At 50.7% G+C, this 54,988-nt stretch carries 45 protein-coding genes and 2 tRNA genes; 23 read left to right on the top strand and 24 right to left on the bottom strand.

Going from position 1 to position 54,988, the window contains the following annotated elements; all coding sequences use genetic code 11:
* Positions 1-282 precede the first annotated feature (282 nt).
* Positions 283-1,989, top strand: coding sequence for a Na/Pi cotransporter family protein (locus Q0P86_RS08480; protein ID WP_294984748.1), 1,707 nt, complete (start codon positions 283-285; stop codon positions 1,987-1,989).
* A gap of 75 nt (positions 1,990-2,064) precedes the next feature.
* Here Q0P86_RS08480 and Q0P86_RS08475 read toward each other — a convergent pair whose 3' ends face one another.
* Both Q0P86_RS08475 and pgk read right to left on the bottom strand, forming a co-directional pair.
* Entirely contained in the window at positions 2,065-2,856 is a 792-nt protein-coding gene (locus tag Q0P86_RS08475) for a hypothetical protein (RefSeq protein ID WP_295038801.1), read from the bottom strand.
* 215 nt (positions 2,857-3,071) lie between these two features.
* Complete coding sequence (pgk, locus tag Q0P86_RS08470; RefSeq protein ID WP_295038799.1) at positions 3,072-4,328, bottom strand: phosphoglycerate kinase; 1,257 nt, start codon at positions 4,326-4,328, stop codon at positions 3,072-3,074.
* A gap of 717 nt (positions 4,329-5,045) precedes the next feature.
* On the opposite strand from pgk, the gene Q0P86_RS08465 reads away from it, so the two are divergent.
* A complete protein-coding gene (locus tag Q0P86_RS08465) occupies positions 5,046-6,077 on the top strand; it encodes a hypothetical protein (protein ID WP_295038797.1) in 1,032 nt (343 codons plus the stop codon).
* Positions 6,071-6,436 (top strand): dihydroneopterin aldolase, encoded by a 366-nt coding sequence (locus Q0P86_RS08460; protein WP_072977771.1) that lies wholly within the window; start codon positions 6,071-6,073, stop codon positions 6,434-6,436. The genes Q0P86_RS08465 and Q0P86_RS08460 overlap by 7 nt, the downstream gene beginning before the upstream one ends.
* A 293-nt stretch (positions 6,437-6,729) precedes the next feature.
* Here the strand turns inward: Q0P86_RS08460 and Q0P86_RS08455 are convergent, their stop codons facing one another.
* From Q0P86_RS08455 to Q0P86_RS08445, 3 genes are all read right to left on the bottom strand, one after another.
* On the bottom strand, positions 6,730-7,020 hold the full coding sequence (locus Q0P86_RS08455) for a GIY-YIG nuclease family protein (protein ID WP_294984702.1): 291 nt from the start codon (positions 7,018-7,020) through the stop codon (positions 6,730-6,732).
* Between the two features lie 115 nt (positions 7,021-7,135).
* Positions 7,136-8,671, bottom strand: coding sequence for a YifB family Mg chelatase-like AAA ATPase (locus tag Q0P86_RS08450; protein WP_295038795.1), 1,536 nt, complete (start codon positions 8,669-8,671; stop codon positions 7,136-7,138).
* Positions 8,672-8,680: 9 nt separating this feature from the next.
* Entirely contained in the window at positions 8,681-9,004 is a 324-nt protein-coding gene (locus Q0P86_RS08445) for a SpoVG family protein (RefSeq protein ID WP_290993962.1), read from the bottom strand.
* 222 nt (positions 9,005-9,226) lie between these two features.
* Between Q0P86_RS08445 and Q0P86_RS08440 the strand changes: the two genes are divergently transcribed.
* Positions 9,227-9,760, top strand: a complete 534-nt coding sequence (locus tag Q0P86_RS08440) for a carbohydrate-binding family 9-like protein (protein WP_295038793.1) — start codon at positions 9,227-9,229, stop codon at positions 9,758-9,760.
* A gap of 102 nt (positions 9,761-9,862) precedes the next feature.
* Positions 9,863-13,561: an SNF2-related protein gene (locus Q0P86_RS08435; RefSeq protein WP_295038791.1), complete on the top strand. Its 3,699-nt coding sequence runs from the start codon at positions 9,863-9,865 to the stop codon at positions 13,559-13,561.
* A gap of 129 nt (positions 13,562-13,690) precedes the next feature.
* Here the strand turns inward: Q0P86_RS08435 and Q0P86_RS08430 are convergent, their stop codons facing one another.
* The 6 genes from Q0P86_RS08430 to Q0P86_RS08405 form a co-directional block, all read right to left on the bottom strand.
* On the bottom strand, positions 13,691-15,832 hold the full coding sequence (locus tag Q0P86_RS08430; RefSeq protein ID WP_294984714.1) for a glycoside hydrolase family 5 protein: 2,142 nt from the start codon (positions 15,830-15,832) through the stop codon (positions 13,691-13,693).
* Between the two features lie 574 nt (positions 15,833-16,406).
* On the bottom strand, positions 16,407-18,260 hold the full coding sequence (locus tag Q0P86_RS08425; RefSeq protein ID WP_295038789.1) for a glycosyl hydrolase: 1,854 nt from the start codon (positions 18,258-18,260) through the stop codon (positions 16,407-16,409).
* Positions 18,261-18,408: 148 nt separating this feature from the next.
* On the bottom strand, positions 18,409-20,295 hold the full coding sequence (locus Q0P86_RS08420) for a T9SS type A sorting domain-containing protein (protein ID WP_295038787.1): 1,887 nt from the start codon (positions 20,293-20,295) through the stop codon (positions 18,409-18,411).
* Between the two features lie 245 nt (positions 20,296-20,540).
* Positions 20,541-22,844 carry a glycosyl hydrolase gene (locus Q0P86_RS08415; protein WP_294984722.1) on the bottom strand — a complete coding sequence of 768 codons (2,304 nt, stop codon included), beginning with the start codon at positions 22,842-22,844 and terminating at the stop codon, positions 20,541-20,543.
* A 191-nt stretch (positions 22,845-23,035) separates the two neighbouring features.
* Positions 23,036-24,061: an aldose 1-epimerase gene (locus Q0P86_RS08410; RefSeq protein WP_290993976.1), complete on the bottom strand. Its 1,026-nt coding sequence runs from the start codon at positions 24,059-24,061 to the stop codon at positions 23,036-23,038.
* 99 nt (positions 24,062-24,160) lie between these two features.
* Entirely contained in the window at positions 24,161-24,808 is a 648-nt protein-coding gene (locus Q0P86_RS08405; protein ID WP_294111698.1) for a hypothetical protein, read from the bottom strand.
* A gap of 149 nt (positions 24,809-24,957) precedes the next feature.
* Here Q0P86_RS08405 and Q0P86_RS08400 point away from each other — a divergent pair, with 149 nt between their 5' ends.
* Positions 24,958-25,620, top strand: a complete 663-nt coding sequence (locus Q0P86_RS08400; protein WP_290993982.1) for a DNA alkylation repair protein — start codon at positions 24,958-24,960, stop codon at positions 25,618-25,620.
* A gap of 105 nt (positions 25,621-25,725) precedes the next feature.
* Here the strand turns inward: Q0P86_RS08400 and Q0P86_RS08395 are convergent, their stop codons facing one another.
* Entirely contained in the window at positions 25,726-25,929 is a 204-nt protein-coding gene (locus tag Q0P86_RS08395) for a hypothetical protein (RefSeq protein WP_295038784.1), read from the bottom strand.
* A gap of 68 nt (positions 25,930-25,997) precedes the next feature.
* On the opposite strand from Q0P86_RS08395, the gene Q0P86_RS08390 reads away from it, so the two are divergent.
* A complete protein-coding gene (locus tag Q0P86_RS08390; RefSeq protein WP_295038782.1) occupies positions 25,998-27,404 on the top strand; it encodes a tetratricopeptide repeat protein in 1,407 nt (468 codons plus the stop codon).
* A gap of 110 nt (positions 27,405-27,514) precedes the next feature.
* Entirely contained in the window at positions 27,515-29,059 is a 1,545-nt protein-coding gene (locus Q0P86_RS08385) for a family 16 glycosylhydrolase (RefSeq protein ID WP_295038780.1), read from the top strand.
* A gap of 323 nt (positions 29,060-29,382) precedes the next feature.
* Here the strand turns inward: Q0P86_RS08385 and argS are convergent, their stop codons facing one another.
* The 3 genes from argS to Q0P86_RS08370 are packed head-to-tail and all read right to left on the bottom strand — an operon-like array spanning position 29,383 to position 31,949.
* On the bottom strand, positions 29,383-31,110 hold the full coding sequence (gene argS / locus Q0P86_RS08380; protein ID WP_295038778.1) for an arginine--tRNA ligase: 1,728 nt from the start codon (positions 31,108-31,110) through the stop codon (positions 29,383-29,385).
* Positions 31,097-31,510 (bottom strand): ribosome silencing factor, encoded by a 414-nt coding sequence (gene rsfS, locus Q0P86_RS08375; protein WP_173352226.1) that lies wholly within the window; start codon positions 31,508-31,510, stop codon positions 31,097-31,099. Before rsfS ends, argS begins: the two co-directional genes overlap by 14 nt.
* The gene (locus Q0P86_RS08370; RefSeq protein ID WP_294984734.1) at positions 31,497-31,949 is read right to left on the bottom strand and encodes a LytR C-terminal domain-containing protein; all 453 of its coding nucleotides are present in this window, start codon (positions 31,947-31,949) and stop codon (positions 31,497-31,499) included. The genes rsfS and Q0P86_RS08370 overlap by 14 nt, the downstream gene beginning before the upstream one ends.
* A 321-nt stretch (positions 31,950-32,270) precedes the next feature.
* Between Q0P86_RS08370 and Q0P86_RS08365 the strand changes: the two genes are divergently transcribed.
* The 4 genes from Q0P86_RS08365 (at position 32,271) to Q0P86_RS08350 (ending at position 35,421) form a co-directional block, all read left to right on the top strand.
* Positions 32,271-32,585: a BrnT family toxin gene (locus tag Q0P86_RS08365; RefSeq protein ID WP_294984736.1), complete on the top strand. Its 315-nt coding sequence runs from the start codon at positions 32,271-32,273 to the stop codon at positions 32,583-32,585.
* Complete coding sequence (locus Q0P86_RS08360; RefSeq protein WP_294984738.1) at positions 32,582-32,797, top strand: CopG family antitoxin; 216 nt, start codon at positions 32,582-32,584, stop codon at positions 32,795-32,797. The genes Q0P86_RS08365 and Q0P86_RS08360 overlap by 4 nt, the downstream gene beginning before the upstream one ends.
* Before the next feature lie 377 nt (positions 32,798-33,174).
* Entirely contained in the window at positions 33,175-33,690 is a 516-nt protein-coding gene (locus Q0P86_RS08355; protein WP_294984740.1) for a hypothetical protein, read from the top strand.
* Positions 33,691-33,726: 36 nt separating this feature from the next.
* A complete protein-coding gene (locus Q0P86_RS08350) occupies positions 33,727-35,421 on the top strand; it encodes a BspA family leucine-rich repeat surface protein (protein ID WP_295038774.1) in 1,695 nt (564 codons plus the stop codon).
* 54 nt (positions 35,422-35,475) lie between these two features.
* On the opposite strand, the gene Q0P86_RS08345 is transcribed toward Q0P86_RS08350, so the two are convergent.
* The 6 genes from Q0P86_RS08345 to miaB form a co-directional block, all read right to left on the bottom strand.
* A complete protein-coding gene (locus Q0P86_RS08345) occupies positions 35,476-36,087 on the bottom strand; it encodes a hypothetical protein (protein ID WP_295038772.1) in 612 nt (203 codons plus the stop codon).
* Positions 36,088-36,118: 31 nt separating this feature from the next.
* Positions 36,119-36,466, bottom strand: a complete 348-nt coding sequence (gene panD, locus Q0P86_RS08340; RefSeq protein ID WP_290993998.1) for an aspartate 1-decarboxylase — start codon at positions 36,464-36,466, stop codon at positions 36,119-36,121.
* 7 nt (positions 36,467-36,473) lie between these two features.
* Positions 36,474-37,202 (bottom strand): hypothetical protein, encoded by a 729-nt coding sequence (locus Q0P86_RS08335; RefSeq protein WP_072978115.1) that lies wholly within the window; start codon positions 37,200-37,202, stop codon positions 36,474-36,476.
* Positions 37,203-37,225: 23 nt separating this feature from the next.
* A tRNA-Leu gene (locus Q0P86_RS08330) sits at positions 37,226-37,309 on the bottom strand.
* A gap of 79 nt (positions 37,310-37,388) precedes the next feature.
* Positions 37,389-38,348: an SPOR domain-containing protein gene (locus Q0P86_RS08325; RefSeq protein WP_295038769.1), complete on the bottom strand. Its 960-nt coding sequence runs from the start codon at positions 38,346-38,348 to the stop codon at positions 37,389-37,391.
* Positions 38,349-38,489: 141 nt separating this feature from the next.
* Positions 38,490-39,812: a tRNA (N6-isopentenyl adenosine(37)-C2)-methylthiotransferase MiaB gene (miaB, locus tag Q0P86_RS08320; RefSeq protein ID WP_295038766.1), complete on the bottom strand. Its 1,323-nt coding sequence runs from the start codon at positions 39,810-39,812 to the stop codon at positions 38,490-38,492.
* A gap of 854 nt (positions 39,813-40,666) precedes the next feature.
* On the opposite strand from miaB, the gene Q0P86_RS08315 reads away from it, so the two are divergent.
* The 3 genes from Q0P86_RS08315 (at position 40,667) to Q0P86_RS08305 (ending at position 43,496) form a co-directional block, all read left to right on the top strand.
* The gene (locus Q0P86_RS08315) at positions 40,667-41,893 is read left to right on the top strand and encodes a DNA cytosine methyltransferase (protein ID WP_295038764.1); all 1,227 of its coding nucleotides are present in this window, start codon (positions 40,667-40,669) and stop codon (positions 41,891-41,893) included.
* A 2-nt stretch (positions 41,894-41,895) separates the two neighbouring features.
* Positions 41,896-42,987 carry a hypothetical protein gene (locus tag Q0P86_RS08310; protein WP_295038762.1) on the top strand — a complete coding sequence of 364 codons (1,092 nt, stop codon included), beginning with the start codon at positions 41,896-41,898 and terminating at the stop codon, positions 42,985-42,987.
* A 185-nt stretch (positions 42,988-43,172) separates the two neighbouring features.
* Positions 43,173-43,496, top strand: coding sequence for a type II toxin-antitoxin system RelB/DinJ family antitoxin (locus Q0P86_RS08305; protein ID WP_295038760.1), 324 nt, complete (start codon positions 43,173-43,175; stop codon positions 43,494-43,496).
* A gap of 137 nt (positions 43,497-43,633) precedes the next feature.
* Here Q0P86_RS08305 and Q0P86_RS08300 read toward each other — a convergent pair whose 3' ends face one another.
* On the bottom strand, positions 43,634-44,938 hold the full coding sequence (locus tag Q0P86_RS08300) for an AAA family ATPase (RefSeq protein WP_295038758.1): 1,305 nt from the start codon (positions 44,936-44,938) through the stop codon (positions 43,634-43,636).
* Positions 44,939-45,188: 250 nt separating this feature from the next.
* On the opposite strand from Q0P86_RS08300, the gene Q0P86_RS08295 reads away from it, so the two are divergent.
* The 7 genes from Q0P86_RS08295 (at position 45,189) to Q0P86_RS08265 (ending at position 50,718) form a co-directional block, all read left to right on the top strand.
* The gene (locus Q0P86_RS08295) at positions 45,189-45,623 is read left to right on the top strand and encodes a hypothetical protein (RefSeq protein ID WP_295038756.1); all 435 of its coding nucleotides are present in this window, start codon (positions 45,189-45,191) and stop codon (positions 45,621-45,623) included.
* A gap of 29 nt (positions 45,624-45,652) precedes the next feature.
* The gene (locus Q0P86_RS08290) at positions 45,653-47,218 is read left to right on the top strand and encodes a hypothetical protein (RefSeq protein WP_295038754.1); all 1,566 of its coding nucleotides are present in this window, start codon (positions 45,653-45,655) and stop codon (positions 47,216-47,218) included.
* A gap of 11 nt (positions 47,219-47,229) precedes the next feature.
* Positions 47,230-47,424 carry a hypothetical protein gene (locus Q0P86_RS08285; RefSeq protein ID WP_290994151.1) on the top strand — a complete coding sequence of 65 codons (195 nt, stop codon included), beginning with the start codon at positions 47,230-47,232 and terminating at the stop codon, positions 47,422-47,424.
* 109 nt (positions 47,425-47,533) lie between these two features.
* The gene (locus Q0P86_RS08280) at positions 47,534-48,997 is read left to right on the top strand and encodes an esterase (RefSeq protein ID WP_290994153.1); all 1,464 of its coding nucleotides are present in this window, start codon (positions 47,534-47,536) and stop codon (positions 48,995-48,997) included.
* Positions 48,998-49,143: 146 nt separating this feature from the next.
* The gene (locus Q0P86_RS08275; RefSeq protein WP_290994155.1) at positions 49,144-49,821 is read left to right on the top strand and encodes an HAD family hydrolase; all 678 of its coding nucleotides are present in this window, start codon (positions 49,144-49,146) and stop codon (positions 49,819-49,821) included.
* Between the two features lie 22 nt (positions 49,822-49,843).
* Positions 49,844-50,569, top strand: coding sequence for a hypothetical protein (locus Q0P86_RS08270; RefSeq protein WP_290994157.1), 726 nt, complete (start codon positions 49,844-49,846; stop codon positions 50,567-50,569).
* Between the two features lie 75 nt (positions 50,570-50,644).
* Positions 50,645-50,718, top strand: a tRNA-Pro gene (locus tag Q0P86_RS08265).
* A gap of 106 nt (positions 50,719-50,824) precedes the next feature.
* Here Q0P86_RS08265 and Q0P86_RS08260 read toward each other — a convergent pair.
* Positions 50,825-52,642: a diguanylate cyclase gene (locus tag Q0P86_RS08260; protein ID WP_295038751.1), complete on the bottom strand. Its 1,818-nt coding sequence runs from the start codon at positions 52,640-52,642 to the stop codon at positions 50,825-50,827.
* 17 nt (positions 52,643-52,659) lie between these two features.
* Complete coding sequence (locus Q0P86_RS08255) at positions 52,660-54,183, bottom strand: extracellular solute-binding protein (RefSeq protein WP_295038749.1); 1,524 nt, start codon at positions 54,181-54,183, stop codon at positions 52,660-52,662.
* Between the two features lie 253 nt (positions 54,184-54,436).
* Here Q0P86_RS08255 and Q0P86_RS08250 point away from each other — a divergent pair, with 253 nt between their 5' ends.
* Positions 54,437-54,874, top strand: coding sequence for a DUF3332 family protein (locus Q0P86_RS08250; protein ID WP_290994164.1), 438 nt, complete (start codon positions 54,437-54,439; stop codon positions 54,872-54,874).
* Positions 54,875-54,988 lie beyond the last annotated feature (114 nt).

The following is a 54,988-nucleotide window of genomic DNA, read 5'->3' as shown; positions in this document are numbered from 1 at the left end:
GTAAATGTTAGTTTATTTGTAAACAGTCGTTTTGGGGAAATTTTTAGAGGTTGCCAATTGTAAATATCCGCTAGTTTTTGAGACAAAAGCCCCCGTCAACTGATGGGGGCTTTGCTTGTAATAAATATATTCCTTTTTTATAGCCCTTTATGGAATGGGAAAATGCTGGTACTTTACTATATTTTTACGTACTCTTTACAATAAACAATTCACCGCCATGAGCCCGAACTAGCTGAAAGGCAGCGACGATGATCCGGTAGTGGCGTTCCGTAGGAATGTCCTATGACATTTATGATTCTTAAAATGATCGGTTGCCTTGCGCTCCTCATGTTCGGCATGAAGACCATGAGCGAAGGCTTGCAGAAACTCACGGGCGGTCACCTGCGTGCTGTCCTTGGAACCATGACCAAGCACCGCATCGGAGGCCTTCTCACTGGTACCTTTGTGACAGCCTCGGTGCAGTCTTCTACCGCTACGACCGTCCTTACCGTAAGCTTCGTTAATGCTGGCCTGCTCACATTGAGTCAGGCCATTCCTGTTATCATGGGTGCAAACATCGGTACTACGGCCACGGCATGGATTATGTCCGTTTTCGGGTTCCAGTTCAACATGAGCTCGGTGGTGTGGCCCTTCTTCGCCCTCGGCATCATCCTTTCTTACACCAAGAAGAATTCGACCAAGAGCATCGGCGAATTCGTGTTCGGTTTTGCGTTCATGTTCCTCGGCCTTACCACGCTGCGTGAAAATGCGGTGGCTATGGACTTGGCTCACAACCAGACGGTCATCAACTTCTTTGCGACGACTGGCGGTTGGGGTATCTTCAGCACGCTCCTCTTCTTGCTGCTGGGTAGTATCCTGACCATGTGCGTGCAGTCGTCTGCGGCTATCATGGCGATTACGCTCTTGCTTTGCAGCAGTGGAGTGCTCCCGATTTACCAGGGCATAGCGCTTGTGATGGGTGAAAACATCGGTACCACGGTGACTTCGAACCTTGCGGCCCTTTCGGCAAGTACGCAGGCTAGGCGTGCCGCCTTGGCCCACATGCTGTTCAACGTGTTCGGCGTGGTGTGGATTCTGATTGTATTCCGCCCGTTCGTGAATATGGTGTGTAGCATCGTGGGTTTTGACCCGACGTTCGTGCCGCACACCGAAGAAGAAATTGCCCAGGCGGGTGTGCGCGTGACCTACGCGCTTTCTGCCTTCCACACGGCATTCAATCTTTGCAACGTGCTGATCCTCATCTGGTTCATTAAACCGATGGAAAAAATCATCTGCAAGATTATCCACGATAAGGAAGATGGCGAAGATTTCAAGGTCAAGTTTATCAGTGCGGGCCTCATGAGCACTGCAGAACTTTCGCTCTTCGAAGCCCGCAAGGAAATCAACCTGTTTGCAGCCCGCACGCAAAAAATGTTCCGCATGGTCCCCGAACTGCTCGAGATGAAGGATGAAAACGATTTCGTGAAGCTCTTTGCCCGCATCGAGAAGTACGAAGGCATTAGCGACAACATGGAAATTGAAATCGCCAAATACCTGAACCAGGTTTCCGAAGGTCGCTTGAGCCCTGAAAGTAAGACGAATATCCAGTCGATGCTCCGCGAAATTTCTGAAATCGAAAGTATCGGCGACGCTTGCTACAATATGGCCCGCGCCATCAACCGCAAGTTTAGAAGTTCCGACGACTTTACCGAAGAACAGTACAACCGCATCAAGCACATTATGCAGTTGTGCGACAAGGCGCTTACAAACATGATCGATGTCATTAGCGATGCTGTGACTGCCGACGCAAACCGTACGCTGAATATGGAGAACGAAATCAACGATTATCGCAAGCTCCTCAAGGAGAAAAACATTGCCGACATCGAATCGCAGAAGTACAGCTACCAAATGGGCGTGCACTACATGGATGTGGTGAACGACTGTGAAAAACTCGGCGACTATGTGGTGAATGTGGTCGAGGCTCACACGAATAAAAAATTCTCCACTTAAATTCACCTATAAACTTCGGTGTACTGCAACAAAAAGCCCCTTTTTTCAAGGGGCTTTTGACGTTAGGAAAGCGAATTAGAAATTCAAAGAAAGTCTGCTGCCGTAGGAGCCTTTGCGGGCGTTGATTAAAGGCTCGATTTGCAGTTGCAGGGCGTGTTGCCTTCTGTAGTTGTACTGCACAAGGGAATTGCGGAAACGCTCTGCCTTGCGCAGCTTGGAACCGCCCACTATTTTTACGACGACGCCTGCGATGAAAACGCCGGCGCCTCCGAGAAGGATTAGGTAACCTGCAATGGCGATGTTCTCTTTATCTTCGTGGTCTTCGTTGCACCGGTAATCATTGTAGCGACAGTCATCGCCGTCGATATCATCCAATGCGCCGATCATCATAATCCCTCCGATGCCGGCTCCGATTCCACCACCGATCATCATGGCGTTGCCCGCTCTCCGCTTCGAATTGCCGCTTTGAGTGTAGATTTCAATCATGTTCTGGTAGTAGGCGACACTGTCGTCATAGAAAACCTGCTGGTAGTATTGAGGCGGGTACTTCGGCTGAGCAACGGGGTACGGTGCCGGAGCGTAATAAGGCTGCTGGGCAGGGTATTGGGCTGGAGCTTGATTCGGGTATTGTGCCGGATACTGCGCAGGTGCGTACTGCTGTTGCGGGGGATACTGGTTGGGTTGACCGTATTGTGCGGGGGCGTATTGCGGAGTTTGCACATTTTGTTGAACCGACGCATTTTGCGGCTGGTTCGGGTATTGCGCGTATTGGGGCTGTGCTGCGGAAGCCTCGGCCGGAGCGTACGAATTTGTCTCTTGTGCGAACACGGACATTGCAAATAAAAGAATAAAAACAAGATATCTCATAAGTAAAAAATAAAAAAAAGAAACCCTCGCTAACGAGGGCCTCTATAAATCAAACAAAAATTTGATTAGAAACATGCAGAGCAAGGCGAGAACCATTGCTTAACTATAAACTGTAATTCGTCTAGAAACGAGCAAGACAAGAAACGCGAGCCGAAGCTGTATCAGACATACAGCGAGAGCTCGCGTGGCGCATTATAGCGAAGTTTATCGACGAATTACTTATCCGTGAGGAATGCGACGCCCGGAAGAACCTTCCCTTCCAGCAGTTCAAGGGATGCGCCACCACCCGTAGAAGTGTGGGTCACCTTCTTGTCGGCGCCGTACTTCTTGGCTGCCGTTGCGGTATCGCCACCACCGATCACGGTGATTGCGCCGGCAGCGGTAGCTTCGACGATAGCGTCGGCCATAGCCTTGGTAGCCTTTTCGAAAGCTTCGAATTCGAACACGCCTGCAGGGCCGTTCCAGACGATGGTCTTGGCGGACTTGATAGCGTTCACGAAGAGCTTGGTGGATTCAGCTCCCACATCGAGGCCCATCCAGCCAGCCGGAATGCCTTCGGCGTCAGAAACAGCCTTCGTGGCAGCGTCGGCAGCGAACTTGTCGGCAGCGATGTAGTCGACCGGGAGGATAATTTCCTTGCCGGCAGCCTTGGCCTTGGCCATCAGATCCGGAACGAGCTTGGCGCCTTCTTCGTCAAACAGGGAAGAACCGATTTCGATGTTGTTCAGAACCTTCTTGAAGGTGAAAGCCATGCCACCGCCGATGATGATCTTGTCGGCCTTGTCGAGGAGGTTGTTGATGAGCTGGATCTTGTCAGCGACCTTGGCACCGCCGAGGATGGCGAGGAACGGACGCGGAGGATTGTTGAGCACCTGGTCGAATGCCTTGAGTTCCTTGTTCATGAGGAAACCAGCGGCACGCTGCGGAAGTTCAACACCAGTCATGGAAGAGTGGTCACGGTGAGCGGTACCGAAAGCGTCGTTCACGTAGACGTCAGCGAGCTTGGTGAGGCTTGCGCGGAAGGTCTTCACGGCTTCCTTGTCGGCCTTTTCCTTAGTTTCGGTGCCATCAGCGTTCTTGATCTTCCTCTTGCCTTCTTCTTCGATGTGGAAGCGGAGGTTTTCGAGGAGGATGATTTCACCCGGCTTGATAGCGGCGCAGGCGGCTTCGACTTCCGGACCCACGCAGTCGGAGAGGAACTTCACCGGCTTCTTGATGAGTTCTTCGAGCTTCTTTGCAACCGGAGCGAGCGTGTACTTCATGTTCTTTTCGCCATTCGGGCGTCCCAGGTGAGAAGCGAGCACGACGGCTGCACCCTTGTCAAGAGCGTACTGGATGGTCGGGAGCGCGGCTTCGATACGCTTGGTGTTGGTGATTTCGCCAGTCACCTTGTCCTGCGGAACGTTGAAGTCAACACGGATGAACACGCGCTTGCCGGCGAGTTCGAGATCTTCGATAGAAAGCTTTGCCATTGTAGCAATCCTCTGTTAGGGTTAAAATTTTACGCGCAAAAATATAGTAAAAGGCGAGAGCAGCGGCAAAACAACTTGTTGTTTTGACATTGCCGAGCCGTCCTATATGCGTTCCGAAGGGACGCCATATAGTAACTTTGCGTAGGGCGAACAATGCGGAGCTGCTTGCAAATCCCTTTTTGAGCCGGCAAAAGACGCTTGAAGAGCGTCAAAGGCGAGTGCTGCGACAAAAAACGAATGCTTTGGGGCATCGCCGAGCCGCCCGATTTCACATGAGTCATCCTCGACCCCGGATTGAGCCGCCCGATTTCACATAAGTCATCCTCGACCCCGGAGTGCGTAGCACGATGGGGGAGGGGATCCAGAGTAGAAGTTGTAGGGGGAAGTCTCCCCCTCGCTTCCATCGCCATCCTCAGGAACATAGGTCCCTGAGTCTGTCGAAGGGCGCTACCCCTTCGAACGGGGCCTCAAAACCCTGTAAGCGAGAGTCGCAGCCATGCTTGCATGGCTATGACCGAGCGTCATGGGTTTCTGTAATCGCCGGCCCCGTAACGCCCCGCTTGCATTTTTCTGCGATGCTTGTAAACATTGGGAAACAATTCGCCCGATGGGAAAACATAATATTCACAAATGTGTAATGTTGGGGCATATTTTTGATGCAATTGTCCATATTTTTTTATATATTTCAGAAAAAAATTAGACAATTTGGAGTGATAAATGAAACGTTCACTTTTGATGGTTCTCTGCCTGTCTGTCGTATCGGCTTTTGCTGGCGTATACGATATTGAAGAATTTTCCGCAAAGGATGCGGGCACACCGGATGACTATATCGTTGCCGAATTTGGCGGAACGCTTAAGGTCGCTCCTGCAGATGAAGTCGAAACGCTCCAAGAAGGCCGCCTGGTCGTCCGTCAGAAGTTCGAAGATCCGTTTGGTGAATCCGAAACCTCTTACCAGCTCTATCAGGGTGGCAAGGGTGACCTTTCCTCGATGACAGCTCTGACTGCCGATGGCGTTGACTATTCCAAGCTCGTTTCGGCTAAGCTCTATGAACGTCGCGGTATGTCCGCCGATAAGGATGTCGAGAAGGTCTACTTCGATGGCAAGGCTGTTTACGCTCCTGGTCTTACGACAGCGATTGTCTTTATTGACGGTTCTCCGGTGACCTTGAAGGGCGACGCTCCCGCTGCTGAAGAAGAAACCGTTGCCGCTGCCGTTCCCGCCGCAAGCTCTAGCGACGAAGAAGAATGTGACGAATACGATCCGGACTGCGAAGACGAAGATGAAGAAGATTACACTTCTTACAAGACTTCCGCTCCGGTTGACAATACATCTGCCGATGATCGCGACTACGCCGCAAGCGACGCTGCAAGCGATGTGGGCGACCGTTTCGGTATTGCTGATGAAGTCCGTTTCTGGACTGCTGTCGGTCTTTCCGCTCTCGCAGTTACTTCAGCCGTAATCGGTATCGTCCAGCAAAGCAAGGCCGGCGAAGCTCAGGATGCTTACGACGAACTTTCTGAAATCAACGACAAGATCTTGAGTGCTTGCAACACCGACGCAAATCCCGATAAGTGCCGCGCGGTGATGTCCGAGAAGGCCGGTAACACTGACTGGTCCTTGGCCAACATGCAGAAGCGCATGGACGAAAACAAGAAGACTCACGATTCTTACGCCACCGCCCGTAACATCTGGTTCGGTGTCGCTGCCGGTGCCATTGCTGGCGCTGTTGTCCTCTTCGTATGGTAGTCGAAACGGGTAAAATCTCTATACGGGACCTGGAGTTCAGCTGCATTATCGGCACGCTCCCTTTCGAACGCGAAAACGAGCAGCCGGTCGTGATGAACATTTCCGTGTGGCTTGATTTTACCCTCGCTGCTCGCAACGAGGATTTGGCTCATTCCATTGATTATGTTCAGTTAGCTGATGACGTACAGGACTTCGTTTGCAAGTCCCGTTTTCAGTTAGAAGAAACGCTGGTTGTAGAAACCGCGAAACATATCCTGAACCACTACCCGAAGACCGTCGCGGCAGAAGTTTCTGTCCGCAAGCCGCTCGCAATCCCGCAAAGCGCCGGCGCCGAATCTTCCATCAAGATAATCCGCTAGTACAAAGTGCGTCATTCTCGACCAAGCGAAGCGCGGAAGGGAATCCATAACCAGCGTTCTACTTTTTTAACTGAGAGAATCGAAGAATACCTCCAGGATGACGGGCGTGGATCCCGTCGGTCGCAGAGCTCCCTCCAGGATGACGAGTGTGGTATCCTTCAGTTGAAGAGTGCTCGTCAGGATGGCAGCGCGAACGCTGTCGGTTGTGCGACAACTCTGGAAGCCTGTATCAATGCTCGTCATTCTCGACCAAGCGAAGCGCGGAAGGGAATCCATAACCAGCGTTCTACTTTTTAACTGAGAGAATCGAAAAGATCCTGCCATGTAGGATTGATAGATTCTATTAACTGAATTTTTTCTTGTCGATGCAAGCGTTTAAGTTTCTTCTCTCTTTCAATTGCTAGTCGGATAGAAGAATGTTCTTCGTAGAAACCCAATTTGTCTACATTGTATTTTTGAGTGAACCCAGGATATTTTTTTGACTTATGCTCAGCAATTCTTTTTTTAAGATTAGAGGTTACTCCGATGTAAAGGGTTCCGTATCGCTTGTTAAATAAAATGTATGTAAAGCCTTTTTTTTTCATAGGGTTTCGTATAATTTTTTTTTGGATCCCGTCGGTCGCAGAGCTCCCTCCAGGATGACGGGCGTGGATCCTGTCGATCGCTACACTCCCTCCAGGATGACGAGTGTGGAGGTCTTTAGCTGCGGAAGGCGCGGTAGCGCAGGGCTTCGGAGAGGTCCTCGATTTCAACTGATTCTGAATTTCGAAGGTCGGCGATGGTGCGCCCGACCTTTAATAGTCTATAGTAACCGCGGGCGCTCAAGTTCATTCGGTCGGCGGCGTTGACGGCGAATTTTTCGGTGGCGGGGGAGAGGTTGCAGCTTTCCTTGGCGAAATTGGAACTCATTTCCGCATTCGTCTTGAAGCGGGTTCCCTTGAACCGTTTGCGTTGGATGTCGCGGGCGGCGCAGACTCGCTTGCGGATTTCTGCGGACGGCTCCGCGGAGGCCTTCGATGCAAATTGCGAGGCGTCTACGGGAGGAACGCTCACTTGGATATCGATGCGGTCAAGGAGAGGTCCTGAAATTTTTTCTTGGTAGCGTTTGCGTGCCTCGGGGAGGCAGGTGCAGTGGCGCTTGGGATCCATGGCGTAACCGCAGGGGCAGGGGTTCATGGCCGCTCCCATCATGAATCGGGCGGGCCAGACGACGGTGCCGCTCGCGCGACTGACCGAGATAGATCCTTCTTCCATCGGTTCGCGCAGGGCCTCCAAGACACTGCGGTTGAATTCGGGGAGCTCGTCCAGAAAGAGGACCCCGTTGTGTGCGAGGCTCGCTTCGCCCGGCTTTAGCCGGGTGCCGCCCCCCACCAAGGACACCATGGACGCGCTGTGGTGGGGCGTGCGGAACGGGCGCGTCATGACCGGCTTGAATTCGTCGGAATCGCCGGCGGTTCTGGCACACGAGTGGATGCGGGTTGTCTCTAGAATCTCGGTCTCGGTCATTTCGGGCAAAATGCCCGGCAGGCATTTTGCACAGAGCGTCTTGCCCGCTCCGGGCGAGCCTACCAGCAGAAAATTGTGCGCCCCTGCCGCGGCCACTTCCAGCGCCCGCTTGACGCCCTCCATCCCGACGACATTCTTGAAATCGGGAATGTCATTTGCAGTAATAGTTAATTTATTCTTAAATCGGAAGCCGGTGGCCCACCTGGCAACATTCTCTGCACCCGCTTCCAAAGCCTCGACGCATTCCCTGAGGGTATCTGCGCAGACATAGCGGATTCCTTCGACCAGCGAGACTTCGCTTTCGTTCGCGCGAGGAATCACCAGGATGTTCTTGGACTTTTCCGAAAGGCTCATGGCAATCGAAAGCGCGCCCCGAATCGGCTTCAGCAGGCCATCGAGCGAAAGTTCCCCCACGATAACGAGGTTTTCAAGTTGGGGAACTTCGATTTCGCCGGTCGCAACCAGCAGCCCGATGGCAAGTGGCAGATCCAGGGCGCTTCCTTCTTTCCGCAAATCCGCGGGCGACAAGTTCACCGTAGTCCGGAAACCGGTCACTACCTTGTCGATGGAACGAATTGCCGAAACGACACGTTCCCGTGATTCCCTTACCGCGTTGTCGGGTAACCCTACCATGGTGAAACCCGGCAGCCCCTGCGAGGCATCGATTTCGACACTCACTGGGACAGCCTTTATTCCAAACAAGCAGTAAGATCGGATTCGACGGAACATGGATTCTCCTTAGGCGACTGCGGCCTGGTACTTTTCAAGAACGCAATTTTCGATATGCTCGCGCAGGTTGCGTGCCATCGGGAAACATACGCTACGGAAATCTTCGCCCTTGAAGAACGGATCAATCGGGTAACCCACGAACATGCCGTTTTCGCCTTCCATCACGCGGAGCCCGCGAACCAGGAACTGGTCGTTGAGCACGACCGAGGCAAGCCCCTTGATATGCCCCATGGAAGGGCCTTCCTTGAAGGGGTAAACCTGCACGCTGGTGACGGCGAGGCAGTCGAACGCCCCGGTCGCATTCCATTCTTTCTTCTTCTTTTCTTCAGCCATATAGGCCTCCTAGTTTATGTGTGAATTTGTTGGCAACGTAACGAATTGCCCGTGCCGTTGTCGGAACCCTATTTGCAAGAACCGTGCCAATTTGAAAAAACGGCGAAATTAAACGAAAAAATGAAAATTTCAAAAAAAGACGAATCGGCCGAGGTGATTAATCACCGATTAATCACTGATTAATCAGTTTACTATTATTAACACATGCTCTTGAAACCGAATATGAACTGGCCCCAGAATCAGGGAATCGCTCTCCCGACCGTGCTTGCCGAGGCGGAACTTTCCGCGGATTATTTCACGATCCACTTTACGGTGGAAGAACCTTCGGACTGTTTCCGTGCCGAAGTCGATGGCGACAACGGCCGCAGTTGGGAAGATTCCTGCGTCGAAATTTTCCTACAGAGTCCAGTGAATCCCGGTGAGTACTTCAACTTCGAAACGACCTGCCGTGGCTACCTTTTGGCGGCCCGTGGCCCCGACCGCAATAACCGCACGGTGCTTCCGCAGTCGGAAACCGACAAGGTGATTCGAACCAAGCAACTCGCCTGTGTGGCAGGCAACCTGGTGTGCTGGGGAATGACGGTGCAGATTCCGGCGAGCGTCCTTGGCATCCAAAGTTTCGACGGAGTCCAACTCAGGGGAAACCTCTACAAGTGCGCCGACAAGGCGAAAACGCCGCACTACCTGAGCGCATTCGAGATTGAAACCGAGAAACCCGATTTTCACCGCCCGGAGTTTTTCAGGAACTTTACCTGATGGTCCCTAGTCTGGGATCTGTAAGCACCGTCCGCTGCCATTTGTAGTTTTATTGCTCAAATGAGCAAATTTTAATACAAAAAATTACTATATTTGGGGGCTATGGAATATGGTGTATACGGAAGTACTTGGTGGAGCAAGAAGTGGCTAGACCACTTGCTTTCGGGTGCGTCCGCCCGCGATATTGACCTGGCTTTCAAGTATGTGGGGCGTGGGCAGGTCCAGCCCTTTACGGTGTCCGACAACCGCGTCATGGCCGAGGTGAAGGGGCCGAATGGCGGTTCGCACAATGTTTACCTCGTTTTCCCGAAGTTCGACAAGGAACGAGCCAATGTCTTTGTGGGGCTCCTAAAGCAGCAGCCGGTGGAACTGACGGCGCTTTCGAATGAGGCGATGAACCCCTCTATCGAACTGCTCCTTTCTAAATGCGGGCTATCTCTATTCGAAACCTGCGACCACGTGAACATGAACTGTGACTGCAAGGATCCGCTGCCTTGCCGTTACGTGATATCGGTGTTCCTGAAGCTGGGCGAAATGATTTCTTTGGACCCGTTTGTGCTTTTCAGGATTCACGGAATCGATATCGCCTACCTCAAGGACTATAAGCCGGAGCCGGTGGAATCGGATGTGCCGAGCGAATCGACTCTGGTGCGGATCTTGCCGGTAAACGACCGTACAGAGATGCCGCGCGTCCCCAAGTTCAATTTTAATGAGTGGCGCGATTATTCCCATGTGCTCCCGGCGATGTTGTCGAATTGTCCTGATTTTTGTCCAGCGGGGAATTTCAAGAAGAGTTTTGTTGACGAACTGGAACGTTGCCGCCTGTTCTACAACCATTTTGAAAAATTTGAACAGTTTGCACAGGATTTTGGAATCTACCATGCGCATACGTTCCTGATGGAACGGGAACGCCTGCAGGTGGTGCATGCACGGGGTTGGCAGTGGACGTTCAGCCTGCTTGAAGACGAGCGCGTGGTGGCCGAGGGACTTTCCGTCGAAAATATCATGGGAGCACTTTGCCGCCTGAACCAGGATTGCGTTTGGCATAACCACGTGACGGTGCGCTTTGTTCACCAGCTCCTGATGGTGGCGTATTACCTGGTGCGCTGCGGTGCGATTTACCCGCAGGTGTTTTGGCTGAACGGCGTGACGGCGCAGGTGCGCTGGCTCCCGGCGGAGATGCTTCCTGATGTGCTTGCGGTGGTGGCGGAACTTGAAAAGGGTGTTCCCGACGATTTCGCTTTTACAGTGCGTGACTTGCTACGCGAAGACCTGGACGGAGCCGCCGAACATATCCTCTCGATTTTTATCGGCAAGCTGCTCCGTTTTGCGCGTACGGCGCAGAGTTACAAGAAGGGAACTCACGAAAACCTGCTCGGATTTTTCTTTGACTGCAAGTCGGGAAAACTGGCGGCGAACGGGCTCAAGATTCCGTCAAAGATTCAGGCGTGGTTCTCTGTCTACAATTCGCTGGAATTCAATCACAAGATTATTTTCCGCTGCTCGGAACTTGGCAAGGAAATTGCCCTGGATGTTTTCGTGGAATCGTCGGTGGGTCGCGAACCGCTCAAGACTCTCTTCGAAAATAGCGATCCGCGGCTTCTGTCGCTGATGAACGTGCTCAACTGCGTCTCGGAAACGTTCAAGCCGATGAAACATTACCTGGCAGATCACGCGGTAGAACCGATCGTGATGAAGGGCGCGGAACTCAAGGAATTTGTCACTTATTCCATCAAGAAATTTGAGGTGTTCGGCATCGTGACCGAGATGCCGCGTTCCCTCAAGGAAATTGCACGCCCCAAGACGCAGATGAAGCTCAAGGGAAGTCTTGGTATCGGGGCGTTCACCGCGGGTGACCTGCTGGACTTTGACTGGGAAGTGGCTTTGGGCGACGAGAAGATTCCCGCCGAGGAATTCATGCGGCTTGCCAAGGATGCCGAAGGACTCCTCAAGTATAAGGACCGCTACGTTGAATATACGGCGGAGGACCTCGCGCTACTGCAGCAGCGTATCGACGAACGCGAAAAGAAAAAGGTCGGTGGTGCAGTTGTTGTTGACGGTGCCATTGATGGCGCGGATTCTACGGGTGAGGCTGCGGATGCTATCGACGCCGCGGATTCCGATGTAGATGAGTCTTCCGAGGATTTTATTCCCTCGACGGCGAAACTTCTGCAGGCCTGCCTGACGGGACAATGTGACGACATCCCTGTCGACATGACTGACGGATTGAAACAGCAACTGGACGTGTGGCGTGGAGAAACCGAGACGGACTTGCCGGAAAACCTGAACGCGACACTTCGCCCCTACCAGATGCGCGGCTATTCGTGGATGTACAAGAATCTCCAGATGGGCTTCGGCTGCATATTGGCCGATGACATGGGCCTTGGAAAGACTCTCCAGGTGATTGCTTTCCTCTTGAAGCTGAAACAGGAAGGGCGCCTTGCCGAAGGGCGTGCGCTTGTGGTGGTGCCGGCGGGCCTCCTTTGCAACTGGCAGATGGAAGTCAAGAAGTTCGCGCCCGAACTCAAGGTGTTCACTTACCATGGAGCGGGCCGCAAGCTGGAAAAGTTCGATGCGGACTTGCTGATTACGACCTATTCGACTTGCCGCCTCGACTTCAAGAAGCTTGAAAAGCTGAACTGGCGCGTGGTCGTAATCGACGAAGCGCAGAACATCAAGAATGCCGACAGCGAACAGAGTCGCAAAATTCGAGCACTCAAAGCTCCGATGAAGATTGCCATGAGTGGAACCCCGGTCGAAAATCGTCTGATGGAATTCTGGACGATTATGGATTTCTGCAACCGTGGCTTTTTGCCCTCGGCGCTGGAATTCCGCGACAAGTACGAAACGCCTATCCAGAAGAATGCAAACCAAGCGGTCGCTGAAAAGTTCAAGAAGATAACCGCTCCCTTTATGCTTCGCCGTATGAAGACGGACAAGACGATTATCAGTGACTTGCCCGACAAGATTCAGCAGAACGAGTATGCGGAACTGACGCGGTCGCAGGCGGCGCTGTACAAGAAGATCCTCGACAAGTTCATGGAAGAATTGCAACTGCTTGAAGAAGGCCCGTCAATGGATATCGGTGCGGATGTGCTCGCGGTTGCCGACGGCGCGGATGCCGCGTCAGCTTCTGCGGTTCCTGCTGGCGCAAGCAACCTTTTCAAGCGCAAGGGACTTATTCTCCAGATGATTCTTGCGCTCAAGCAAATTTGCAACCACCCGCGTACCTACTTGAAGGCGGGGGAGGCGAAGATCGAAGATTCCGGAAAACTGGGGATGCTTCTCGACTTGCTGCGTTCTATTCAGGAGCAGGGCGAAAAGGCTATCATCTTTACGCAGTTCCGCGAAATGGGCGAGCTACTGCAAGAAACGCTTGAACGCGAATTGCAAATCAAGGCGGATTTTTACCACGGCGGCTGTACACAGAATCAACGCAACGAAATGGTGCGCCGGTTTCAGGAATACCCCGAAGACAAGGTGCTTATCCTTTCGCTCAAGGCGGCAGGAACCGGTCTTAACTTGACCGCCGCTTCGCAGGTGATTCACTATGACTTGTGGTGGAATCCCGCTATCGAAGCGCAGGCGACGGACCGTGCGTTCCGTATTGGGCAGACCAGGAATGTGCAGGTACACCGCTTTATTACCAAGGGTACTTTTGAAGAAAAAATCGACGCGCTGCTCGAAGCCAAAAAGGCCGTCGCCGAGATGACGGTGAACGCCGGTGAAACCTGGCTTGCCGACATGGATGATAAGCAATTAGGCGAAATCTTTGCGTTGGATTCCGCTTCGGTGCTGTAACATTTCCTGGCCCCCTACAGAAGTAATAGAATACAAAAAAAAGACTCGATATTGATGACCGAGTCCTTTTGCTTCTTGTCGAGCAATCCCGGCAAAGACACTCCAACCTGCCGGGACTCCACACGAAACTTACTTCAGAATCACCTTTTGCATATAGCGCTGGCTGCCCTGCTTGACCATGAGTACTGCCGGACCGCGGTAGTCGCTCGAAAGTTCAACAGTGTTCATGCCCTTGCTTGCGGTGAAATTCTGCTGTGCGATCACCTGCCCTATGCTGTTCAGGAGCATAGCCTTGGCCGGAGCGGTTGCTGCAGCGTTAAACTGAGCCATAACGGAGCCGTACTGAACGTTCACGAACATCTTGGACGTTGCGGCGACTGCTGCGGGCTTGATGGCGCTGGTGCCGCTGACGGAAACGATCTTGGCGGTTGCGATACCGTCGACTTGCGGTTTCTTGTCGAAGTCATCGATGATTTCGGTAGAGCCGTCGGCCTTGATGCCCTTGATGTAGTCGAAGGTGATGGTGCCGGTGACCTGCGTGCCGTAAAGGTTCAAGCCGATGGCATTCACCAAGTTGAGGTCTGTGGGTTCGGTACGGAAGTCTGTCCACTTGATCTGGAAAGTCTGGAATTTGGTGGCATCGAGCTGCTGGTCAGCCTGTTCCAAAACGGAGGCGTCAAACCATGCCCAGCTACTGCCTGTCATCATGAAGAGGTCCATGGAGGCCCAACCGTATTCGCCGCAGCCGTCGCTTTCGCCGGTGCAACCGCCTGCAGTTTCAACAGAACCCTTCATTCGGATTTCGATGCCAACATACTTGGAAAGATTGTTTTTGCCACTAGCAAGGTTGATGCGTAGTGTACCCACTTCGCTGGAGTCGGAAGTTACTGTCTGGTAAGTCAACTGCACGCCCTTGCCTTCTTCGGTTTCGGGAATATCAGGATTCTGGTTGACGAGGGAATCAATGCTGTTGCCCGGGAGAGCGGCCAGGCTGTATGCTTCACGCATGGCGTTCAAAGTTTCAAAGTCGGTAATGTCGCCCACGTTGCCGCCGAACTTGTTCACCTGGCGGCGGATAATGGTCATGTTACCATCGCCTTCGTCACCGGTGTCCCATACGCAGGGAACGAGTCCGTTTGCCTTGGCGACCTTTGCCACTTCGCCGTACCAAGCGGCGCGGCCTTCAAGGTGGAGTTTCAGGTTTGCTCCAGAAAGTGCGTCGAGACGCTTGACTGCACCCATTTCGCCGATCACGACAGGAATGCCCTTGTCGCAGAACATGGTCTTCAGTTCGCCGAAGGCCTTGGCAATCTGCTTGGGGGTGCCGAGAGCCTGATCGTCAATGGACTTAGAATAAACGTTCCAGCCCATGTTATGGGTCTTATCCGTTGTGCTGGGCAAGTCGAAGTAGTAATAGAACTGAGTGCCCCAGTCTTCGTCAGCAGTCATCAGGGAGTATTGATACGGATAGTAGTGGACTTCGGCCATGGTGTAGCCGTCGCCTGCCGGGTCTGTCGGGTATTGCGCGGAAAGGAGCGGAACCTTGTCAATTTCGGTGCGTGGGGCCTGCACGACTACGATACGGGTGGCGTTGTTGCCGCCGGAAGTGCGTACGGCGCGTAGGCATGCTTCGTGGAGACGCTTTAAGATGGTCATGCGGTCTTCATTGAAAGCCAACTGACCATTGTCGGTGTAACCATTTGCAGCGGAACCACCACGGTGATCGTTCACGCCAGGTTCATTGGCGGATGCGAAAATCAGATGTTCGTCGTAGGTTTTGAAGTAGTCTGCAATTTGCTTCCAGTAGCCTTCTTGCAGGGCGCGAACCTTGGACGAGTCGGTTGTGGCCTGATTTCCGTTGCGGTCGATGTGTCCGCCGCTAAAGACTTCGTCTTCGAGCCAACCGCCGTCCCAGTGGCTGTTCAAGATGGCGTACATGCCGTTGTTGATGACGAGATCGACGACGGTCTTTACGGAGTCGAGCCAGCCGGCGTTAATGGTGCCGTTAGAGGCGTGGCTGTTCCAGGCGCAGGGAATACGCACGGTGTTGAAACCTGCGTCCTTGATGGCCTTTACATAGGCGGCGTCGGGGAAGGGATTGTGCCATCCTGTCGGGCCTCCCTGGTTGCCCGGCACTTCCATCGTGTTGCCGATGTTGTAGCCGAGACCCATCTTGGGGTAGATTTCGGTCGCCTTGGGGAGGGCGAACGCAGCCGTGCTGGCGAGCGAGAGCGCGCCGACCGCGATACCAAACTTTCCGATACCAAACATTTTGACTCCTTATATGGTATGTGTGGGCATGACTTGCCCGGTTGTCTGTTTTCTATGAAATTAGATTCTGGGACCTCGAAAATAAAGAAAAATATGTTCCTGCGCGTTTTTTGCGGTGTAGAATTCTCAACAGGGACTTTAAAAGAGGAATATGAATGGCTTTACATGCCTAATTAGGCTATATTTTGTGCTTTGCCGGACATCGTTACATACTAAAAGCTAAAAACAGTGCGGCTAGTATGTAAAAAACAGATTTTTTCGTGCAAAAATAAGAGACTTTGGTGCTTGTAGAAAGATTTTTAGGGGATTTTTTGCCGTTTTCCCCTCTTTTTTTGACAAAAATTACATACTAAGTTGCTTGAAAATGAAAAAAGTATGTAACAATAAACAAAAGAAGAGGCTCTTTACATACTGAAGACTCTTTTTTATATGAAAAGTATGTAAAAACGGCAATAATTTTGCTCCACGGTCGCTTAATATTCGTGAAAGCCTTTAACAAAAGAAAAAATGCCGATTTTTGCTCAAAATCGGCTTTCCTGACTAGAAATATGGTGTTGTCTATTTTCGGTGTTGATTATTTTAGTGAAATTTTTTTTGCGAGGCTGGTGCTGCCGACTTTGGCGCGCACAATGTAATGGCCGCTGGCGATACCGTCAAGATTGAATGCAGTATTTCCTGCAGGCAGGTTTCCTTGGGCGAGGCTTGCGACCTTATGGCCGAGCAAGTCGAACAGGGCGATATTTACGGTCCCGGCCTGAGCAAGCGATACGGTAACTTGGTTGCCCTGCATATTGACGGTCGGGTTGTTGGAACTCATACGGCGAACCTTCCTGATGTCGGCCTTCACATTGTCCCAACCGGGCATGTCGTCGAGGGCGATAATGCGTTCGTCATCCAAGTTGCGTTTCCACATGTCTGTCGGAGTCTTTTCCAAGAAATTTCCGCTCCAGGTCTGGCTCCAGGTCATCCAGTAGCTCCAATAGGCCTTGTCTTCGGCAATGCTGTCAATGTCCGGAATGGCGCCGTTTTCGCTCAAGGCAATCATCTTGCTTGTGCCCACGTCGCTCACAATCTTGTTGTAGTAATTGGCTGCAGAGTTGTGGTCGTTCAGCGGGTCGTAAATATCAACAGCGACAATGTCCACGTATGCATCGCCAGGGTACCATGCTGCATTCAGGGCGCTGTAGTCGTAACCGAATTTCGGGTCGGTATTGATGTTCCAGACCCAGATTAGGTTGGAGAGCTTGTTGGTTTCGACCATGCGATCGAATACCAAGCGGTACAGCTGTACATAGCATTCGGCGCTTGCGACTCCCCACCAGAACCAGCCTCCGCTTGCTTCGTGCAAGGGGCGCCATACGACGGCGATTCCCTTTTCTTCGAGCTGTTTGAAGTAGCCCGAGACAATGTCCAGGTCGGCGACGATGTCCTTGTAGACCTGCGAAGTCGCGTCAATTTCCTTGCAGGTGGAATCCTTGAAGGCCTTCGTGTAGTTAAAGCAGGTGTTGTTGTCGGCCGTTTTTGTGACGCCTTCGGTGCAACCCGTATTCCTGTATCCTTGCTGCTGCGTGTAGAAAATTGTGTCTTCCCCGACTTTCCAGTGCCAGGTATAAGTCGGAATGCCGCCCATTTCCCACAGCTGCTCGGTCATCACCAGGTTGTTTTCGGTGTAGCCCTTGAACCAGCCTTCTTCGTGGTGACCGCCTGCCGCAAACAGCATGTCGAAGCCGCCAATGGCGGGGTAGTGCCCGCTACGCTTGTAGAACTCGGCGATGTCGGTCTGACCCTTCCACGAGACTTCCTCGTCGCTGAACTTGCAGGAATCCGCGGGCGTGCAGCCGCCAGGCGGAATGAGCCGCATGTTGCCATAATCGTAGTTGAAATTCTGGTCGCTGATCATCATGCCGCTAACGGTCTTCTTGCCGAAATTTTCGCGCAGGAAGGTGTAGACTTTGCGGGCCGATTCCGTCGCGTTCGGTGTTACCGGCAATTCGCTAATCTTGAATACCGCGTCGGGGTGGCGTTCGACGGTAATGTAGTCCACGCCGAGAGCCTGGTTACCCACGGTAATCTTGTTTTCGCCGGCCTTCATTTTGGCGGATGCCGAAACCACGTAGCTCGAATCGCAGTTGCGCGGGGTGGTAAGCATGGAGCCTACATCTACGCCGTTGACCGCGATTTTAGAGGTGGTCCAGTCGTATTGCTTGATCAGAACCTTGGTGGTAATGTCGTAGACGGCGGTTTCTTCGACCTTGACGGTGAATGTGATGCCGCTAGGGTCTGCTGTCTTTGCGTATTTTCCGCCCGAAAAATCTGCCCCTTCGGCAACGCTTGCGTCAGGCAATTCTTCGGCTTCGTAGATTGTGGGGGCTGCAAAAGCAGACACAATGGAGAACGCGGACAGTGCCGCGAGTAATTTACATCCCATACAACACTCCTTAATTTATGCCTTAAATATACTTTTGAAAAATCAGAATATTCCGTTTGCAAGTAAAACAACGGAAAAGATGTTGTCTGATTCGCAATAAAAAGCCCCCGCGGGTATAAACCCACAGGGGCGAGGAGTCAGAAACTCTTTATTTTACAAGTACAGGCCTTGTGGCTGCTATTCCCGCACCCTTTACGCGCACGATATACATTCCCTTGGGCATATTCTCGAGACTGAACGCGTAGCTGCCCTGCGTAAGCGTGCCGTGGAAGAGGGTGACGATGCGCCTGCCGTTCATACCGTAAACATCCACGCTCACGTCGCCCGCCTTCGCGGTCACAAGAGAAATCGTATTGCCTGCGATATTGAAGGTGCCACCCGCAGCGGGCGAGACTGCGCGAGGCTCAATCCCGATGGGACCTTCGTCGAACACAATCTTGATTTCGGGAATCATCTCTTCTGTATTTTCGAAACCGCGGCTGAAGGCATCGTACTTGTCTTCGTTGAAGTCCCAAAGGACTTGGTCGCCCGCCTTGAAGTTGTCGTACAGGATGGTGCCGGTGTAGCCTGCTGCATAGTTCGCAATGACGACACTCAAGGTCTGGTTACGGTCAGCGAAGCTGGAAATGTCGAAGGAACAAACCGTAGATTTGCCCGCGGACACAATGCACGCACCGGCATCGTCGTTCACCGGGGTCCAGGTCCATGCGCTAGTCAGTTTGAAAATCAGATGCAGCTGGGCGTCGCTCGCGCCCTGGTTTTTCACCTCGAACGTGAACGTGTTGGCCTTGCTCAGGTCCCACGTCTTCTGGTATTCGATCTGCGCATTGTCGCCTCCGTAGGTCACGGCCATCTTGCCATCGCCGCCTTCCTGGCTAATCGTTACGTCCTTGATCTTGATGCTCGCTTCTTCCGTTGCGGCAAGCGCCTTCATGGCATCGAGTGCCGGGTCAATCGTGTAGGTGTAGCCGCCGAAGTTCGATTCGGTCTTGTCGCCGATGTACTGCCAGGCGAGTGCGCCCGCGTAACCGCCGTCAAACGCCTTGCGGTAGCATTCCTCGGTCGAAATCTGGGTCTTTGCCGCCATGCTTGCGGTATAGGTATCGCCCTTCCAGCCGCTTGCGGGGAATTCGCCGATAATCATCGGCTTGCTATCGTAACCGTACGTGCTCGCCATCTGGGCTGCCGTATTCACGAACGGGCTCACCGCATCGTTCTGGTAATACGGGTAGTAGTGCGTCTGGAAAAAGTCGAGCGTGCCGTTCGCCTTGCCGCCCGCCGCCACGAGGGCCGCGTCGTTCCAGTACTTCTGATACTGGATGTTCACGCTACCGGTAGAAACGAGCAGTTCCGGGTTTTCGGTGTGGATGGCTGCCGCTACCTTGTTTGTAAACGCCTGAATCTTGGAAAGCGCCATCTTCTTGGTAGTCCAGCCGCTACATTCGCTTGTCATGCCCTCGGGTTCGTTGAAGACTTCCCAAGTCATGAGCGCCTTGTGGTTGCCAATCGCCTTCACCACCGGGATGAGCGCATTGTCGATAAACGCCTGTGTGCCTTCATCTTCAAAAAGCAATTCGTTTGCCGTGATGTCGAGCTTTTCGTCGTAAAGTCCCCACTGGTTGGGTTCCATCAGGTTGTGGCTGAAGAGACACATCGAGACCATCACGCCGTATTCCTCGGCGATGTCCAGGGCCTTCTTCATGTTGTTGATGGTGTTTTCCTTGAGGCCCGAAACCAGGTGCGTCGTCTGGTCGATTTCGGGGCTCTGGCTCATGTTGTTGAAAAGCCACCAGCGGATAGCGTTACCGCCCGCGGCGCGCGTGCCTTCCACAGCCTTGCGCCAGGCGTTTTCGTTCAGCGGGGATGCCCCCACGTCAGAATTGTAATCGCTCCAGGCGAGGTTCGTGCCCGAAAAGAAGATTTTCTTACCGTTATAGAGCAGGTCGGTGCCGCTCACCGTGAGGCCCGGGGCTGCAAAAGCGGTTCCACCGAGCAAAAAGGCTCCGCAAAGAGCTGCAAAACTCAATTTTTTCATATAACTCCTCGAAACGCCTGTCAGGGGCGTTCATCGGGAATTTAAAAAAATAAGACGCAAATGGCACGGTTTTTATTTAGGGGTGTTGACATAAATCCCGTTTTTTGTCCACACCAATTCATGCACCGATGGCGCCAATCGGATTATCGTGATAGGCAAATTTTATTACGGTTCAGTGGCTAACGATCATAAAAAAAGCCCCCGCGGGAGTAAACCCGCAGGGACCAGGAGTCATGAAAGAAAAATTACTTAACGAGAATCGGCTGCGTTGCGGCGAGTCCTGCTCCCTTCACGCGGACGATGTAGCGACCCTTGGGCATGTCGGCGAGGCTGAATGCGCTGGTGCCTGCGGCGAGGTTTCCCTTGTAGAGCGTTGCGACGCGCTTGCCGTTCATGCCGAACACTTCGACTGCAACCATGCCTGCCTTGGCGGTGGTGAGCGAAACAGTCTTGCCCGATACACTCAACTTGGCGGCGGCGCTTGCTGCAGCCACCGGCTTGATGGCGGCGGATTTTCCCGTTTCGTCAACGAGTTCAATCTTGGCGATGTGCCCCTTGCTCTGCGTGGCGGCGGTAAACAGTTCAGTCTTCTTGTCGAATGCGGAAATCACCTTCCCGTTGTCGGCAACCAGGTCGTCAAAGATGACCGTCCCTTCGAAGCCTACTGCTGCAACCATCAGCGTGACGGAGAAGAGGTTGTCGAGATCAATCGGATGTTCTACCTTGTCGTCATCTTCGTATTTGGTGATGTCGAATTCGCAAGTAGTTGTGGCTCCGTCGTTAATCCAGCAGCCGGTGGAGGTTGACATCTCCCAAGTCCAGGCGTCGTCCTTCATACCGTTGCGGACAAAGGCGAGGCCAACCCAGATACCGTTATCTGCACCGCCGGAACCGTTGTTCGTAATCTTGAGAGAAACGGTCTTTGCACCGGTGAGGTTGGGAACTTTCTGCAATTCGATATTTGCACCGCTGTCGTTGAGTGCTGTGTAGGTCACGGCCATCATCAGGTTCTTGACTTCTTCAGCAGAGCCTGCACCGTACTTGGCATTGGCGGTAGAAGTCGCGCATACCTTTGTGGCGGATGCGGCTTCATTGTAATTATCCCAGCCGGGCATTTCGTCGAGAGTGATGATGCGTTCGTCGGCGAGGTTCTTCTGCCACACACTTGCGGAGGTCTGGCTAATGTGCTTGTCGGATCCCCAGGAGTCGTACCACGGCATCCACCAGCTCCAGGTGGCGCCTTCGTTGTACATGTTGTCTACGTCAGGGATGGGACCGTTTTCGCTGAGCGAAATGATCTTGTTCGTGCCGCCCTTGTTCGTGAAGTCAATGAATGCGGCGCTGTTGCTCTGGTGGTCGTTAGCCTTGTTATAGATGTCAACGCTAAGAACGTCGTAGTAGGTTTCGCCCGGAGTCCAGGAAATCTTGGAAGCGTCCTGCGGGTTGAAGTCCCAGACAAGATTGTTTACGCCGTTCTTGAACACCATGCGTTCGTAGACCAGCTGGTAGAGGGCTGCGAACTGCTTGCCGGTATTCGTGCTCCACCAGAACCAGTTTCCACCGGATTCGTGCAACGGACGGAAGATGGCGGCGACGCCGGCCTTCTGCAAATCCAGGAAGATTTCGGAAACGAGGTCGATGTCTCCGGTGATTGCCTTATAGGCGGTAGAGAGGGTGTCCCACGTCGTGGTTCCCTTCAAGAAGGCCGTGCTAAAGTCGAAATCCGTGTTGTTGGTCTTGTTGCCGTTGACGGTGTAGAATTCAACTTCTTCACCAGGACGCCAGTGCCATGTGATTGCAGGGATGCCGCCTTTTGCCCAGATGCTCTTCGCGATATCTACAGTCTTTGCGGTGTATTCCTTGAACCAGTCCTGGTCCTTGTTTGCTCCGGTGGCGTTCATCAGGTCGACGCCGACGAGAGCCGGGTACTTGCCGCCGTATTTATAGACGGTTTGCACGTCTTCGTGCTGGGTGGCATCGCCCATAGTGTATTTGTCCATATTGCCGGTCATGACGCCAGAAATAGTCTTCTTGCCAAAGTTGTTGACCAAGAAGTTGTAGAGCTTTACTGCGGAGGGGGTTGCAGTTTTGGTTACAGGTGCATTGCAAAGGTCGAATGCCTTAGCTTGGTAAGGGCTAACGTCGATGTAGTCTACGTCGATCCAACCCCAGCTATTGGTGATGGCGATGGTGTTTTCGCCTGCAGCGAGTGCGAGAACCGTCTCAACATCGGTAAACTTGCCCTTTTCGGTCACCGGAAAAGAGACCTGGGAAGATGTACCGCCAACTTCGACATTGTTGATCTTGTCGCCACCGTAGTTGTTCATGTAGTGAATGGTTATGGTGTATTGGCCGGCCTTGTCGATAGAAACATTAGAAAAAGTGATGTCTCCACCGTTCATCTTGACGTACTTGCCGCCAGAAGCTTCGGTGCTTGTGCCCGAGGCTGCATCGCCGGAAAGGGTTGCATTTTCGGCTTCGTACTGGGCAGCGCTAGCGGTAGCTGCTGCAGCAAGACCGAATGCGAGAATGGTTTTAGTAAAGTTCATGATAACTCCTATATTGTCCGTTTGGAAAATAGGTTAAAAAAGGAGTTCATTAAAGAATTTTTTCTGTGGCGTTGAATAAATCGTTGGGTATTTCTCAACAAAAAATCCGCCCCGAAAGACGGATCCTGAAAAATATTTTTACGCGATTTTCGCAAAAAATGCGTAAAAAACGCGCTAAATCGGTTTCAAACTTAAAGTTCGATACCCGTTTTTTCGTGGAAACGGAACCCGAACGTGAATGTCCGTTCTTCACCGGGCTGGATCACGATCAGGCCACGCTGGTGGTTCAGGGCGTTTGGCTCGCCGGTCATGGGTTCGATGGCAATGCTCATGCGGTCGGGCGGCGTGTAAATCTGGATGGCGTTGTACTGTTCGATGCCGGCCTTTTGCCAAATGTCAAGCGTATAGCGGTCGCTTTCGAGTGAGGCGTGTACATTGTTGATGAAGTCGGAATCGGTCGCCTTCAGCTGCGTCACTTCCTTTTCGAGGCAGAAACAGTCGTTGATGAATTCGTCGCCAATCTTGCGGCCGTCTACAAAGCGCAACTCTTCCTTGAAGTTGCCCGTGGGGAGGTCGGCGCTGTCCAGGAGCGCGAGCGAGCTACGTGGGAGCGTCATCGTCAGGTTGTCGATTTTTTCGCCCAGCATAAAGTAGGGGTGCCAACCTTCGGAATAGGGGAGTTCCGCCTTGCCGATGTTTTGGACCCTAGCCGTAACCGTGACACTTTCGCCCGTAAAGGTGATTTCGTTGATGGCGCGGTAGGGGAAAGGGAATCCCGTAAAGGCGCCGGGCCAGTCGCAGCTGAAAATAGCCGTGCAACTGTCGATGTCGCTTTCAAAGCTTTCGAAAGTCCATTCCTTATCTTGCAGAAAACCGTGCAGGGCATGTGGCGCCCAGCTGACGTTGTTGACCAACTTGTAGGTTTCGCCTTTCCATTTGAACTGGGCGTAAGCTGTGCGTCCGGGGAACGGTGTGAGTCTGCAACCTGCATTGGTGTCGGGCGAAATCTTGCGGAGTGTCGGCTCGTCCCTGTAGCCGTAGAGCAGGTCGAGCATTTTGGAGCTGTGAGAGTTTTCCGGATCTTCGACCGGTACGCGCCAGGCATTGAGCCCGCCGCCGAATCCGCTCAAAATTTCAAATTCGGCTCCGTCGTCGCGTTGCATCACGAAGCAGGGTATGGTGCCCAACGGGCGGTAAATAAGCTTGAATTGACTCATATCAAAATAAATCTACACAAAAAATGGGGCAAACAGCCCCATTGCCATATATAAATAAGTTTTTTTTACGATTTCTTTGTTTGTAAACGAAATTTTGTGCTAAAGGGGGTTCTTGCGGGGCCTGCCGCGGGGGCGCTTGATGGGAGCGCCGTCGGGCATCGTAGTTGCTTCCGGATGCTTGGCCCTGAAAAACGCCTGGATTTTCTTGGCGCGTTCTTCGGCCTTTTGTTTTGCGAGGTCTGCCGCCGAGACGATGACAGCCTTGGGGGCGGGGCCATTCTTGGCGCCGAAAGAGACTTTGAGGACTCTTCCCGAAGCGGGTTTAGGCATTTCTGAAATCATGGAACGGGGTGCGTCGTGTACGCTCTTTTCGTCGGTTTTGAGAAGGGAGTATCCCTTGCTGCTTGGCGAGAAGGCGTCCTCGAGCATTTTTCGCTTTTCGTTCGAAAGTTCGTTGAGGGGCGTAACTGGCGGAAACGGCGTAGACATGTCTTTCGGTATATTGCCCAGGACAGGGCTCTTCCCGAAAATTTCAGCGGCGATTTTTTCGGTCTCGCGCCTGGCTTTTTCTTCTTTCTGGGCGAGTCGTTCCCTCTTGGAAGGACGTGCTGCCCCGTTTTTACGCTTCCCTTCAAATTTTTTTTGGAATTCTTCGGAATTCCGGATAATTTCTTCGTCGGAAAGACCCCGTAATTCGGGGGGAACTTCAATGGTTTTCAGTGCGTCCGTAACCGTGTTTTGATGCATAAAAACTGATTTTTGGCCTTTTTTTAACTTGTCAAGAGTAAAAAATGTCATTTTATTGTAAAAAATGCAGACCAAATTTAAAAAAAATGAAAAAAAATGCTTGTCAAGACCTAGAAAAAAAATTTTTTTTGGACTATTTTTGGCATAACATGCTTCGGTTTACACAAGATATATTACTTGCACTCCGCGCCATCTCCAATGAGGAGGAGGCTCATGAAATGTCTAAGAAGGCTCGTGAACAGTTCGACTTCCTTGGAATTCGTCTTGTTCCCCGCCGCGAGGTGACCTATCCCATTTTCGACAAGTACCCGCCGAAAGACGGTGACGAGTTGGTGGTCAGGGTCGAGGACATGTGGGCACAGCCGTATCGTGAAATTCAGTATGCGGCCTGCGACTACCTGTTCCGTCACAGGGCCCTGCTCGGTGGTCAGCACCTGGCCTTCCTGAAAAAGCTCATCAAGACCCGCGCTTGGCGCGACACGGTCGATACGCTCGCTGCATGCGTTCTGGGTGACCTGGCTCTCCGCCTCCCCGCGCTCCGCAGTAAAATCGCATCCTGGATCCGCGATCCGAATGTGTGGGTTCGCCGTAGCGCAATCATCTTCCAGATCCAGTACAAGGACCGCACCGACTGGCCGCTGCTCCGTGAGTTCTGCCTGACCTGCGCCAAGGACGACGATTACTACATTAGGAACGGTATCGGTCGTGCCCTTTCGGAATACGCCCGAATCAACCCGACCGAGGTGCGTCGTTTTGTCCAGGACAATACCTTCGCAGAACAGACCGCCCAGGAAATCCTCCGTCTGATTTAGCTAGAACAAATTAAAAAATAAATTTCAACGAGCCATTCTGCTACCCCGCAGGAGGGCTTTTTTGTGGCGATCGTTACGATAGGTTGTCAGAAAAAATGGCTTTTTTTACCCTCGGTTGTCTTTTCCGGGGGGAGCCTTTACGAAATAGATGACGCACGGGACGATGATGCATGCCGCATAGCAAAGGCTGATGACCGCATCGAAACTCTCGCTTTCGGTAATTGCCGTGGGCAGGAGCAGGGGGCTGATCAGTTTCAGGGCGAGTGCGGCGAGAATCCCAACAAGAAGTCGTGCGATAATTTTGCTCATACCCTGAATGTAGTATTTCTTTGGCGTAAGGAAAATGTTTTTGCTGTAAATTTTGCTAAATTGAAGACATGAATATCCGTATTTCTGCGATTGCATTGGCTTGTTTGGTGGGACTGTCGTTCAGTGCCGACCCGCGAATGGAACAGGGCGCCCGTTTTGAGGCGAAGGGTGATTTCGAAATGGCTCTCGGCGAATACCGAGCCGTCTTGGCCGAAAATCCGAAGAGTGCCGAAGCATACTTTGCCGCCGCGCAAGTTCGCATGAAAATGAAGGATTACAGCGGGGCGCTTGCCAACTACCGCCTTGCTTACAAGTTTGAACCGGCCATGAGCGCCGCCTACGAAGGTGCCGCCAAGGTTTATGAGGTCCTCGGTCAGAAGGCAAAAGCGGATGCCGAACGCGCGAAGGATCCGAAGAACAATCCTGTTGCCGCAGAACCGGTCCAGGAAGCCGCCGCTCCTGCGGAAACTCCTGCTGCTACCGAAGCTCCGAAGGCAGATGCTCCGAAGGCGGAGACCGCTCCTGCCGCGCCTGTAGCTGAGGCGCCGAAAACGGTGAGCGCTCCGGAACCGAAGCCCGTCGAAAAAACTGCGGAGGTGGCGAAACCGGAACCAGCAAAGGTTGCCGAGACCAAGGCGGCCGAACCTGTGAAAGAAGAATCTGCCGCGCTTCCGGCTGACCCGTTCGAAAAGGGAAAGGCTCTCTTCGCCGAAGGCAAGTACAAGGAAGCGGCACCCCTGTGGCGCGAAGTGCTTCGCAAGCAGCCGGGACACGCCGGTGCGTATTTCTATGCGGGCCTTACCCGTTATGAACTCGGCGAAATGGACAAGGCTGAATTCAACTTGAAGAAGGGCCTTGAATACAAGGAAGAAGGCAACGACGCCAATTTCTTCTTGGCAAAGATTGCGCAAAAGTCCAATAAACCCGATCAGGAACTGAAGTTCCTTGCCGCGTATATGAAGAAGGCGGCGCCGAACGCCAAGTACCGCGCTGCCGCTGAAGCCCGTATTGCAGAAATCAAGGCTGAAAAAGAAAGCAAGAATCAATCTGCTGCCGCCGCTTCAAAGGTCGCTGAGCCTGCCGAAGCGCCGAAAACGGTTGTGCCTGCTCCGACGCAAGTTGCCGAAGCTCCGGTTGCAGAACCGAAGGTGGCTGACATTGCCGATGCCCCGTCTAGTACGCCGACTCTCGCCAATGCAAACCTGCTTTACAGCGCAGGAAGCATCGAGTCCGCCCTCAAGATGTACAAGGCTCTACTTGAGACCGATCAGCAGCCCGAAGACCGCTACTTTACCATGTTGCAGCTGGGCAACGCCTACCGCGAACTCCGCGACTTCCACAGCGCCGTGGTGCGTTACCGCGAAGTGGTGCAGCAGTTCCCGGATTCCGACTGGGCGGCCGAAGCCGAACGTGCGCTCGAAGATGCCGTGTGGCTCGAAAAGCACGCTTCTGAGCTGCCTCGCAGAACTAGATAGGGTCTTTTGACAGTTTGTTAATAACTGTTGACTTTGAAAAAAGCGAAGCCGTAGGTATATTTATAATGCCTACGGCTTTTGGGTGTTGTGGGTGAGGATTGGAGTTGGATATGAAAAAAAGTTTTATAATTTCGAGTATAGTGGCTTTATCGGCCTCTCTGGTTTTTGCCGACCCACCGGCGAATTTCAGCGGCTGGGAAAAGGTGTTCGAAGACAACTTCGACGGCACCAGCCTTGACAAGAAAAAGTGGAACCCTACGTATAACTGGGGCCCTACGCACAACCACCGAGCTTACTGCGCCGAAGAAAACGTGATTGTCTCTGACGGCACACTCAAGCTTAAAGGCGAAAAGAAAGTCCATCCGAATGCCAACGGGAAAAAGGCGAAGTTCAACAACAAGGAAATCCCCGTCGACTACACTTCGGGCGCCATCGATACCAAGGGACACTTCGAAGTCAAGTACGGTTACATTGAAGGCCGCTTCAAGGCTCCGTCGCAGAAGGGAACCTGGCCTGCCTTCTGGACTCTGCAAGACGGTTGGCCTCCCGAAATCGATATCTTGGAAATTCCCGCTTCGCGCAAGCAGCACCATTATTATTTGCATTACACGGACCCGAACTGGTATAACAGCCATGGTTCGGCATGGGACCACGAGGCGTCTTTCGGTGGCCACAAGGATGACGACGTGGATCGTTCCGCAGGCTTCCACAACTACGCCGTGGAATGGGATGAATCAACCCTCAGCTTCTACTTTGACGACAAGAAGTTTGCAAGTTACAACCGCCCGACTGAAATCAAGCAGCTCTCGGCGCAGTACATTATCGTGAACCTGGCGATTGGAGGCTGGGCCGGCGACGATATCGCCATCACGGCGGACAAGCCCGCATATTTTGAAGCGGACTGGGTGCGCGTGTGGCAGGCGAAACCTGCGAAGCCCGATACGGTTCGCATTTTCTCGATGAACTTTGGCTCTTGCATGGTTAGAACTGCAGAAGACAAGCTTGCTCTCGGCGACTGCAATTCCGATGCTGCCGTAGTTACGATTACTCCGCTTTCTTCGACAACTTACCGGTTCGGCTTCGGTGACTTGTCCATTGATACTCCGAATGAATCTACCGAAGCGGGTATTACCATGGGCTTGTACAAGTGGAATGGTGGCGGACATCAGAAGGTTGTCATGGAGAAGCAGTCCGGCTACGAAGGCTCCGTGGTGCGTATGAAGATGCTGCACAGCGGCTTGTACTTGCGTGCAACGACCGATGGCGAACGCGTGGTGCAGAGCAGGGCCGACGACTGGGAATGGAACCAGATGTGGCGTTTGCTTGGCAAGGACGATGTGGTTCCTTCGAAGGATACGACGAAGAAAGATTCATCTGTTACCGATTCCGGTAGGACTGCGATTCCGTACTTGGGCAACTATGCAAGTGTGTACGGAACTTCAGTCCATTATGCAAACGACATGTTGTTTGTAGAACTGGCGAGTGACCTTAAGAATGGCGCGACTGTTCGCATTCTGGATTTGCAGGGCCGAGAGGTGATGCGTTACAAAGCCTTCCGTACGGCGGCTATGAATGTGCGAAATCTGCCCGCAGGTGTTTACCATGTTGCCGTTACTGACGAAAAACACTCCGAATTAAAACGATTCACGAAATAAACAAACTCCTGCAAGTATGTCATCCTGGAGCGAACGTAATTAAAACGCATCACGAAATAAACAAACTCCTGCAAGTATGTCATCCTGGAGCGAACGTAATTAAAACGCATCACGAAATAAACAAACTCTCGCTAGCATGTCATCCTGGAGCGAACGTAATTAAAACGCTTCACGAAATAAACAAACTCCCGCTAGCAAGTCATCCTGGAGCGAACGTAGTGAGCGACGGGATCTACAAAAAAACGAGAACTTTAAGCTCTCGTTTTTTTGATTTCGGTTGAGCAGCAAATTTACTGTCTACCGTCTACTGTGCACAAAGCGCACTACATCTGGCGAATCGGGAAGAGTCCGAGCAAATCGAGCACGTTTTCCAGCACAATCTGCGTGGCCTGAACCAGGAACAGACGGGACTTCTCTTCGGCGGATCCGAGCACGCGGTCTTCGTGAATGAACTTGTGCGCAGCTTCTGCGATTTCCAGGGCGTACTGGGCGAGCACGCTGGGTTCGTCTCCGGCGACAGCGTCCAGAATCTTCTTGCCCTTCTTCGACAAGATGTTGATGAGGCTGTAAGCGGCATCGTCGCCAAGTTCAGCGAAGTTCACGTCCTTGATTGCGACGGCGAGGTCGGCACGTTCAATGCCGGCCTTGCGCATAATGCTGCAGAGGCGCACGTGGGCATTCTGCACATACGGACCGGTATCGCCTTCGAAACTCATCACGGCGTCCCAATCGAAACGCACGTCCTTCAGGCGGCTGTTCTTGAGGTCGTTGAAGGTGAGTGCCGAAATGCCGATCTGGCGGGCGATGAGTTCCTTGTTCTCGAGGCCCGGATTCTTCTCGTCAATGAATTCGAGAATCTTCTTTTGGGCGGCTTCAATCACGTCGCGAAGCAGACTTGCAGTACCCGTGCGGGTCTTGCCTTTTTCCCACTTGCCGTCCACCAGCTGCAGAATCACGCCGAACGGAATGTGGTACATGTCCTTGTACCATTCACGGCCCATCTTCTTCAAGACGTGGAACACCTGCTTGAAGTGGAGCGCCTGGCCCAGGTCCACCACATAGAGGCACTTGTCGAAGTTGTATTCCTTCTTGCGGTAGCAAGCGGCGGCCAAGTCGCGGGTGGCGTACAAGGTAGAACCGTCGCTCTTGCGGATCAGGCAAGGGTTCAGGTCGAATTCGTCGAGCATCACCACGTCAAGATCCTGGCTCTTCACCATCAGGTTCTTTTCGCGGAGTTCGTCGAGAATGGCCGGAATCTTGTCTTCGAAGAAGGATTCGCCGGTGTAGTGGTCGAATCCCACGCCCATCATATCGTAGATGCGCATGAGTTCCTTGAGCGTTGCGGCGCGGAAGGCGGTCCAGAGCTTGCGGTAGAATTCGTCACCCTGTTCGAGCTTGGTGAATGCGGCGCGCGCTTCGTCTTCGAGACCTGGCTCTTCCTTGCTGGCCTTGGAGAAGGCGGCGTAAAGAATGTTGAGTTCCTTCACGGTGAGGCTATCCAGCGTGGCGTCGTCGGTCGGTCGCTTTTCGCGCAGGTACATCACGATGAGCTTGCCGAAAGCGGTACCCCAGTCGCCCAGGTGGTTGATGCGTTCCACCTTGTAGCCTGCGGCCTTGTAGATGCGGGAAAGGGAGTTTCCGATCATCGTCGAACGCAGGTGGTGGAAGGCCAGTTCCTTACCGATGTTCGGGGAACTGAAGTCAATGCACACGACCTTCCCGTTCGATGCGGCGTGGCCATATTCCAGGCCCTTTGCGGCGATTTCTTCGAGAGTGGATTTCGCGAGGAATCCGCGGTCGATGAAGAAGTTCAGGTAACCGTTCACGGCTTCGACCTTCGAGAGGCCTGCGGGGAGTTTCACTTGGGCGGCGAGATCTTCGGCAATCATCTTCGGGGCCTTGCGCATCACCTTGGCCAAGGAGAAACAAGGAATGGTGAAGTTGCCGTGGGTGGTGTCAGGCGGCACGGAGATAAGCTTGAGTGCGGCTTCCTTCTCGAAGGAACCTGTAGCGGCGAGCGCTTCTGCGATTTCTTGCTCAAACGAGTTCATTGTCGTCGGCCTTCTTGTCGGTGGTCTTTACAAAGTCATTTTCGTCGAGTTCCACAATCTTGCCGTCAGCATAGAGACGGTCAAGCGAAATCTCGTTACGCTTTTCTTCTTCGAACAGGTGGACCATTAGGTCGAGGCCGGCATCGAACACTGCCCAGCGCACTCCTTCCTTGTATTCCACGCCCACGGAGGGGAGCTTGTTCGCCTTGAATTCCTTGCGGAGTTCGTTCAAAATTGCCTGCATCTGGGCTTCGCTCTCGCAGGTTGCCACGAGGAAATAATCCGTGACATCCTTGATGCCGCGCAGGTCAATCAGCTGCACGTTCTGGGCGCGCAGCTCAAACAAAATGCTTGCGCCCATTTGGACGGACTGGGGAAGTTCTTGCTTATTCGTTGTCATCTGTTTCTCCCTGTTCGGGTTCTACTATTTGTTCAAAGTCTTTGCCGATGTACACGGCGGCATCTACGACGGCGCGGCTGCTGTGGACCACGAGTACGTTCTTCGTCTTGAGTGCGCGGGCGAGCGCCTTGGCGCCTTCCCACTCGGGGTTCCTGAGCACCAGCACGGTTTCATCGTAGTTCTGTAATCTATCGTTTCTAGAACTGACGACGTCAAATCCGTTTGCGCGCAGGTAAGAGCGCATCTTGGCTGCCGCCCCCTGCATTCCGCAGCTGTTCAGCACCTCAACATCGCCCTTGTAGGTGCGCACCACCTTTTCTACCGGCGCCTTCTTCTGCTCCTCTTCGCAACCTAAAAACGCCGTTGCCACAAACAACAGCGAAGCCACCGTTGCGGCGGCCGATGCAAACGAGCGTGCTTTCGAAAAATGAAGGTACATTCTTTGATAGAAATGTAGAAAATTTCAACTTACTTTTAGTAAGTTACCTTTGGTAACATCATTATTTCGTAGAGACTTCCGATAGGTACTTTTGGGGCCAAAAGACTGTTTTGAAAATTTTACGCGTAAGGAGAGGCTTTTTTACCTCGAAAAAAACGTGTATAGTATAGACAGAAACGTTTTCGATGTCTCTTTGTAGAATGTTCTACGAAGAATCCTTGAAAGGGATCGAATGACTACAGAAAAATGGTGGCTGCACCAGAAAGGAGTTGCTTCTTTTTATTTTTATAATTATATTATAATTATCCGGAGGTTTTCTATATGCAAGTAGAATTCGTCTGGGATGACAAGAAAAATGCAACAAATCAAAAGAAACACGGTGTTTCGTTTGAGGAGGCCAAGACCTGCTTCGAAGATGATTATGCTAGAGTATTCTTTGATGCGGAACATTCGGTTCAGGAGGATCGGTCAATTCTTATCGGTTTGTCTAATCAGTTGAGGACTTTGGTTGTCGTATTTACAGAGCGTAGCGGAATTATTCCCGAACAATTAATAAACCGCATTATTAGCGCTCGAAAAGTGACAAAAAAGGAATTTCAGTATTATTGGAATGCTAGAAAAGGAGATTGCTTATGAAAAAGGAATATGATTTTACAAAGATGAAGGCTAAGAAGAATCCTTATGCGAAGCTTCTCAAGAAGCAAATATCCATAAGATTGAATTCCGATACAATTGACTATTTCAAGAATATGGCTGCGGAACTTGGTATTCCGTATCAGGTGCTGATTGACTCGTACTTGACGGATTGCGCAAATACAAAACGCAAACTGACTATGTCGTGGCAGTGATCTTTCTGGTCAAATTTCATGAAATTGATTCAATTTCGGCGTTTTCATCATTTTTGGGGGGATTATATCGTTTTTTTTTATAAAAATCGACCGCTTGTAAAAAATAATGTATATTAGCTGTATGGAATTATTGGGTGATACTTTGCTGATACGCCACGAATCTATGACCATGGGCATTTCCACTTGTGCCCGTGTGGCCATGCTCGGTCTTGCAAAAACCGTTACCCCCCCCCCTCTTGTAAAGTTTACTTTACTAAGTGACTCCGTTTGGAGGTTTGCTTTAATCCGTGGCTTTGTGCCTCGGATGTGTTCTTGTTTTGCCGACAATCGTTTTGGTCCAGGCGGTTTTTGAGTGTTTTTTAAAGAGAGGTGCTATTATGAGCTATGATGCTTCAAATGAAATTAGAGAAATGTCTGTTGAAGACAAGGTAAAGCTGATTGATGTAATCTATTCAGCAAGGCCGGGCAATCTTTTTTCGGAACGGACGAAGCAATTTATTTTGGGTGGTTGTGCTTTGCCGAGTTCGAAAATGGAATTGGCTGTTTCTGAAAAAGCTTTCCAGAAGTTGAATAAATTAAAAAGCCGTTGGGTGGTTAATGGAAAAGTTTTCCTATTTAGTTCAGACAGACCAAAGGGGTTTGTTATTGAACACATGATACCGGTCAAAGTCCTACATAATCACTTGAAAAAGTATTATCTGGCGCGGGGAGGATTGTCCCGAGAGGATCTTAAAAATTTTGTCAAGAAGTATTGCAAAGTGGTGTTTATTACTGAAGAAGAGGACGCATCTCTTCGAGAGGCAAAACTGACTAGCAAAATGCCCAAAGACTGTGATTTTACCAAGGATCCGACTGCAAGGTATAAAGAATGTGGCATTACGCTGCATAAGTGAGCCGAAGTTTTGAAATAACTTGTTCGAGAAAAAACTATGCAACCGAAAAACAAAGAAGAACTAAAGAAAATAATCTCCGAAGCCATCGCTAAATGCGGTCGTTTTGTTGACTTGAACTTTATCGATGTGTCGCAGATTACCGATATGAGTCATTTGTTCGAGGAATCGAATTTCAATGGCGATATCAGTAGATGGGATGTGTCGAATGTCACTAATATGGAACGGATGTTCCGCAAGTCAAAGTTCAACGGGAACATTTCTAACTGGGATGTTTCGAATGTTACGAATATGGAAGGCTTGTTTGCTTCATCCGCTTTTGCGGGTGATGTCTCGAACTGGAATGTGTCTAATGTAACGAACATGAGAAGCGTGTTCTTTATGACCCCCTTCAAGGGCGATATCAGCCGATGGGACGTTTCTAATGTTACCAATATGCGCACGATGTTCTATCAAGCTGAATTTAATGGAGATATCAGTGCGTGGAACGTGTCAAACGTTGAAAATATGGAGATGATTTTTGAAGGGTCTCTGTTCAAAGGAAACATCTTTAACTGGGACTTGAAAAACATTGAAGATTTGGCTGGCGTCTGTAAAGGAGCGTGGTCCAAGTCCGATGCTCAGCTGCTACTGAATTTATTCTTGACAAAGTATGGCAAGATTGATCCGAATCAAACACAACAAGGAGAAAATAAAATGAAAACAATTAAGCTTGATGAATCTTGCCTTGAAGGCAAATACAAGATTCTTTCTGCGAAGGCAATTGAACAAATCAAGGATATTCTTCAAAATGCCCAAAATACCGAGGATGATGAAAACATTGTTGTGGAACTTCCTCAAGGATTGCTTTGCCTTAATTTGAAGTACGATGATTTTGAAGATATCGATGTTCCCTTTGGCAGTGTTGTTTTTAAGATTCCGCCGACAATTGTTGGCTTTGCAGAAGACTTTATTGATCTTGGATACCAAATCATGTTGCCTTCGTTCTTGCAAGGAACAAACATTGACGAGAATGCCGAATATTACGAATGTGACATACCCAAGCGTTCGTTTGGCTTTAGTGGTTTTGCACACTTTGGTCACGAGGTCTTGATTAAAACTGTTGAAGACGAAAATGAAGCTTCTGAAATCTATGAAAATAGAGAAGACGATTACCGCTCTATTGATTGCGATACTAGTTTTTATTTTATCGCTGTTTCGGACGAAGCTGATTCTAGATGTGCATGGACTTTGAAACTTGAAGATCTTGAGTTAGACCTATACACGGGTGATTTCGAAACTGGAGTATTCTTCGATGGTGATGAATCTAATAAGATGAAACTCATTATGCAAAACTCCGAAATCAGCCTTGAAAATTTCCTCGAAGATTCACAAGCTGTTGTTCAGATTAAAAAATTAGGACATGCGACTCGTGAAGCTATGGATAATGAATTTGCAGGTCTTCGATTGCCGGATCCTTTTGCAAGCGACATAGAAAAGGATTTCTGGGATGTTTGGAAAGATGGCTTTAAGAATGTCGCGGAAGAGGCTATTGCGGCCGGCTATTATGTTCCGACTCTGCTTTGTCGTATTGGAGAATGGGAAATCGGGAGTGATATGGGGGCCTCTTGGGGCCTGACATATTATGGTCGTAATGTTGAATGGAATAATGGCGGCGATGAGCAGGGGTCCAGCTACTATTACTATGATGGTAGCGAATACCAAGAATTGCCTTTAGATGATCCTTTCGCCTAATAAGATTCGGCTTTCCTAAATGAAAAAAGTCCTACTCAACAGAGTAGGACTTTTTTATCTACAATAATAAGGCGTTCTCCAGGGGCATCCGCCGTAGAAGTGGCGGTAGGGGCCGTACGCCTTGAAGGCATCGTTCTCGTTCACGAACATAAGCCTGAAACTCATGTTTTCGTTAGGCTTATATTCGAGCGCAATGTCGGGGAGGATGACGTCCACGTTGCCCTGTCGCACGTCCTCGCGGGCAATCGGCGTGCCGAAGCGAAAGTTCGAGTAAAGCGGCATCCAGAGACCTACATTTGCGTACAAGTGAAGTTCCGGCGAAAATTCATAGGCCAGGTGGGCGAGGTAGCTTTGCTGGGCGAAAGTCCCAAAGGTTCCTCCCATGAAACTCACCGAGTAGGTGTATGCGACTTTGAGCGCGGGGTCGAATGTTTCGTGCCGCACCAAGCGCTCGGGGTCAAAATGCTCGCGGTTCCAGGGAATGCCGTCGTCGGGAATCACATAGACTGTGTCAACAATCGTGTCTTTCGGGGCCGCATTCACCGTTGCGGGCGCCGTCGCCACAAATTTTGTAGCTGTGGTTGCAATAGCGGAATCAACCTTCGCAGGGGTTTCCGCGAAGGCTACCGTTGCTAAAGACATCATCAAAAACGGCTTTAACCGCATGCCTAGAATATAGCAATTATGGGGAATCGAATTACACGATTTCGTTTTTCGCGTTCACGTGGACCACGGTGGGTTTCCACGACTTGGCTTCTTCCTCGCTCATGGTCGCATAGGCCACGATAATCACGAGGTCGCCCGGCTGAACTAAGCGGGCCGCAGCGCCGTTCAGGCAGATGACGCCAGAATCGGCAGGGCCTTCAATCACATAGGTGTCCAGGCGGGAACCGTTGTTCACGTCAAGTACGCCGACTTTTTCGAAGGGGAGGATGTTTGCTGCATCCATCAAATCGCGGGCAATAGTAATCGAACCCTCATAGTTGAGGTTTGCGTCGGTTACAGTTGCGCGATGAATTTTGCTTTTGAGTAATTCCAGCTGCATGATGCGCTTAGAATTTTACGTTGAAGAATCCTGCAACACCATTTTCAGGAGTGGGGAGGATTCCGTAGCTGAAACGGTTTGCGTCCGGGTTGCTGTCCCACTGGGTGCTGAAGAATGCGTCTGCGAAAGACCAGATGTGGGCAGCGGCAACAAAAATCAGGCCGTACCACCAAGCCGTGTTTCCGTCAGTGGCAAGGTAGACCGTTGTTCCGACGCTTCCCACCCAAAGGGCGTCCATCCAGATGGCCTTCATGGATTCATCCTTGTGCCACTGGTAAAGCGAGGGAATCAACAGGGAAAGGTAAGCGTAGCTCTGATCGCCGGCATTGTTACGATAAGAACGGTCAATATCGGCATCTTCAAGTCCGCCGGAACGCTGGCTAATCCATTCTTCTTCGGAAACACCAAGCTTTTCCCAGGGCTTTTGGAGATATTCGGACGGGCGGATTCCCATTTCGACAAGGTTCGTGAGTTTGTCCCTAGACACGCCTTCTTCCTTGGCCTGCTGGAATTCCCACTGGGTAAGTCCCATTTCTTCGTAGTTGAAACCCTGCCATTCGTCTCCGGAAGCTTTTGCTTCTCCAACGTTTTCGTCGTCGTTTGCAAATGCGTCATCGGATGCTTCGGAAGATGCTCCGTAAGAGTATGAATCTTCGGAAGATTCGTCATCGAACTGGGCGAACGCAATAGAGCCGCACAGCAACACTGTTGAGAGAATCTTGCACCAATTCGCCATCAATTTCATCCTTCAGTTTTTAATGCCGGGGGAGGGAATCGAACCCTCACACTCTCGCGAGTACCGGATTTTGAGTCCGGCGCGTCTACCAATTTCACCACCCCGGCGCGGGGTTTGCACAAATATAGAACACTTTTTGCTTTTTTGCAGGGTAAATAAGAGAAAAATACCCATTTTTGTGCAATTTTACCTTTTCAGAAGGGGTTGGTATTCGATTTTCAGGGGCACGAGCTTGTTTGCGGCGAAGTCGACGGCCTGTTCCTTTGTCTCAAACCGCCCTGTTTGTACAAGGTAAAGAGTCCGTTCCGCCCGTGGCTGTTCGATGATGGCGCAGGAAATTTTCAGTTTTTTGAGGTTGGTGACGAGCAGGTCTGCGTTGGATTTTGTTCCGAAGGCGCCCAACTGGAGTGTCCAGTATTCCGGGGCGGGCTCGGCTTTGGTGACTGCAGGAACGTTTGCGGTCGGTGTAGCGGTGGCGGTCGGAACAACTGCAGGGGTGGGTTTGGGTGGCTCGGCGACCTTTGAGGGAGTACTGTCTGCCACAGGAGGTTGGACGGCTATGGTAGAGTCTTTTTTCGGAGCCGGGGCGGAAACCTTTGCGGGTTCGGCTGGGGCTACTGTGGCGGCCTTTGATTTTTGCATTGCTGCTAGCGAGTCGGGACTGTTCAGCAGGTTGCAGCGGTCATTGAGTTCGTCCGACTTTACTTTGGCTTTTACGGCCTGACACACTTTCTGGAGAACGACGGCCTGGTGCGGGCGCGAAGTCTCTATGGCCTGGATCAAGTCTTCGGCAGCCTTGTCGTATTTGCCAAGGTAGAGCCTGAACTGGGCGCTCGTCATCATGAGGTCGGCGTAGATGGCGCGTTGCGGATTGGTCGTCTGGATGAGGCTGTCGAGGCGCTTGCCTGCAATTTTGAACGACTGGGCGCTTCCCGTTTGCGAAAGGGCGAGAACGTTCCACAGGTAGCATTCGGCACGCCGGGAATCTGACTCCTTTGGACATGCGGCTTCGTATGCTGCGGCGGCTTCTTTCCAGTTTCCTGCAACGTAGGCCTTGTGTGCATCTGCCATCGACTGCGCAAATGCACTTGCTGCAAAAACAGAAAGCAATGCAAACGCAATCCCGCGAATATTCCAAAACTTCATACTCATCGCCTCGCACTTCTCACTACACATTCCACACTCCACACCTCACTACACATTCCACACCCCACACTTCACACCCCACACTTCACACCTCGCACTTCTCACAACACATTCCACACTCCACACCTCACACTTCACACTTCACACCAGCGTTCCTCGTATCGTCCATCCGCGAATGTCGTCCAGCTTCACCTTCACGTAGTCGCCGGGCTTTACGATTTGGCCAACTTCCGGCTTGAACACCACCTTCTTGAAGTTGTCGGTGCGGCCACGCATTTCCGTTTCGTCGCGCACGGAGTTCTTTTCTACCAGCAGTTCCTCGGTGCGGCCCAGCATCATCTGGTTACGCTTGAGGGTAATGGCGTTCTGCAGTTCCACCAGGCGCGTGTGGCGCTCGTTCTTTTCGGCCTCGGTGAGCGTCTCCGCTTCCTTGTACGATTCCGTGCCCTTGCGCGGGCTGTAGATGAACATGAAGGCGCTGTCGAACTGGCACTGTTCAAATGCCTTGAGCGTCTGCTCGAAGTCCTCTTCCGTTTCGCCCACGAATCCGCAAATCACGTCCGTCGAAATCCCGTAGAACGGGTCGTGGCTCCGCAGCTGCTCGATAATCGAGAGGTACTGCTCCATGTTGTGCTGGCGGCGCATCTTCTTGAGCATGGCGTCGGAGCCGCTCTGGATGGGGATGTGCGCGTAGTGGCAAACCTTCGGGTTGTTCAGCAGCACGTCGATGAGTTCGTTCGTGTAGTGTCTCGGGTGCGGGCTCGTGAATCTGATGCGTCGGATGCCCCCGATTTCAGAAACCTTCGTAAGCAGGTCCGCAAAATTGCCACCTTCCGTCTTGTAGGCGTTCACCGTCTGGCCAAGGAGCGTCACCTCGGTAATGCCCTTGTCGGCCGCCTTGCGCACTTCGGCAAGAACATCTTCCATGTCGCGGTATTTTTCTGGCCCGCGAAGATACGGCACAATACAGTAGCTGCAGCGCTTGTTGCAACCGCGCTGGATAGCGACGAAGGTGCTGAAGTCGTTCTGGAGTTTCGCGTATTCGCCCAGGTAGTTCTCGCTCAGGTCCTCGTCGACGAACATCTTGTGGTGCGTCTGGTGCAATGGACTTTTGGCATCGCCCAGCAGCAACTCCGGAATTTTCTTGTACTGGTCCGGGCCCACAATGTAACTCACGTTCGGCAGGCGCTTCAAAAGTTCCGGCCCGCGATTCTTCGCCATGCAGCCGCAAACGACCACCTTCACGTCGGGGTTCTTCTTGTTCAGGTATTTGAGCTTGCTGATGTTCGCGATGGCGGTTTCCTCGGCCTTCTCGCGCACGCTGCAGGTGTTCACGATGATAAAGTCGGCATCTTCCTGGTTGCTCGTCTCGACGCAACCGCACATGTCGAGCTCCTGGGCAATCATCGCCGAGTCATACTCGTTCATCTGGCAGCCGTATGTGGCCAAGTGATATTTTTTCATGCGGGTAAAGATAGCATTTTTAGTTGGCAGAACTTAGAACTTAGAGCTTAGAAAAGTCATTCTGGAGCGCAGCGATAGAATCTTTTTTATGAAAGGGGGAGGTGTCCCCCTGCCTGCAGCCTTGCCCCTTCTGCGTCATCCTGGAGCTATGAAATGGCGACGGGATCCATACTTTTCATTCCACAGCGTGATAAGGGCAAGTCTTCCGTCACCCCCTCGCCTAAGGGGCTCCGCCCCCTAACACCCCCGAATGCACTTTTTCAACCCACTTTTGTGCGTTTGAATACACTTTTTCAAGGGAGTTTTTGAAAAAATGGCGTTTTCAGGTGAAAATCGCCATTCGTGCTTGTGCGAATTGTCATGCCGGGCTTGACCCGACATCTCCCTTTTCATTCCTAATTATGTATATTTTTCATTGACATAGCCCTGAACTGCAAGGTGAAGGGCGACCGGTTTTAGAGTAATTTGCTCTTATTCTCGCGTCCTTAAAACACGACCAAAGTTTTACGCAATAAGAATAAGGCTTACAACGCACACCCGAATTAGGGCGTGGGTCGTTTGCTTGTTTTGCGTAGGGCTTCTTGGTCGTTGCCTAAGGACGAACAGGTATTCGATACCACGCTTTTTTTGTTTTATCGAATATTGAGGGTAGGAACAAAGACAAACGTTTTTGCTCCCGTTCTTGCGTCCTTAAAATACGACCAAATTTTTAACGCAGCAGGAATTGGACAAATGGGACTCACCTCATTGGGGTGAGTTCTATTTGGGCATTCTCTTGTCGAAGCACATCGATGTTTCGTGAACAGAAGTGAAAACAGAACATTTCACCTGTTCCGTAGGAACATCGAGGCGTTATGGCTTCTGGCAAGAATGCACTTCGTGTGCTTTCTCTGTTCTCCGGCTGCGGAGGACTCGATCTTGGGCTTGAGGGTGGCTTTACCACTCTCAGGAAATCTGTTAATGAAAAAATCCATCCGGATTGGATTGAAGAGAATATCAACCGAAATTTCGTTCGCCTGAATAAGAATCGGTTTCAGACTGTTTTTGCAAATGACATCCTGTCCTGTGCGCAAAAGGCGTGGAACCACTTCTTCGGCAACAGAAAGAAAATCGAAGGGATATACAGAGTAGAATCCATTGTGGATCTAGTCAAGAAGAGTAAATCGGGTGAATTCCAATTCCCTAAAAATATAGACGTTGTCACAGGCGGTTTCCCTTGTCAGGATTTCTCAGTTGCAGGAAAACGTCTTGGGTTTGATTCTGCCAAAAGTCACAATGGTGTAAACGAAGAACACGCTGAAAATGAATCTAGAGGAACCCTGTATCTTTGGATGAAACAGGTCATCGAAATCGTCAAGCCAAAAGTTTTTATAGCTGAAAACGTAAAAGGTCTCGTTTCATTAGGCGACGCCAAGAAGATTATTGAAACCGATTTTCGCAACATCGACAAAGGGTATTGCGTTGTCGATGCTCAGGTCTTGAAGGCATGGGAATACGGCGTTCCTCAAAGTCGCGAGCGTGTTGTTTTCATTGGCATTTCTAGAAAGTACGCAAATCCCAAAATTCTTGCCGACATAGAAAGGAACTCCGAAAAATCGCCATATTATCCGTACCCGATAAAGACGCATGGAGACGGTCTTCAAAAAATCGTCACCTGCAAGGATGCCTTCGTTGGGTTGAAAGAGCCTGACGAAAGCTCAGATGCAGCACAACAATCTTATTCAAAAGCGAAATACTATGGCAAAATGCAGGGCAGCTCCGAAATCGATATGGACGGTGTCGGTCCGACAATCCGAAGCGAACATCATGGCAATATTGAATATCGCAGGTTGAGCGAAGAACATGGCGGAAAGATTTCATCTGAATTGAACAAAGGATTGCAGGAACGTCGCTTAAGTGTTCGTGAATGCGCAAGAATTCAGACGTTCCCCGATGATTATGAATTCATCTTTAACGACGGAACCAATAAAGTCAATTCATCTGATGCCTATAAAGTCATCGGGAATGCGGTCCCACCTTTGCTTGGTTACTCAATTGGGAAAAGACTTGAATCTCTTTGGAATGATTTGTTCGGAGAATAATTATGTCCATTTCCGTTGGCGAAAAATTAATTTGTGACCCAAGGACGTTGGAGAATTTCAATAATCTGCTCTCGTGTGCGAAAGAACGATTGCAGAGGGATTCATCTCGATTTGCTAGCGGTGATTTTTGGAAGATTTTTGAAGGTGAGGTATGCAAAGCTCTAGACAAGTCAAAAGATTTTGTTGGGGTTCCCGATTGGAATATTGAATATATTGGCGGTCATAAATTTCCTGATATTGTCGCAAGAATCAACAAAAATCAAGCTTTGGGCATAGAAGTCAAAACACTCAGTACTCGAAATGATTCATGGAAGGTAATGGGAGGAAGCATCATGGAATCTACAAGGATCCCTGATGTCAGCAGAATCCATGTATTTTGCGGCAAGCAAAACCCTTTTGAAATTAAATACCGCTCGTTTGAGGATTGCGTAGAAGATGTTGCCGTTACGCATAGTCCTCGCTATATGCTGGATATGAATGTTTCAAGAGAAAAATCTCTTTTTAAGAGATTGGGTAAATCATATGATGAAATCCGTCATATGAAAAATCCTTTTGATGCGTTCAGAACCTATATGGTCGATTCTAAAATGAAGCGTAACGCAACAAGTGATGGTGAAGACTTATGGTGGTTTAGCCCAAGTATAGATGAATTTTCAAAACTTGATTTAGCGGAAGAAAAATTCGCAAGTTCACTTGTCAACAATAAAGTGAAATTTTGGAATAAGCTTTCGGCAGATGAAAAACAAGAGATAAAAATTGAAATGCTTATCGCATCTCCGAGCGTTTTGGGGGGTGATTATGAATACGCCTGCCAATGGTTACTACAGAGAAAAGGCGTTGTTTGTCCATCATTCCGCGATAATTTTTCCGCTGGTGGTCGCACGGTCGTAAATGGGGTGAATGTCCCGCAGGTAATAGGCAAAATTAACGAATGGAAGGCTGATATTGCCAAAGCATTCAATAAAAAGGAACTTCCTCAACAATATTTTGAGCATTGGAAAACAAGAGTTTTGTCTATCGGCAAGTTTTCAAGTGCAGAAAAAGACGTCCTCAAAAAAATTGTAGCCGATATAGGGAAAAGGATTCTTCAATAAAAAGAAAGATACCAGGGTTTACTCGTTCGGCAAGAGCCTTCTAGATTTACAATTCTAGCAAGTCTAGTCGCGGCATTGTTGACAATGGCACTTTCGAAAATGTCATAATACGCTCCCTAGGCGAGAGTGTTAAAAATTTTCAAAATGTATTGCTTTTGTGCGTACAAAAATATATATTGAGTGGCATGAACAAGACTGCAAATTTATACGCTCGTATAGAGCCCGATGTTAAGGAACAGGCCGAGAACGTCCTGGAAACCCTCGGCATATCCGTTTCCAGCGCCATCAACATGTTCTACAAGCAGATTATTCTGCAACAGGGAATTCCCTTCGACGTGAAGTTGCCCAAGGCTCCAGAAAACTCCGCCAAATGGTCTAAAGAACGCCTCGATGCGGAACTCGAGAAGGGCTACAACGACATGCTGAAAGGCCGCACCCGCCCCGCCGCGATGGTCCTTTCCGATGTCAAGAAAAAATACAAGGAATTGTCAGAATGCAAAAAAGCTTAGACAAGGCTCGTAACGGTCGCGTCCTTAGACAACATATACGCGTAACTTTCTGAAGCCATCTCCGAAATCAGTAACGGAGCGCGACTAGTCGATGCGGAAAAAATCATCAGGAACTTGATGATTTCTCCCTTCCAAAGTCAACGAATCGTCCACAACAAGTAAAGTGGCAGGCTTACCGTTGAGCATCCTTCACAATCATTCACGGCGATGTTCTTGAGCGAAAGCTTGTACCCCTTTGTCGGTGCAAATTTCTTGCAGAACTGCTTGTAGCTTTTGGCTTGCGTGTTAGTAGCCGCCTTGACCTCGACTGGAACGACTTTCCCGTCATTTTCAAAGAGGAAATCAAGTTCCGCACTGTTCCCCGAGCGCCAGAAATACGGGCTTTTTTGCATGCAGAGCAGTTCGTTCAGAACATAGTTTTCTGTGACGGCACCCTTATTCGTATTGGGCGTATCGTCCATCAAGATATCCTTGTAGCCAAGCGAAAGTCTGCGGCCCAGCAGGCCGATGTCCGAAAGGTACACCTTGAAATTCGTTGCATCTGAATTTGCAGACAAGGGAACTTCTGCATTCTGCACAAGCTCAACCAAATGGACAAGCCCGGCGTTCTTAAGCCATTGTAACGCGGCCTCCAGCTCGTGTGCCCTTTTGCCGTTCTTTACATGCGAAAACATGAACTTGTTGTTTTCCTTGGCAAGTTGCTTGGGCACGGAATCCCATATCATGCGGATTTTTTCAATTTCATTTACGGGAGCGTGCTTCGAGAAATCGTCCGCATAGTCCGCAAGGATTTCATCCTGGATTTCTCCCACGGTTTCAAAATTTTTGGAGGTTGCGTACTCGTTCACCGCTTCGGGCATCCCGCCTACAACAAGGTATTCCTTCAGCAGGCGTTCCATGGGCTTTGCATAGATTTCGGGAATCGTCCGATCAATAGGCCATTCTGCAAAGAGTTCAATGTATCTTTCTTTACCGCAGGCGGTCAAGAATTCCCTGAAGTTCATCGGGAACATCTGCATGCGGTTGACTTTCCCGACAGGGAAGGAAATGTTTTCGCGACGGAGAGCAACGCCGAGCAAGGAGCCCGCGCATGCCACATGGAGTTCTCGCTTGTTCTCGCAGAAATATTTCAAGGAAGTGATTGCCCGCGGAGCTTCCTGGATTTCATCAAAAATCAGGAGCGTCTTGCCGGCCTCAATTTTGCTTTGCGTAAGCAGTTCAAGTTCCCTGACAATCCTCTCTACATCAAAGTCATAATCGAAAATGGCGGCGAACTTGTCGCTAGACTCAAAGTTGATGTAGCATACGTTATCGAAGTATTTTGCTCCGAATTCCTTTAATGTATGGGTCTTGCCGCATTGGCGAACACCCGTCAAAAGCAGGGGCTTCCGGCGCTTACTGTTTTCCCAGGCAACCAAATCTTTCAAAAATTCGCGTTTCATACCTTTAATATACAAAAGTCATAGGACTTTTGCAACAGAAATTACATTTTTTATAGGACTTTTTGTGGAATTCTCACATTTTCGGCACGAAATACAGTCCGTCATGATGTTTCGGGGCTTCCATGACCCTTTCAAAAGTCGGCATTTTGAGTCGAACGAGGCTTGTAGACGGAATTCTGCTACCGGTATCAGTCCGTGGATTATATACAAAAAAAACGGGAGAAAGACATTTTTTTGTTATACTTAAATCATGGCGAAGTTCTTACGCAAATACCTTGGGAAGTTTATTCTGATGGCCGCAGCGGCGCGGCTTGTGGCTTGTGATGCCGGTTGCTCTGATACTGAAGAATATTTGGAAATAAAATCGGTTGTGACTATTGATACGATTCTTTCTAATAGGCACTCTTACAGCAATTGTAGTTCGGATAAATGTTCTTCTTATGAAATTCCGTTTCAAAATGGATATAAAGACACCATATCTTTGAGTGTGGTTGTCTTGGGCGATACTTTGGATTATATTGTAGGTGGGAAGGATTTGAACAGTACATATATTGTTATTGATTCTGTGGAAACACCATGTGATTCTTCTTATAGCATTATTTCAAAAAGGGGCTCTGGTCATTATAGGGTGGATTCAAAAAGACTTTATTCATGCGTTTTTTATTTTGAACCCAGCTGTCCATGATTTGATAAGGGCAAAGAAAGAAACTTGATATGAATCGCCCAAAGTTTTTGCTCGCATTTTTTGCGTCCTTATTTGCCCTCCTTGTCGCTTGTGGCGATGATTCGAGCGGCTCCGGACCCGAGAATACAGAAAGCAGCGCCGTTGAAGAGTCGAATTCGTCTATAGAAGTCTCATCAAGCAGTGTAAATGGTGATTCCGGCTCAGGGGCCGGAATGACATCCTCTAACAGCGGTGACTCCGGTTCTGCGACATTCTCAGACACCACAAAAATCACCTACGCGCTCAAGCCTTTTGACGGGCCGCTTTCTAACCCGCACAAGGGCTTCACGGTGCCGACGGGTGGCGCGTGGACTTTTGTCCCGGAATTTGAATACGGCCCTTACGGTTCCCTGAATAACAGGGCGTGGGACCTGGTTTCGTACGGTTCCGGTTACCAGCAGTGGAACAAGCTAAATCCGGCTAAGGGCGTTTACGACTGGACTCCGCCCTTTGTCTATGAGATGGGCGCGAAGAAAATCCAGATTGATTTGCGCGGGACAGAATACCATGCGTACGCTCCCGTCTGGGACGATTCCATCTATATTTGGGCGGCGAAGGAGTTCGCGAAGGCCCTGGCCGAAAAATACGATGGCGACCCGCGCATCGAATACATCGATATCCGCACCTTTGGCGAGTGGGGCGAATGGCATACCTCGCACATATTGGGGAGCGTGATGCCTGCCGACTCGGTGCTGAAGGACATGCTGGACTATTATGCGTCCGTGTTCAAGAAAACCCAGCTGGTGCTGCCTTCCAACGGTTTTGGCGATGTCTATACGCATGCGCTCAACCTCGGCATTACCAAGCGCGACGACGGGTTCATTGGCATTCCCGGCAGGCCCGATACCTTGCTGCGGGCGTACAATGCGAACCTCCCGACCATCGCCGAAAACATCGCCGGTTACAAGACGATGCTGACCTACGACGACCTGATTCCCGGAGGTAGCCAGAAGTGGACTGCGGAACGCTGGGTGGATGCGATTACTACGGCGCACCTGACTTACTACGTTCTGGATCAGGACAACGACTGCGGTTACTATTTCTACAAGGACAACAAGGCGCTGGCCGATTCCATGAGCAAGGTCGTCGGGTACAACTTTACCGTGACGCGTGCGGAGTTGCTGACGATCGCGGGGGCTGATAATGCGGCATCAACTGCGGAAAACTCCGCCGACACCGCCGCAGGCAATGTTGCGACGAATACGCTGAATATTACCATCAAGAACACCGGCGTGGCGCCCTGTTTCTTCGATGTGTATTTGGTGGCAGAATTCGTGGACAGTACGGGCAAGGCGCTTGCGCAGATTGGTGAGACCGTCCGCATTCCCAAGGGTATATTCAAGGACGGCGCTTCGCAGGATTTCTCCTTTACGTATAAAGTTATGCCGAGCGCGGTTCCGGCGGGCGAGGCAAATCTTGCAACCCAGCCTGGCGTTTCCGTGGCGCTCTCCCTCTACGAGAGCGAAGATGCCTACAAAAGTGGCAAGAATCCCACCGTCCGCTTCGACAACGACGGCCTCCAAGAAAATAATAAGCTACTATTGAAATCCCGATAACGCACTCTTCTATGTCCCTTCTGCTAGCATTAATCTTCTTGGCGCTTTTCATCAGTGCGATTGTTCGTGGGCAGTTCTCTTACGGCAAGGCGGATTACAGTTTCCGCGAGCATCCGGTGCAGTTCGTAATCGTGCTGGTGTTCATCTTGGGCGTGTCGGCGCTTTGCTTTTACCGATTCCTTGTGGAAATGGAATTTGTTCGGTAAAAATTTGTCTACATTCCTTGACTAATTGTCCACACTTTTGTTTTTACAATAGAATTTTTTCCTTTTTTTAGAGATATTTTTTAAGGGAAAAGCTGAAAAAGGAGCTCTTATGAAAAAAAGTGTTTGGGAATCATTGGCTCTCGCCTGCGCCTTTGCCGTTTCGGCGAACGCCTTTACGGTATCGGGCAAGGTGAGCGATGAACAAGGGAAAACGGTAAGTGGCGCAGCGGTAAAGTTACTGCAGAAAGGGCTAGAAACTACTACCGACGACAACGGCGAATTTACCTTGCATCAGGATGAATCTGCCGATACGGATGCTCTTCCTGGAGCTAGTTTGGGACGTGTTCTGCCGGGTTACATTAGCGTGAATAACGGCATCCTTTCGTTCTCTCAGCGTTCAAGCGAACCCGTTCAGGTGCAAATTTTTGACATGATGGGTAACCGCCTTTTGAAGGAAACGCTTTATGGTTCGGGGAGTCTCGATTTGCAGGCCTGTGTCAAGGCTCAGGGGGCTTACTATGCTCTTGTCAAAATCGGGAGTGTCCAGCGCAATATCCGCTTTACCTCGCAAGGAAACTACGGAGCCGCTTTTGGTGGCAAGTCGGCAAGTGTTGCAAATGCCCTTAAAAAGACAAATGATACTGACGATCTCCGCGTGATTGCCGATGGCTTTGATACATTGACTGTAAAACTTGCGAATCTCGACACGAACCTGGTGCTAACGCTTACGAAACCTGAGCCGCAGTATGCCTATGGATGGGGCCTCAAGAACGATCCTGTACCTACGCGTGGTTGCGGCAAGGATACAAGACTTGATTACAAGTATCGCGGCGACAAGCCATATATCGAATTCAAGTGGAGCAAGGGTACGCGCACGGTGCGTCTTGACATTCCGAAGAACTACGACAAGAATAAACCGTACAAACTCATTTTCGGCATGCAGTGCATGGGCGGCTGGGCCGGTGGCGTGCAGGATGAAGGTTACTATGGCCTGAAACCGCTCGATACAGACAATTCCGCCATCTTCGTTGCTCCGGAAGGCAATGGTAACCAGGCCCCGTGGGGTCAGGACGACTACTTGCTTTTTGATGAACTCCTTGCATACTTCGAAGGCAATTTCTGCATCGACTCTTCTCGCGTGTTCTCAACGGGCTTTAGTTACGGTTCCATGTTCAGTAATGGTCTCTCCTGGAACCATCAGGATGTGCTCCGCGCCGTGGCTGTATACGAAACTGCCGAACGCAATATCTGGCTCCCGCAGCGCAAGCAGATGGGTATCGGCTGGATGGGCGTGCTCGGCTTGCAAGACAACCTTTGCACTCCGACAATGGGGCGCGCCGCTCGCGATATTATTTTGGAGCTCAATTCCGAAGGTGGCAAGGCCAAGAATGAACATGCCCAGGAATATAGCGGCAACGGTCCGCACGTGTGCTACGACTATACCACGGTTGAAGAACGTTTCCCGGTTCGCTGGTGCACGCAGAACGGCGGGCATATCTGGGACCATAAGGATCCGGGCCAGCAGCAGTCCTGGGTTCCGAAGGCTACTTGGGATTTCTTCAACAAGTTCTAAAAAATTCCTATAACACACCCCCAAAAGCGTCGTTCGGTTTAATGCAGGATGGCGCTTTTTCTGTAAAGCATGTTATCTGTTCATTACATAGGCCTAATGGGATATGTTCTTTTCTAAATTTGGCGCTGTTGCGGAATTGGTTTTCTATGCTTTCTAAAAAATCCCTTGTTGTTTTTGATCTTGATGGTACCTTGTTCAATACTCTCGGCGACCTTGCCGTGGCGGTGAATTATGCGCTCCGCCATTTTGGCTTGCCGGAACATTCCGAGGAACAGGTCCGTAGCTTTATTGGGAACGGTTCCATGAAACTGATCGAACGGAGCATGGGGGAGGCCGCGCTCTCTGAAAATATCGCCCGCGCGGGGGTGACTGTCGAAAAGGTTCACAAAGTTTATTCAGATTTCTATTGGGAGCATTGCACGGAACGCACTCGCCCAGTACCAGGAATTGTCGAGTTCCTCAACCGCAGTAAGGTCCGGGTGGCCTTGCTTACGAACAAGCCGCTTCGCCCGACTGAAAAGATTCTTGAGCATTTTGGGCTCCGTAACCGATTCGAATTCGTTCTTTGCGGCGACACGGCGCCCGAACGCAAGCCTAGTCCGGCAGGACTTCAAAAAATCATCGAAATGGCCCATGTCTCCCGTGAAGATACTGTCATGGTGGGAGATGACCAACCTGATATCTTGGCCGCCCGTGACGCGGGCACCGATTGCGTGACTCTCCTTTGCGGCTTCGGAAAACCGGTGAATCTTCTGTCGCTTGAACCTGACAATGTCGTTCTCAGCTATGCAGAATTATGCCAGCTTCTGCGTAGGATTGTCTAAGGGAATTTTGTATATTATACCTATGAATTTTAAAACAGTTGCTATTGCAGCGGCTTTCTTTTTTTCGACTGCCGCCATGGCCGACGAGGCTATCCGCTTTGTTCCCGAAAATTATCCTATCGGAGTCCTGAACCAGGGCGATGTCAAGCATATCGTGCTCAAGGGAGCGAATACGACCGGCAGTGAAATTGTCCTAGAGAATGTGTTCGGACAGGGCAATGGAATGTCGAACTTCAAGTTCCCGAACAAGATTCCTGCCAAGGGAACCGTAACGATTGAATTCGACCTGAGTACTGCCGACATGGAAGGCCAAATCAACCCTGTGGTCGTGCTGGTCGATACGACGGGCAAGCCTTACACTGCGAATATGGACGGCATCGTGAAAGTTCCGTTCTTCTTCGGCGAAAAACTCTTTGATGCAGGGTATTATGCCAAGGGCGAAAAACGCGAATGGACTTTCTATGTGTGGGAGACCGACAAGAAAAATCGCCCCGATTTGACACTTGATCCCGAATCGGCCAAGCAGTTCAAGATGTCTGCCAAACCCGTGATGTTGAATGTTGACAAGCTTGACAAGATCAAGGAAGGCGGCAAGGTTCCGGGACTCAAGGTGACCCTTGCGACCAACGGCCTTTCCCGTGAAGGTTGGGAACTTAAGCAGAAGAGTATCCGCAAGATAGTCTCGTTCAAGAGCAAAAAGTATCCGAAGGCAACACCAGAGGTTCTGATTGTCGGTTATTGGAAGTAAAAATTTGGCTTTTTTGAGGCGTTAGCCTTGCAAAAAAGCTAATTTTTATCTAATTTTGACCCACCAAAGATCCAACGGGATGTAGCTCAGCCTGGTAGAGCGCTTGAATGGGGTTCAAGAGGTCGCTGATTCGAATTCAGTCATCCCGATAAAAAACACCGCGTTTACGCGGTGTTTTTTTGCATTCCGAAAAATTTTAGTGCCAAGGGAACTCAAAACCTGCTTGCGTTCTGGCGTGCCCGTTGCCATTATCCGCTAACTCGGGAGATCTTGCTTGTCCGACGTGTCGTTGATATAGTCCAGACTTACCTGGAAATTTTCCGTCTTGGAACCTTCGGAGTTCTTTTTCAGGGCGGCAAGTTCGATGGCGGCAGCCTCGTAGTCCGCGTTCGTCACCCATTCCGGTTTCCATACGATGACGCGATTTCGACCGCTTTCCTTACCTTGGTACAGCGCCTTGTCTGCCATCTGGATGCTTCGGTCGGCTCCAAGACGGTCGTCGTATTTGGCGATACCCAGCGTAATCGTGATCTTGATGTTGAAGTCGGCATAGCGGACGGTCATCTTTTCGATCTGCTTGCGGAAGCGTTCGGCGACGACGGCCGCCCCTTCCAAATCCGTCTCGGGGAGAAGGGTCAGGAATTCTTCGCCACCGTAGCGGGCGAAAACGTCGTACTTGCGAAGCTGACCGCGGATCGTCTGTGCGACCGATTTCAGGATAACGTCACCGCAGGCATGGCCGTAGGTGTCGTTGATGTTCTTGAAGTGGTCAATGTCGATAAAGATAAAGCAGAAAGGCTTGTGGGTGCGTTGCACGCGTCCGACTTCGTTTGCAATCGTCTCGTTCATGTCGCGACGGTTGGGAAGTCCCGTCAGTTCGTCGGTCTTGGAAATCAGGTCGAGTTTCTTGTTGGCTTCTTCCAAGTCCTTGGTGCGTTCACGGACTTCCTGTTCAAGGATATCCCTGTGAGCATTCAGTTCGCCAATCTGACGCTTGATGGTGCTGTGCATTATGTTGAATGCCTTGCCCAGCTGTCCGATTTCGTCGTAGCGAGTTCCGACATCGATTTCCCGGATGTCCAGGTTGCCCTGGGTAATCTGCTTGATGTGCAGGATAAGCTTGTTCAGCGGAACGCCCAGGATGTAGAACATCCATGTGGCGATAATCAGGATAATGAGAATTGAAACAATCAGGATTGCGATGCTTGCCTGTGTTGCCGATGAAATCAGCTCGTCAATTTCGCGCTTGGGTTGGAATGATATGAGGGCGAAATCGTAAGTGGAATTGTAGTTGATGTTCAACAGGTACGATTCGTCGTCTTTCAGTTTGAAGAACTTTGCCTTGTCAATCTTGTAATTGCGCGGGTTGATGTCTTCCAATCCCAATTCGGAAATCTTGTGGACGTCGGTCATCCATTTCTTCAAATCAGGATGGTAGAGAATTTCTCCGTTTCCGTTGATAGCGACTAGGAAGCCTTTCTTGCCGATGGTGTAATCAGGAAAGTTCGTCCAGAGTCTGCGGAGTGAAAAACTGGCAACAAGGCTTCCGTCACCGCCGTTGCGGTTCGAAATGGTGATGCCGAATAGTCGTTTGGGCGGAGCGTCCTTGGAATCCCTAAACCAAGGGGTGATGTAGGGACGGTGTGGCGTGATTCGTGCAAATTCAATGGGGTATGCAGGATCAGTCTGCAGACCGACCATGGAATTGTCGCAAACGAAATGAGTGTCCTTGTCGTACAAGGTAATGACTTCGCCCGAAATGAATAGAGATGAAATGTTATAGCTCTTGAGGTAACTGGCTGCGATTGTCGGGTCCATGCTCTGAATTTCGGAGGTCTTGGCGAGCAAAGTAAGCCTTTCTCCAAACTGTTTCATCTCGAGGCTCGACATATTGGCAATCTGGTTTAGCTGTGCTTCGTTGTTGTTGAAGCTCCAGTCCAGCATCAGGTCTGTTTGCTTATTATTGAAAATGATGATACTCCCCGTGACCACAAGGGTCATGGAGACTATCAGCACTAGCAAAACCTTAAAGACGATGCTTCGTGAAAAACCAGAAAAGGAACCGATAGGCATGAAATTACCTTAAGTGCTTATTTTTTCTTCTTGCGGAAAAAGGCGAACAGGAAGCCGAGAACAAGCATGGCCACAAATACGAACGGCGCTTTCTTCAGGTTGGCGTCGGCCACGCTCGTTGTCGTATCCTTGGCGGAACTGCTCGTCTTTTCTTCAAGGGGCGTATTGACTTTGTTCCAGTTCTCCTTGAATTCGGCGAGGGTCATGAAACTGGCCGTGGGGTAGTTCAGTTTCTTGTCAATTTCAATGGTGTACTGTTTGAATATTTCATACAGCTTGTCTTCGGAGTAGAGCGACGGAATTTCCATCTGTTCCCAGATGGTGCTGAACATGGATACGAACTGTTGTTCCAGTTCTCCCCATACGGGAATCGGAACGTAAGTGCGTCCAGTTTCGAGGGCGATAGTCAAAGTCTTGTAATCTTCGTCCTTGGCCCATTCCTGCAAGACTTTCTTGGAGGGCGGCAACAGACCGATCTGCTTGGTATAGGCGTCCAGGTTTTCGTCGTTGACTAGGAACAGCAAGAGGTCGAGGGCTTCCTTGCGGTTGTTGCTCGAAGGAATGGCGAGGTTCGATCCTCCGATAAAGCTTACACTGCCATTGGAACCTTGGGGAATCGGGAGCACCAAGACGCTATCGCTACCGATGCGTGCATTGGAAAGGCCGCCCTGGTTACCATGGATGCGGGTCTGCATCACGATTTCGGAGGTATTGACGATAAAGGCCAGTTCACCGTTGTTGAACTGCTGGGCAATCTGGGCCGTGTTTGATTGCAGGGCTTCGGGCATGACTAGCGAGTCCATCACGAAATGCAGGTAGCTTGCGATACCGAGCAATGTTTCTTTGGAAAGAATGTTGGCATGCCAGCCGGCACTGTCTTTTTGGATAAATGATCCGCCGTTGCTCCAGATCCATGGGGCAAAGTTGTGCGGGATGTTCCAGTCACTCTTGCCCGGGAAAGCGTAACCGCGGACATGGGCTCCGTCTTCCAAAATTTCATTGGCTTCGTTGACCTTGCGGATGGCGTTCCTGAAACCGTCGTAGCTCCTGACCGATTCCCTGGTGATGCCGTATTTCTTAAGGATTCTCTTGTTGGCGAGAACCGGACGGATGTCGATGAACCAAGGTACGGAGTAGATGATGGAGTCTGAATCGATATGCGTTGTATTCCAGCTGACGGGGACGAACCGCGCCGGCTGGATTTCGCTGAGGTGTTCGTTCAAGGGCTTGATTTCGTTGCGGGAGGCGAAATAGGGTATCCAGGTGGTTCCCAACTGGACGACATCGGGGGCTCCGTCCCGCTGGTTAGCCAGTGCCTGCGTGATGCGGTTCCAGGCTTCACCCCAGTCCAGCACTTGCACCTTGGTCGGGATGCCGGTCTTTTTGGTAAACAATTCAAGTCTTTTTTCTAGAGTCTCTTGAGGGGAGGCTCCGTTCGGCATAATCCAAATAGTTAACGGCTTGGGAGCCGCCATGGCGGTTGCCGTTGCAAAAAGAGCTGCAAATACAGAAAGCTTCATCTTGTTCGTCATGTTACCCATTATCACTCCTTTAGTCCTTTCAAATCTTATTCAAAAGGTATATCTCTAAAATAAAAAAAATTTTCGTTATCTGAAATCCGTCACTAAAATATAATATTGATTTGCGAATAATCTTTAGCTTTGTAAACAAAAGCAAACGTTTTTTTTTGTCGAAAATTTGGAAAAAAGGACGCAAATGTGTTGCTAACCTGTTGTTTTAGTTATATTTCCCGCTGTCCAAAAGACGCTAAAACAATCCTAAGGAGTAAAAAAAATGAAAAAAGGTATTGTCACCCTTCTCTGCGCCGGTATGATTGTTCTTTCCGGTTGCTATGGCAAAAACGCTTGCTTCAACAAGCTTCATGACTGGAACGGCACCCTCGGTGACAAGTGGATCAACTCCATTGTCCACTTCATCCTGTTCTGGTTGCCGGTGTACGGCATCTGCCTGTTCCTCGTGGACGGCCTCGTGTTGAACACCATCGAATTCTGGACCGGCTCCAACCCGCTCGCTTCCGGTGATTCCTACTTCGAAAAGGACGCCCAGGGCAACACCATTGCCGCTGTGAAGAATGAAGACGGTTCTATGTCCGTGGAACTGACCACTGCCAAGGGTGAAAAGGCCAACCTGACCCTTCAGCGTGACGAAAATGTTGTTCGCGCTCTCGACAACGAAGGCAACGTCGTTGCTCAGTACGAAATCGAAAAGTAATCCGAATCGGTTTCTTGGTTCTAGGTGCTCCGGTTTTTTCCGGGGCATTTTTTGCAGGTGTTTTATTGTCCAAAAAATGGTTAAAACCCTGCACTTTCAGTGCAGCGACTTTCA

Origin of the sequence: uncultured Fibrobacter sp. (assembly GCF_946062555.1) — a bacterium.
GTDB lineage: Bacteria > Fibrobacterota > Fibrobacteria > Fibrobacterales > Fibrobacteraceae > Fibrobacter.
This window is presented reverse-complemented; position numbering and strand designations above follow the sequence as displayed.

Coding starts and splice junctions, on each gene's coding strand:
- Q0P86_RS08275 (WP_290994155.1), top strand. CDS start 49,144: ATGCTTTCTAAAAAATCCCTTGTTGTTTTTGATCTTGATGGTACCTTG.
- Q0P86_RS08400 (WP_290993982.1), top strand. CDS start 24,958: ATGCTTCGGTTTACACAAGATATATTACTTGCACTCCGCGCCATCTCC.
- Q0P86_RS08465 (WP_295038797.1), top strand. CDS start 5,046: ATGAAACGTTCACTTTTGATGGTTCTCTGCCTGTCTGTCGTATCGGCT.
- Q0P86_RS08295 (WP_295038756.1), top strand. CDS start 45,189: ATGGCGAAGTTCTTACGCAAATACCTTGGGAAGTTTATTCTGATGGCC.
- Q0P86_RS08420 (WP_295038787.1), bottom strand. CDS start 20,295: ATGAAAAAATTGAGTTTTGCAGCTCTTTGCGGAGCCTTTTTGCTCGGT.
- Q0P86_RS08385 (WP_295038780.1), top strand. CDS start 27,515: ATGAAAAAAAGTTTTATAATTTCGAGTATAGTGGCTTTATCGGCCTCT.
- Q0P86_RS08305 (WP_295038760.1), top strand. CDS start 43,173: ATGAACAAGACTGCAAATTTATACGCTCGTATAGAGCCCGATGTTAAG.
- Q0P86_RS08405 (WP_294111698.1), bottom strand. CDS start 24,808: ATGCATCAAAACACGGTTACGGACGCACTGAAAACCATTGAAGTTCCC.
- rsfS (WP_173352226.1), bottom strand. CDS start 31,510: ATGACAACGAATAAGCAAGAACTTCCCCAGTCCGTCCAAATGGGCGCA.
- Q0P86_RS08285 (WP_290994151.1), top strand. CDS start 47,230: ATGTCCCTTCTGCTAGCATTAATCTTCTTGGCGCTTTTCATCAGTGCG.
- panD (WP_290993998.1), bottom strand. CDS start 36,466: ATGCAGCTGGAATTACTCAAAAGCAAAATTCATCGCGCAACTGTAACC.
- Q0P86_RS08410 (WP_290993976.1), bottom strand. CDS start 24,061: ATGAGTCAATTCAAGCTTATTTACCGCCCGTTGGGCACCATACCCTGC.
- Q0P86_RS08325 (WP_295038769.1), bottom strand. CDS start 38,348: ATGAAGTTTTGGAATATTCGCGGGATTGCGTTTGCATTGCTTTCTGTT.
- Q0P86_RS08270 (WP_290994157.1), top strand. CDS start 49,844: ATGAATTTTAAAACAGTTGCTATTGCAGCGGCTTTCTTTTTTTCGACT.
- Q0P86_RS08315 (WP_295038764.1), top strand. CDS start 40,667: ATGGCTTCTGGCAAGAATGCACTTCGTGTGCTTTCTCTGTTCTCCGGC.
- Q0P86_RS08480 (WP_294984748.1), top strand. CDS start 283: ATGACATTTATGATTCTTAAAATGATCGGTTGCCTTGCGCTCCTCATG.
- Q0P86_RS08390 (WP_295038782.1), top strand. CDS start 25,998: ATGAATATCCGTATTTCTGCGATTGCATTGGCTTGTTTGGTGGGACTG.
- Q0P86_RS08430 (WP_294984714.1), bottom strand. CDS start 15,832: ATGTTTGGTATCGGAAAGTTTGGTATCGCGGTCGGCGCGCTCTCGCTC.
- Q0P86_RS08300 (WP_295038758.1), bottom strand. CDS start 44,938: ATGAAACGCGAATTTTTGAAAGATTTGGTTGCCTGGGAAAACAGTAAG.
- Q0P86_RS08255 (WP_295038749.1), bottom strand. CDS start 54,183: ATGGGTAACATGACGAACAAGATGAAGCTTTCTGTATTTGCAGCTCTT.
- Q0P86_RS08355 (WP_294984740.1), top strand. CDS start 33,175: ATGAGCTATGATGCTTCAAATGAAATTAGAGAAATGTCTGTTGAAGAC.
- Q0P86_RS08260 (WP_295038751.1), bottom strand. CDS start 52,642: ATGCCTATCGGTTCCTTTTCTGGTTTTTCACGAAGCATCGTCTTTAAG.
- Q0P86_RS08425 (WP_295038789.1), bottom strand. CDS start 18,260: ATGGGATGTAAATTACTCGCGGCACTGTCCGCGTTCTCCATTGTGTCT.
- Q0P86_RS08455 (WP_294984702.1), bottom strand. CDS start 7,020: ATGAAAAAAAAAGGCTTTACATACATTTTATTTAACAAGCGATACGGA.
- Q0P86_RS08395 (WP_295038784.1), bottom strand. CDS start 25,929: ATGAGCAAAATTATCGCACGACTTCTTGTTGGGATTCTCGCCGCACTC.
- pgk (WP_295038799.1), bottom strand. CDS start 4,328: ATGGCAAAGCTTTCTATCGAAGATCTCGAACTCGCCGGCAAGCGCGTG.
- Q0P86_RS08310 (WP_295038762.1), top strand. CDS start 41,896: ATGTCCATTTCCGTTGGCGAAAAATTAATTTGTGACCCAAGGACGTTG.
- Q0P86_RS08445 (WP_290993962.1), bottom strand. CDS start 9,004: ATGGCTGAAGAAAAGAAGAAGAAAGAATGGAATGCGACCGGGGCGTTC.
- Q0P86_RS08415 (WP_294984722.1), bottom strand. CDS start 22,844: ATGAACTTTACTAAAACCATTCTCGCATTCGGTCTTGCTGCAGCAGCT.
- Q0P86_RS08450 (WP_295038795.1), bottom strand. CDS start 8,671: ATGTTCCGTCGAATCCGATCTTACTGCTTGTTTGGAATAAAGGCTGTC.
- miaB (WP_295038766.1), bottom strand. CDS start 39,812: ATGAAAAAATATCACTTGGCCACATACGGCTGCCAGATGAACGAGTAT.
- Q0P86_RS08460 (WP_072977771.1), top strand. CDS start 6,071: ATGGTAGTCGAAACGGGTAAAATCTCTATACGGGACCTGGAGTTCAGC.
- Q0P86_RS08365 (WP_294984736.1), top strand. CDS start 32,271: ATGCAAGTAGAATTCGTCTGGGATGACAAGAAAAATGCAACAAATCAA.
- Q0P86_RS08250 (WP_290994164.1), top strand. CDS start 54,437: ATGAAAAAAGGTATTGTCACCCTTCTCTGCGCCGGTATGATTGTTCTT.
- Q0P86_RS08290 (WP_295038754.1), top strand. CDS start 45,653: ATGAATCGCCCAAAGTTTTTGCTCGCATTTTTTGCGTCCTTATTTGCC.
- argS (WP_295038778.1), bottom strand. CDS start 31,110: ATGAACTCGTTTGAGCAAGAAATCGCAGAAGCGCTCGCCGCTACAGGT.
- Q0P86_RS08370 (WP_294984734.1), bottom strand. CDS start 31,949: ATGTACCTTCATTTTTCGAAAGCACGCTCGTTTGCATCGGCCGCCGCA.
- Q0P86_RS08475 (WP_295038801.1), bottom strand. CDS start 2,856: ATGAGATATCTTGTTTTTATTCTTTTATTTGCAATGTCCGTGTTCGCA.
- Q0P86_RS08360 (WP_294984738.1), top strand. CDS start 32,582: ATGAAAAAGGAATATGATTTTACAAAGATGAAGGCTAAGAAGAATCCT.
- Q0P86_RS08435 (WP_295038791.1), top strand. CDS start 9,863: ATGGAATATGGTGTATACGGAAGTACTTGGTGGAGCAAGAAGTGGCTA.
- Q0P86_RS08345 (WP_295038772.1), bottom strand. CDS start 36,087: ATGCGGTTAAAGCCGTTTTTGATGATGTCTTTAGCAACGGTAGCCTTC.
- Q0P86_RS08440 (WP_295038793.1), top strand. CDS start 9,227: ATGAACTGGCCCCAGAATCAGGGAATCGCTCTCCCGACCGTGCTTGCC.
- Q0P86_RS08335 (WP_072978115.1), bottom strand. CDS start 37,202: ATGGCGAATTGGTGCAAGATTCTCTCAACAGTGTTGCTGTGCGGCTCT.
- Q0P86_RS08350 (WP_295038774.1), top strand. CDS start 33,727: ATGCAACCGAAAAACAAAGAAGAACTAAAGAAAATAATCTCCGAAGCC.
- Q0P86_RS08280 (WP_290994153.1), top strand. CDS start 47,534: ATGAAAAAAAGTGTTTGGGAATCATTGGCTCTCGCCTGCGCCTTTGCC.